Origin of the sequence: Clostridioides sp. ES-S-0001-03 (assembly GCF_020676075.1) — a bacterium.
Taxonomy (GTDB): domain Bacteria; phylum Bacillota; class Clostridia; order Peptostreptococcales; family Peptostreptococcaceae; genus Clostridioides.
Map to the genome: position 1 here is coordinate 576,714 of NZ_JACVWJ010000001.1, position 57,671 is coordinate 634,384.

The 57,671-nt window shown below is 28.9% G+C and carries 47 protein-coding genes, 1 pseudogene and 3 riboswitches (2 of these 51 cut by a window edge); of the genes and pseudogenes, 38 read left to right on the forward strand and 10 right to left on the reverse strand.

The window, feature by feature from the left end:
* From IC174_RS02495 to IC174_RS02515, 5 genes are all read left to right on the forward strand, one after another.
* On the forward strand, positions 1-96 hold the end of the coding sequence (locus tag IC174_RS02495; protein ID WP_227482077.1) for an ABC transporter permease. Its footprint begins 900 nt before the window's first position; 96 of the gene's 996 nt are visible here — the last part of the coding sequence; its start codon lies off the left edge, out of view; the stop codon is at positions 94-96.
* Positions 74-1,078, forward strand: coding sequence for an ABC transporter ATP-binding protein (locus IC174_RS02500; RefSeq protein WP_227482078.1), 1,005 nt, complete (start codon positions 74-76; stop codon positions 1,076-1,078). The genes IC174_RS02495 and IC174_RS02500 overlap by 23 nt, the downstream gene beginning before the upstream one ends.
* Positions 1,062-2,042: an ABC transporter ATP-binding protein gene (locus tag IC174_RS02505; protein WP_227482079.1), complete on the forward strand. Its 981-nt coding sequence runs from the start codon at positions 1,062-1,064 to the stop codon at positions 2,040-2,042. The genes IC174_RS02500 and IC174_RS02505 overlap by 17 nt, the downstream gene beginning before the upstream one ends.
* A 268-nt stretch (positions 2,043-2,310) precedes the next feature.
* Positions 2,311-5,085 carry a calcium-translocating P-type ATPase, PMCA-type gene (locus tag IC174_RS02510; RefSeq protein WP_227482080.1) on the forward strand — a complete coding sequence of 925 codons (2,775 nt, stop codon included), beginning with the start codon at positions 2,311-2,313 and terminating at the stop codon, positions 5,083-5,085.
* 497 nt (positions 5,086-5,582) lie between these two features.
* Positions 5,583-6,335 (forward strand): EFR1 family ferrodoxin, encoded by a 753-nt coding sequence (locus IC174_RS02515; protein ID WP_227482081.1) that lies wholly within the window; start codon positions 5,583-5,585, stop codon positions 6,333-6,335.
* A 183-nt stretch (positions 6,336-6,518) separates the two neighbouring features.
* Here IC174_RS02515 and IC174_RS02520 read toward each other — a convergent pair whose 3' ends face one another.
* Positions 6,519-7,280, reverse strand: a complete 762-nt coding sequence (locus IC174_RS02520; protein ID WP_227482082.1) for an EFR1 family ferrodoxin — start codon at positions 7,278-7,280, stop codon at positions 6,519-6,521.
* A 482-nt stretch (positions 7,281-7,762) separates the two neighbouring features.
* On the opposite strand from IC174_RS02520, the gene IC174_RS02525 reads away from it, so the two are divergent.
* From IC174_RS02525 to IC174_RS02540, 4 genes are all read left to right on the forward strand, one after another.
* Positions 7,763-9,382, forward strand: a complete 1,620-nt coding sequence (locus tag IC174_RS02525; RefSeq protein WP_227434397.1) for a hypothetical protein — start codon at positions 7,763-7,765, stop codon at positions 9,380-9,382.
* Between the two features lie 234 nt (positions 9,383-9,616).
* Positions 9,617-10,795: a cation diffusion facilitator family transporter gene (locus IC174_RS02530; RefSeq protein ID WP_227434398.1), complete on the forward strand. Its 1,179-nt coding sequence runs from the start codon at positions 9,617-9,619 to the stop codon at positions 10,793-10,795.
* 120 nt (positions 10,796-10,915) lie between these two features.
* A riboswitch (cyclic di-GMP riboswitch) is annotated at positions 10,916-11,001 on the forward strand.
* Positions 11,002-11,117: 116 nt separating this feature from the next.
* The gene (locus IC174_RS02535; protein WP_227482083.1) at positions 11,118-14,018 is read left to right on the forward strand and encodes an SrtB-anchored collagen-binding adhesin; all 2,901 of its coding nucleotides are present in this window, start codon (positions 11,118-11,120) and stop codon (positions 14,016-14,018) included.
* Positions 14,019-14,202: 184 nt separating this feature from the next.
* Positions 14,203-14,289, forward strand: a riboswitch (cyclic di-GMP riboswitch).
* 99 nt (positions 14,290-14,388) lie between these two features.
* Positions 14,389-15,051, forward strand: coding sequence for an anthrax toxin lethal factor-related metalloendopeptidase (locus tag IC174_RS02540; protein ID WP_227434400.1), 663 nt, complete (start codon positions 14,389-14,391; stop codon positions 15,049-15,051).
* Positions 15,052-15,146: 95 nt separating this feature from the next.
* Here IC174_RS02540 and IC174_RS02545 read toward each other — a convergent pair whose 3' ends face one another.
* Both IC174_RS02545 and IC174_RS02550 read right to left on the reverse strand, forming a co-directional pair.
* Positions 15,147-16,112: a DMT family transporter gene (locus IC174_RS02545; RefSeq protein WP_227482084.1), complete on the reverse strand. Its 966-nt coding sequence runs from the start codon at positions 16,110-16,112 to the stop codon at positions 15,147-15,149.
* Between the two features lie 166 nt (positions 16,113-16,278).
* Positions 16,279-17,469, reverse strand: a complete 1,191-nt coding sequence (locus tag IC174_RS02550) for a pyridoxal phosphate-dependent aminotransferase (RefSeq protein WP_227482085.1) — start codon at positions 17,467-17,469, stop codon at positions 16,279-16,281.
* Positions 17,470-17,779: 310 nt separating this feature from the next.
* Between IC174_RS02550 and bilQ the strand changes: the two genes are divergently transcribed.
* The 6 genes from bilQ to IC174_RS02580 all read left to right on the forward strand — a co-directional run bounded on the left by bilQ (position 17,780) and on the right by IC174_RS02580 (position 23,384).
* Entirely contained in the window at positions 17,780-18,226 is a 447-nt protein-coding gene (bilQ, locus tag IC174_RS02555; RefSeq protein ID WP_227434403.1) for a bilirubin utilization transcriptional regulator BilQ, read from the forward strand.
* 1 nt (position 18,227) lies between these two features.
* Positions 18,228-19,322, forward strand: a complete 1,095-nt coding sequence (bilR, locus tag IC174_RS02560; protein WP_227482086.1) for a bilirubin reductase — start codon at positions 18,228-18,230, stop codon at positions 19,320-19,322.
* A 77-nt stretch (positions 19,323-19,399) separates the two neighbouring features.
* Positions 19,400-19,930 carry a flavodoxin family protein BilS gene (gene bilS, locus IC174_RS02565; RefSeq protein ID WP_227482087.1) on the forward strand — a complete coding sequence of 177 codons (531 nt, stop codon included), beginning with the start codon at positions 19,400-19,402 and terminating at the stop codon, positions 19,928-19,930.
* Positions 19,931-20,139: 209 nt separating this feature from the next.
* Positions 20,140-20,412, forward strand: a complete 273-nt coding sequence (locus IC174_RS02570) for a CD3324 family protein (RefSeq protein WP_227434406.1) — start codon at positions 20,140-20,142, stop codon at positions 20,410-20,412.
* Positions 20,413-20,595: 183 nt separating this feature from the next.
* The gene (locus IC174_RS02575; RefSeq protein WP_227482088.1) at positions 20,596-22,155 is read left to right on the forward strand and encodes an ABC-F family ATP-binding cassette domain-containing protein; all 1,560 of its coding nucleotides are present in this window, start codon (positions 20,596-20,598) and stop codon (positions 22,153-22,155) included.
* A gap of 371 nt (positions 22,156-22,526) precedes the next feature.
* Entirely contained in the window at positions 22,527-23,384 is an 858-nt protein-coding gene (locus IC174_RS02580) for a MerR family transcriptional regulator (RefSeq protein ID WP_227482089.1), read from the forward strand.
* Between the two features lie 277 nt (positions 23,385-23,661).
* On the opposite strand, the gene IC174_RS02585 is transcribed toward IC174_RS02580, so the two are convergent.
* Positions 23,662-25,023, reverse strand: a complete 1,362-nt coding sequence (locus tag IC174_RS02585; protein WP_227482090.1) for a hypothetical protein — start codon at positions 25,021-25,023, stop codon at positions 23,662-23,664.
* Positions 25,024-25,286: 263 nt separating this feature from the next.
* Here IC174_RS02585 and IC174_RS02590 point away from each other — a divergent pair, with 263 nt between their 5' ends.
* The 3 genes from IC174_RS02590 to IC174_RS02600 are packed head-to-tail and all read left to right on the forward strand — an operon-like array spanning position 25,287 to position 27,632.
* On the forward strand, positions 25,287-26,459 hold the full coding sequence (locus IC174_RS02590) for a M20 family metallopeptidase (protein WP_227482091.1): 1,173 nt from the start codon (positions 25,287-25,289) through the stop codon (positions 26,457-26,459).
* Between the two features lie 14 nt (positions 26,460-26,473).
* The gene (locus tag IC174_RS02595; RefSeq protein ID WP_227434411.1) at positions 26,474-27,121 is read left to right on the forward strand and encodes a nucleoside recognition domain-containing protein; all 648 of its coding nucleotides are present in this window, start codon (positions 26,474-26,476) and stop codon (positions 27,119-27,121) included.
* Position 27,122: 1 nt separating this feature from the next.
* Positions 27,123-27,632, forward strand: a complete 510-nt coding sequence (locus tag IC174_RS02600) for a YjiG family protein (protein WP_227482092.1) — start codon at positions 27,123-27,125, stop codon at positions 27,630-27,632.
* Between the two features lie 227 nt (positions 27,633-27,859).
* Here IC174_RS02600 and IC174_RS02605 read toward each other — a convergent pair whose 3' ends face one another.
* A complete protein-coding gene (locus IC174_RS02605) occupies positions 27,860-28,972 on the reverse strand; it encodes an alanine racemase (protein ID WP_227434413.1) in 1,113 nt (370 codons plus the stop codon).
* A gap of 340 nt (positions 28,973-29,312) precedes the next feature.
* Here IC174_RS02605 and IC174_RS02610 point away from each other — a divergent pair, with 340 nt between their 5' ends.
* The 3 genes from IC174_RS02610 to IC174_RS02620 all read left to right on the forward strand — a co-directional run bounded on the left by IC174_RS02610 (position 29,313) and on the right by IC174_RS02620 (position 33,614).
* The gene (locus IC174_RS02610; RefSeq protein ID WP_227434414.1) at positions 29,313-29,849 is read left to right on the forward strand and encodes a dihydrofolate reductase family protein; all 537 of its coding nucleotides are present in this window, start codon (positions 29,313-29,315) and stop codon (positions 29,847-29,849) included.
* Positions 29,850-30,096: 247 nt separating this feature from the next.
* Positions 30,097-31,824 (forward strand): ABC transporter ATP-binding protein, encoded by a 1,728-nt coding sequence (locus IC174_RS02615; protein WP_227482093.1) that lies wholly within the window; start codon positions 30,097-30,099, stop codon positions 31,822-31,824.
* Positions 31,824-33,614 (forward strand): ABC transporter ATP-binding protein, encoded by a 1,791-nt coding sequence (locus tag IC174_RS02620; protein WP_227482094.1) that lies wholly within the window; start codon positions 31,824-31,826, stop codon positions 33,612-33,614. Before IC174_RS02615 ends, IC174_RS02620 begins: the two co-directional genes overlap by 1 nt.
* A 144-nt stretch (positions 33,615-33,758) precedes the next feature.
* On the opposite strand, the gene IC174_RS02625 is transcribed toward IC174_RS02620, so the two are convergent.
* From IC174_RS02625 to IC174_RS02635, 3 genes are all read right to left on the reverse strand, one after another.
* Positions 33,759-34,067, reverse strand: a complete 309-nt coding sequence (locus IC174_RS02625; protein WP_227434417.1) for a hypothetical protein — start codon at positions 34,065-34,067, stop codon at positions 33,759-33,761.
* A 263-nt stretch (positions 34,068-34,330) separates the two neighbouring features.
* Positions 34,331-34,879 (reverse strand): L-2-amino-thiazoline-4-carboxylic acid hydrolase, encoded by a 549-nt coding sequence (locus tag IC174_RS02630; protein ID WP_227434418.1) that lies wholly within the window; start codon positions 34,877-34,879, stop codon positions 34,331-34,333.
* A gap of 100 nt (positions 34,880-34,979) precedes the next feature.
* A complete protein-coding gene (locus IC174_RS02635) occupies positions 34,980-35,651 on the reverse strand; it encodes a GntR family transcriptional regulator (protein WP_227434419.1) in 672 nt (223 codons plus the stop codon).
* A gap of 399 nt (positions 35,652-36,050) precedes the next feature.
* Between IC174_RS02635 and garR the strand changes: the two are divergent.
* The 3 genes and pseudogenes from garR to IC174_RS02650 form a co-directional block, all read left to right on the forward strand.
* Positions 36,051-36,959 (forward strand): annotated as a pseudogene (gene garR / locus IC174_RS02640) (2-hydroxy-3-oxopropionate reductase); the annotation flags it as partial.
* A gap of 147 nt (positions 36,960-37,106) precedes the next feature.
* Positions 37,107-38,489: a gluconate:H+ symporter gene (locus tag IC174_RS02645; protein ID WP_227482096.1), complete on the forward strand. Its 1,383-nt coding sequence runs from the start codon at positions 37,107-37,109 to the stop codon at positions 38,487-38,489.
* A 58-nt stretch (positions 38,490-38,547) separates the two neighbouring features.
* Positions 38,548-39,984, forward strand: coding sequence for a four-carbon acid sugar kinase family protein (locus IC174_RS02650; protein ID WP_227482097.1), 1,437 nt, complete (start codon positions 38,548-38,550; stop codon positions 39,982-39,984).
* Between the two features lie 139 nt (positions 39,985-40,123).
* On the opposite strand, the gene IC174_RS02655 is transcribed toward IC174_RS02650, so the two are convergent.
* Both IC174_RS02655 and IC174_RS02660 read right to left on the reverse strand, forming a co-directional pair.
* Positions 40,124-40,978, reverse strand: coding sequence for a putative ABC transporter permease (locus IC174_RS02655; protein ID WP_227482098.1), 855 nt, complete (start codon positions 40,976-40,978; stop codon positions 40,124-40,126).
* A 284-nt stretch (positions 40,979-41,262) separates the two neighbouring features.
* Positions 41,263-41,586, reverse strand: a complete 324-nt coding sequence (locus IC174_RS02660; protein ID WP_227434424.1) for a DUF1540 domain-containing protein — start codon at positions 41,584-41,586, stop codon at positions 41,263-41,265.
* Positions 41,587-41,788: 202 nt separating this feature from the next.
* Between IC174_RS02660 and IC174_RS02665 the strand changes: the two genes are divergently transcribed.
* The 14 genes from IC174_RS02665 to IC174_RS02730 all read left to right on the forward strand — a co-directional run.
* Positions 41,789-42,418: a BofC C-terminal domain-containing protein gene (locus IC174_RS02665; RefSeq protein ID WP_227434425.1), complete on the forward strand. Its 630-nt coding sequence runs from the start codon at positions 41,789-41,791 to the stop codon at positions 42,416-42,418.
* A gap of 412 nt (positions 42,419-42,830) precedes the next feature.
* On the forward strand, positions 42,831-44,081 hold the full coding sequence (locus IC174_RS02670; RefSeq protein ID WP_227482099.1) for a transposase: 1,251 nt from the start codon (positions 42,831-42,833) through the stop codon (positions 44,079-44,081).
* 129 nt (positions 44,082-44,210) lie between these two features.
* Entirely contained in the window at positions 44,211-44,720 is a 510-nt protein-coding gene (gene ruvC, locus IC174_RS02675) for a crossover junction endodeoxyribonuclease RuvC (RefSeq protein ID WP_227434427.1), read from the forward strand.
* Positions 44,713-45,315 (forward strand): Holliday junction branch migration protein RuvA, encoded by a 603-nt coding sequence (gene ruvA / locus IC174_RS02680; RefSeq protein ID WP_227434428.1) that lies wholly within the window; start codon positions 44,713-44,715, stop codon positions 45,313-45,315. The genes ruvC and ruvA overlap by 8 nt, the downstream gene beginning before the upstream one ends.
* Before the next feature lie 72 nt (positions 45,316-45,387).
* Complete coding sequence (ruvB, locus tag IC174_RS02685) at positions 45,388-46,407, forward strand: Holliday junction branch migration DNA helicase RuvB (RefSeq protein WP_227434429.1); 1,020 nt, start codon at positions 45,388-45,390, stop codon at positions 46,405-46,407.
* A 316-nt stretch (positions 46,408-46,723) separates the two neighbouring features.
* Positions 46,724-47,749 carry a tRNA preQ1(34) S-adenosylmethionine ribosyltransferase-isomerase QueA gene (gene queA / locus IC174_RS02690; protein WP_227434430.1) on the forward strand — a complete coding sequence of 342 codons (1,026 nt, stop codon included), beginning with the start codon at positions 46,724-46,726 and terminating at the stop codon, positions 47,747-47,749.
* Positions 47,750-47,760: 11 nt separating this feature from the next.
* Positions 47,761-48,246 (forward strand): phosphate-starvation-inducible PsiE family protein, encoded by a 486-nt coding sequence (locus IC174_RS02695; RefSeq protein ID WP_227482100.1) that lies wholly within the window; start codon positions 47,761-47,763, stop codon positions 48,244-48,246.
* 77 nt (positions 48,247-48,323) lie between these two features.
* Positions 48,324-49,445 (forward strand): tRNA guanosine(34) transglycosylase Tgt, encoded by a 1,122-nt coding sequence (gene tgt / locus IC174_RS02700; RefSeq protein WP_227482101.1) that lies wholly within the window; start codon positions 48,324-48,326, stop codon positions 49,443-49,445.
* Between the two features lie 133 nt (positions 49,446-49,578).
* Positions 49,579-49,872 (forward strand): preprotein translocase subunit YajC, encoded by a 294-nt coding sequence (yajC, locus tag IC174_RS02705; RefSeq protein WP_227434433.1) that lies wholly within the window; start codon positions 49,579-49,581, stop codon positions 49,870-49,872.
* Between the two features lie 57 nt (positions 49,873-49,929).
* Positions 49,930-50,292, forward strand: a complete 363-nt coding sequence (locus IC174_RS02710) for a TIGR04086 family membrane protein (protein WP_227434434.1) — start codon at positions 49,930-49,932, stop codon at positions 50,290-50,292.
* Between the two features lie 65 nt (positions 50,293-50,357).
* The gene (gene scfA / locus IC174_RS02715) at positions 50,358-50,501 is read left to right on the forward strand and encodes a six-cysteine ranthipeptide SCIFF (RefSeq protein WP_009891067.1); all 144 of its coding nucleotides are present in this window, start codon (positions 50,358-50,360) and stop codon (positions 50,499-50,501) included.
* 312 nt (positions 50,502-50,813) lie between these two features.
* Positions 50,814-52,703: a cell wall-binding protein Cwp8 gene (locus tag IC174_RS02720; protein WP_227482102.1), complete on the forward strand. Its 1,890-nt coding sequence runs from the start codon at positions 50,814-50,816 to the stop codon at positions 52,701-52,703.
* Between the two features lie 502 nt (positions 52,704-53,205).
* Positions 53,206-54,609, forward strand: a complete 1,404-nt coding sequence (locus IC174_RS02725) for a cell wall-binding protein Cwp9 (RefSeq protein WP_227482103.1) — start codon at positions 53,206-53,208, stop codon at positions 54,607-54,609.
* A gap of 204 nt (positions 54,610-54,813) precedes the next feature.
* A riboswitch (cyclic di-GMP riboswitch) is annotated at positions 54,814-54,899 on the forward strand.
* Positions 54,900-55,021: 122 nt separating this feature from the next.
* Positions 55,022-57,671, forward strand: partial view of a M60 family metallopeptidase gene (locus tag IC174_RS02730; RefSeq protein ID WP_227482104.1) — the start only. The gene runs 3,281 nt beyond the window's last position; 2,650 of the gene's 5,931 nt are visible here — the first part of the coding sequence; the start codon lies at positions 55,022-55,024; its stop codon lies off the right edge, out of view.

Below are 57,671 nucleotides of genomic sequence, written 5' to 3' on the forward strand. Positions count from 1 at the left end.
ATGCTTTCTTTCAATCTCTTGGGAGACCAACTTCAAGATGCTCTAAATCCTAGATTAAGGAGGTCTGCTTATTATGGACGACATTCTAAGAATTAAGGAATTAAATGTATCTTTTGATATGTACGAAGGAACAGTAAATGCAGTTCGAGGTGTATCGCTTTCCATGAACAGTGGCGAGATTCTTGCGTTAGTGGGTGAAAGTGGTTGTGGTAAAAGTGTAATGGCACAGTCAATTTTGCAACTAAATCCTTCACCACCAGCTAAAATTATGGCTGAGGAATTGAAACTTCTCAATTTTGATATTTTGAATGCATCAGAAAAAGAGATGGAACGAATAAGAGGTACTTTAGCAAGTATGATTTTTCAAGACCCTTTGACCTGTTTGAATCCTACAATGAAAATAGGTAAGCAGATTACAGAGTCACTATATAGAAAAGAGAAAATGTCATCATCTGATTGTAAGAAAGAGGCAGTTAGATTACTTGAAATGGTACAGATACCAAATGCTGAACTACAAGCAGAACAGTACCCTCATCAATTTTCAGGAGGTATGCAACAACGTGTAATGATTGCTATGGCTTTGGCATGCAATCCTAAACTACTTATTGCAGACGAACCAACAACAGCTCTTGATGTTACTACACAACTGCAAATCTTGAAATTGATTGCTAAAATTAGAAAAGAGATGGGAACAGCTGTACTTTTGATTACTCATGATTTTGGTGTTGTAGCAAACTTGGCAGACCGTGTAGCAGTGATGTATGCTGGAAAAATTGTGGAAGAAAGTGGTGTGAAAGAACTTTTTAATAGAGCAACACACCCATATACACAGGCACTGTTAAGAACACTTCCTACATCAGGTGTTATAGGGGAACGCATATCTATATTGGGAAGTCCACCAAACTTATCTGATTTGCCAGTCGGTTGTTCTTTTTCAAAGAGGTGTCCATATTGTATGAAGATTTGTTTGAGAGAAGAGCCACCTTTATTTGAGGTTTCAAATAGTCACAGTGCTTCTTGTTGGCGTCTGCATGAAAGTTTTCCAAAGGAGGAATTGGATGATGGAAAAATTACTTGAATTAAATAATGTATCCAAGAGCTTCCCTCTAGGAAGAAAGCGCAAAAATATTGCTGTCAATCATGTGAACCTAACTATTTATAAAGGTGAAACTCTAGGGCTTGTTGGAGAATCTGGTTGTGGAAAATCAACTCTTGCAAGAGTTATTATGGGTGTATATCCATCAAGCGAAGGTGAAATATTATTTCAAGGCAAAAAGTTAGAACTACATAGACAAAGTAGAAGAAAGGCATTTGCACAACATACACAAATGATATTTCAGGACCCATATATGTCTTTAGACCCACATATGACAGTAGAATCTATTATTGCAGAAAATTTGAAGGTTCATGGGATGTTGGATAAAAATACAAGAACACAAAAAGTATATGAATTGTTAGAAATGACTGGGCTTTTGAGAGAACACGCAGGACGTTTCCCACATGAGTTTTCAGGAGGGCAAAGACAAAGAATTAGTATTGCACGTGCACTCGTGGTTCAGCCAGATTTTATTATATGTGATGAACCAGTGTCAGCACTGGATAATTCTATTCAGAGTCAGATTATAAATCTTTTATATAAGTTAAAGATGGAGCTTGGTCTTACTTATCTATTTATTTCACATGACTTAAGCATGGTACGTTATATTTCTGATAGGATTGCTGTGATGTATACTGGTAGAATCGTGGAAATTGGAAATGCTGAGGCGGTTTACAATACACCTTTACATCCATATACACAGATGCTTTTGCGTGCAGTTTTGACTCCAAATCCGAATAGCAGAAATATACTACATGAAGAAGTAGATGTACAAGACGAAGTCAAAATTTTTTCGAATTCTGAAAAAGGATGTCCTTTTGTGGAGCGTTGTCCAGTATCAGCAGAATATTGTAGAAAAGAAATGCCTGAATTATTTGAACATAAACAGAATCATCTAGTTGCTTGCTATATGGCAAGTGAAGGATTTAGCTATTATAAAAAGTAATTTTTTAGTGTAATGATAAATTAATTTTATTTAAAATACATATGCTTTACCTCTTGTACTCAAATTTCTTAAATATTAAAATTTAGAATATTAATTAAAAAAGAAGTAGTAAAAAATAGCTTATAAAAATTCAACAGAGGAGTTGAACTTAAAATTTGATTAGAAAAAAATCAATTTTGAGACAGCTCCTTATTTTTTTTGAAAAGTAATATACAAGCTATCATAAGCATATAATTCTCTATAGATAATTAACAAGGGGGATAAAGTTATGAGGTATTATAATAAACCTACCAAAGAAGTCTTAAAATACTTAAAGACAAATCCAGAAGTTGGACTTGCTGATAATGAGGTAGAAGAGAGGAAGCTTAGATATGGATTAAATGAATTTACGATAAAAGAAGGACGAACATTTTGGGACGAGTTGGGGGAAAGTCTGACAGAACCTATGATATTAATTCTTATAGGAGCAGCAGTAATAAGCTCATTTGTGGGAGAATTGCATGATGCATTAGGTATTTTAGGAGCTATCTTTATTGGTATTTCCATAGGTATAATAACTGAAGGAAAATCTAAAAAAGCTGCTCATGCTCTATCAAAATTAACAGAGAATATAGAGGTAAAGGTACTTAGAAATGGAAAGATAGTTAAAATATCAAAAAATGATTTAGTACCAGGAGATATTGTATATATAGAAACAGGAGATATGATACCAGCAGATGGAAGGCTTATACAATCTATAAATCTAAAGCTTAGAGAAGATATGTTAACAGGCGAATCTGATGATGTAGCTAAAAATGCTGATGCTATATTAGATATGGAGGTAGTTTATTCTAAAACAGAAATAATTGAACAAGATACAATACCCGCAAAACAAATCAATATGGTATTTGGGGGAACTCTTGTAGCATATGGTAGAGGGATAATGGTTGTTACTCATATTGGTGATAAGACAGAGATGGGTAAGATAGCACAGAACTTATCAAATGATGACCAGCAAACTCCACTTCAAATTAAATTAGGTAAGTTAGGTGCTAAAATAGCAGGTATATCAGGTGTAATAGCTACATTATTATGTATGTTTATGATTATACAAATGCAAAGAAGAGGTATGCTAATTTTGGATACAAGCAGTATTTTATCTTTTTTACAATCATTAGAGCCTGCTAAAAATGCATATATGGTTTGTATTGCTTTAATAGTTGCAACAGTACCAGAAGGTTTACCAACTATGATAAATATTACTTTAGCCATAACAATGCAAAAGATGGCAAAGATAAATGCATTAGTAACAAAGAAAGAAGCCTGTGAAACTATAGGTTCTGTCTCTGTAATATGTTCTGATAAGACAGGTACTTTGACACAAAATAAGATGATGGTAGAAGTAGCATATGTTGATGGTAAGTATATAAGTAGTGGAGAATATCAAAGTAATAGTTATTTTGAACAAAACTGTATAGTGAATTCAACAGCTGATATAGAAAAGGAAGACAATTCATTTAAATATATTGGAAGTGCAACAGAGTGTGCATTACTTTTATATCATAACGATAAAAATTATAATGAAATGAGAAAACAAACTTATTTAATATCACAAATCCCCTTTAGTTCAGAAGAAAAGAAAATGTCAACATTAATTCGTCAAGAGGATTCAGATATACTACTTTCAAAAGGAGCTCCAGAAGTATTATTAAAGAAATGTTCTTATGTACAACAAGGAAAAAGTATTGTCCCAATAACTCCTAAAATAGAAAAAGGTATTCTCGATGAAATTAAAAAACTACAAATTAAATCTATGAGAACATTGGGGTTTGCTTATAAAAAGATGACTAAATCTAGAACAGAAGTTGCAATAACTTCAGAAGGAGAATTGAATTTAATCGGAAATCCAAGAGGGTATGAGAAGGAAGAAAATTTAGTATTTAGTGGCTTTGTAGGAATAGTAGACCCATTGAGAGCAGGTGTTAAAGAGTCTATTGATAAGGCATTTAATGCAGGTGTAGATGTAAAAATGCTTACAGGGGATAATATCAATACAGCAACTGCTATTGGAGATGAATTAGGATTATTGAATGATGGTAAAAAGGCAGTTGAAGCAACCTATATAGATGTACTGACAGATGAAGAGTTAAGAGAAGAAATAAAAGGAATATCTATTGTCGCAAGAAGTAAACCAGATACAAAGATGAGAATAGTTTCTGCACTTCAAAAAAGTGGTGAGGTTGTAGCCGTAACAGGTGATGGTATAAATGATGCTCCAGCTCTTAGTCAAGCAGATGTTGGTATCGCTATGGGAATCTCAGGTACAGAAGTATCTAAAAATGCAGCAGATATAATATTGACTGATGATAGTTTTAGTACAATAGTAGAGGGAATAAAATGGGGAAGAGGTATTTATGAAAACTTCCAAAGATTTATACAGTTCCAGCTTACTGTAAATATAGTAGCATTTATAATTGCTATAATATCTCAACTTACTGGTAAAGATATGCCATTTACTACAATACAATTATTATGGGTAAATATAATAATGGATGGTCCTCCAGCTCTTGCGTTAGGATTAGAACCTGTTAGAGATTATGTATTGAAAAGAAAGCCAATAAATAGACATTCTGGAATAATAGCTAGGTCTATGTCTGTGAATATTGTTATAAATGCTATACTTATGATTACAATTGTATTTACACAATCAGCTTTTAATATATTGGGAGCAACTCCAGAAGAACAAGGTACAGTTATATTTTCATTATTTGCATTCAGTGCTCTTTTTAATGCATTAAATTGTAGAGAATTTGGATTAAACAGTACAATACCAAATCTATTTAAAAATAAATTAGCATTACAAGTAATAGTTGTGACAGGGGTGATTCAAATAATATTTACCCAAGTATTCCAAAGTTTCTTCAATTCAGTGTCACTAGGGTTTGATATGTGGATAAAGATAATATTATTCGCATCGACTATTCTATTGTCAAATGAATTTGTAAAATTACTTCTTAGAACAGTAAAAAATAGTAAGAAAGTAAATCTTAATAATAAAAATTAGATTATAAAATTTCGCAAAATCGTATTAATACTACGCTTTTGCGGTTTTATTTGTTTTTGTGTAAGTGATTTCAAAATACTATTTATCACTTTTTTGTATGGTACATTATTATACTTAAAAAGATGATTGACCATTAAAATATGGTATTTAGCAAAATATTCGTGAGATTTAAAGATTATTATTGCTACTAATTTACTGCCATTAAATGAGTCCTGATATGATGTAAAGAGTCTTGAAGATATAAACTGATAAACAACATAATTTTAAAAGTATTTGATATGAAATAATGATATATAATCTTTTAATGGTAAAGAGTTTCTTTACCAATGTCGCAATATTTATTTTGTCTGATATAATGGTTAAAGAACATTAACGAAACATATTGAGGAGAACTAAAAGAGTAAAAATACAAATAAAAAGTATATCTGAGTATTTAAGTAAGTTAAAAATATGTATGGGTTTAAAAATAGGAATTTTATAAAGGAGTTGCTAAAATTATGATTGTATATTTTTCTGGGACTGGTAATAGTGAATATGTAGCAAAAAGAATGGGTAAAGAGCTTCAGAATGAAGTATTGAATATATTTGAAAAAATTCGAACTAGGGATTATTCTCATTTAGCATCTGAAAGACCATGGGTTATCGTTGTACCAACTTATGCATGGCGTATTCCACGTATTGTGCATGAATGGTTGATGAAAACAGAACTTAGTGGAAATAAGAATATTTATTTTGTAATGACCTGTGGGGCTGATATTGGCAATTCAGGCACATACTTGAAGAAATTGTGTAAAGCAAAAGGGATGAATTACAGAGGATGTGCTTCTGTAGTCATGCCAGAAAACTATATTGCGCTTTTTAGTACACCAAGTAAAGAAGAAGCTCTAGTAACGATTGAACAAGCTGAGCAGAAAATATCATCTACAATACAATGTATTAGAACTGATGTAGCATTCCCAGAATCGAAAGCAACATTTAAGGCTAAATTCAGTAGTGGATTGGTCAATAATATATTTTATCCAGTATTTGTTCATTCTAAAAAATTTTATGTGACAGATGCTTGTGTTTCTTGCAAGAAATGTGAAAATGTATGTCCACTTGGAAATATACACCTTAATGATGGAAAGCCAAACTGGGGAAATCATTGCACTCATTGCATGGCTTGTATATGTCGATGTCCAAAAGAAGCTATTGAATATGGCGAACATAGCAAGGGGATGGCACGTTATATTTGCCCAAAGGAAATATAAAAATAAATGACTTAAATTAATCCTGATGTATTTTGATGAGGGTGCTTTAAAAGCAATCATTATATAACATAGATTTTATTTAATGGAGTATTAACTTAAAAGACAGTTGATAAATAGTCAGCTGTCTTTTTTTAATCAATTAAATTAATTAGTCATCATAATTAAATTATAATGAAACTTGTATTATAGATATTTTTCAATTTTACTTTGTTCAATTACACGTTTACCTAATAAGGTAATTGCCTGTTTTGGGCAATTATTAACACAGCGATAACACATAGTACATTGATTTCCTGGTATAGCAACACCATTTTTCACAACAATATTTTTCAAGCAACATAGGCTTACACATTTTCCACAGCCAATACATTTATCAGCACTTATTTTTAATTTGTCTGAATAGTATTTTGTTTTATTAATAAAATATAACCTTTGTCCAAATAAACCTGCTATATGATGAAAAATTCCGATTCCATCTTGTGGTGGAGTTCCATCTTGTATTTTTCTTACAGCATGCTTTATTTTTTGTTCTGCATTTGTTATGAGTTTCTTGTTGCTTTCTAAAGTCTTTTTTAATGCCTTTTCATCAGCAATGCTATCAGGCATTTTTAAATGTAAACCTCCAATAGTGACGGCACCATATTTTTTAAGCAAACGAGCTAAGATACCTGCTCCATCTCCACTGAATAACCCCATTGTTGCAATAATAAAAACTCGCTTGTCTTTCCATAAATTTTGATGATTGATTATAAAGTCCTTTAATATTTTAGGTATGTTGCTGTATTGTGTAGGATAGCTAAATACAATATCTTTATGCTGACTAATTTGATGTAACAATTGCTTATCTTCAATAGAAAATGCTTTTGATGTCATATCATATTCCTGCAAAAACTTTTCTATACAATATTTTGAATTGCCTGTTCCACTGAAATATATTCCTAGCATAATTTTTCTCCAAATCTTAATTTATTGACTTATTTGTTTTATTCTACCATGAGTATATTTAAAAGTCATTTTTTTATGTTTTGAATAGATATTTGAGCAAAAGTTATGTGAATTAATTTTGATATGTAGAAAATAGAGCATTTTTTATTGATTTAAAAATGTTGTTAATAAAGAATTTTTTATTTTACTTAGATATAAATTAATATAAAAAATCTGTTATAAATATGTTGGTTTGATTATAAATAAGATATTTCTATGCTACTTAATAAATAAAAGTTGTCAATTAAGATGCATATAAATAACTAGTATTATGAAAAATATAATAGAGAATTTGTTTGTGATATTATTTTATATTTATATGAGTAGGAAGTGACTATAGGTTATAATAGTAGAAAGCTTAATAAGTGAATGTTAAGGAATAAATGCAATTAATAAAAATTTAAAAATTTTATCTAAAGGGATATATAGAAAGGAAAATATTTATGAAGTTTAAAAGGTGGGTCAGTATAATTTTATCTATAATAGTTATAAGTGCTCTTCTTGTGGGTTGCACAAATAAATCTAATTCGGATACAGTATCAAATGAAAAAATATCATATGAAATAAATTCAACAAAAAATAGCAATAATAAGGTTGAAACTAATAAATTTAATTTAGGAACATCAGAAATGGTTATAAGAGGTAAATCTATACCATTTAATATGGAAGGAATAATATCAGTACCTGAAAATATAAAAGAAAAAGCACCTGTAGTATTAATTTTTCATGGACAACATGGAGATGGAGAAAATGATTTTGAAGATGGATTTAAATATCTTACTGAGGCTTTGGCAAAAAATGGTATAATAGGATTATCTATTGATACCTCAGTAAATTATACTTTTAAGTATGGAGAACCAGTGGAAAATGAAAGAATAACTTATTTAGCTCAAACATATATACAAACTTTTAAAGACATAAACGAAGGTAAGAAAAATGGATTTGGGTTATACCTCAAAGATAAAGTTGATTTAAATAGAATTGGTCTTATAGGACATTCTGTAGCAGGTTCAGGGGTAATTAAAATAGCAGAAGACCAAATACAAAAAGGATTCAAAGGGATAAAAGGAATTATATCACTTACACCAGCGTATAATAGTCCGATAGAAAAGTTTCCTGATATACCAACAGCAATAATAGTTTCAGAGTATGATGGAGATGTTGTTCATAGTGGAGATGATATTTTTTATGATATATCTTTAGATAAAAATAGAAAAAGCCCACTGGGTCTAACTTATCTAGTGGGAGGAAATCATAATGCATACAACTCAGTTTTAGGAGAAAAAGAGTTTTCTAAGCCACAGACTACTAATGGAACTTATCCTGAGAAATTAGGACAAGAAGAACATAGAGATTTTTTCTCTAATTATGCAGTTGACTATATGAAATCTATTTTTGAGTTTGATAGTAGTGAATCACCTATCTTCAATAAAAAAGGATTGCCTTATAAAATGTATGGATATCAGACTTTAAATAAAGTTAAATATAGTGAATCTGTAGAATTATTCAATAAAAAGACATTTAAAAATATAAGTTCAAGTAATGTTGATATAAAAGAATTGGTTGAATCAGAGAGATTGAATAAAGATACTGCAAAAATATTTATCAATACTGGAGTGAATGAAGATTTAGACTTGTTACAAGTTGATTGGAAATCTGAAAGTGGAAAAATAGAACTACCTTTAAATAATAATAACTTAGGAGCTTATTCTGCACTAAAGTTTAGATGGGCATTAAACTCTCCTAGTAAATTAAATAATAAAGATAATGTAGTTTCTTTCAAACTTAGCTTAGTTGATTCTAAGGGAAAAGAAAGCAGTATCATTGTAGAAAATGATAAAGTATCTGCTATGAAGTATTTTGAAGGAGAAGTTATAAAAGATGAATATGTAGAAGGGAAGTTTATGGAATTCTGGTCAAGATATACTCCAATAAGTGATACAGTAATACCACTTGAAAAATTTAGAAATATAAATTTATCTAATATAAAGAATGTTACAATTGAATTTGAAAGTCCAGAAACTGGTTCAATTATGTTAAATAAAATAGTTGGTATAAAATAATAAAAGTGGTTCTAGATAAAAGTATAAAGTATCTAGAACCAATTTTATTAGACATTATTAATTTTAGTCAGAGATATAAAACTACTTCATATTAACTATAAGAAAAGAAAATTAAGAATATTTTACTGATATAGAACAAGTTTAAAGAAATTTTATATCTAAATTGTGTTATCATGAGTAAAGATATCAAGTTTCGAGTTTATTAATAAAATAAAAGACAGGGAGGTAAGTTTCATGTTCTCAAAAATCCTAGTCAAAACATTTATCAAAGATAGTGAGAATGTTCAAGATAAAGTTGTTAGAAATAAGTATGGTTATGTAGCAGGAATAGTAGGCATAATATCTAATCTAGTTTTATTTATAGTAAAGGTTTCTATAGGTATACTTACATCAAGTATAGCTATAATGGCTGATGCGTTTAATAATCTTTCTGATATGGCATCTTCAGCAATAACTATGATAGGGTTTAAACTAGCAAGTAAACCAGCTGACAAAGAACATCCTTTTGGGCATGGTAGAATAGAATATCTATCAGCATTAATAGTAGCTTTTATGGTTATGTTGGTTGGACTTCAATTTGTGAAATCGTCTATAGAAAGAATAACAAATCCAGTTCCTATAAAGTTTGAATTAGTACCACTGATACTTTTAATTGCATCTATAATGGTTAAAATATGGTTGAGTCGCTTTAATAAATTTATGGGAAATAAAATTAATTCATCAGCATTAAAAGCAGTGTCATTGGATGCTTTGGGAGATGTATTTACATCAAGTTGTGTAGTTATATCTTTTATTTTGGCTAGATTTACTGATTTACCTATAGATGGATATGTAGGTATTGTAGTATCATTAGTAATACTTTATGCAGGATTTTCTCTTGTAAAAGATACTATAAATCCTCTTCTTGGGGAAGCTCCAGATGAAGAAATGGTCAAATCTATTTTAGAATTATTATTATCTTATGAACATATAATAGGTACACATGATTTAATAATCCATAATTATGGAGTTGGAAGATGCATTGCATCTATACATGCAGAAATTCCAGCGAATATAGATATAATGGAAATTCATGAAATTATAGATACTGCTGAGAGAGAAATATCTGAAAAGTTGGATATATATTTGGTAATTCATATGGACCCTATATGCCTTGATGATGAAGAGGTTATATCATCAAAAAGAGAACTTGAAGAAATACTTAAGAAAAACAGCCTTATAAAATCTATGCATGATTTTAGGATAGTTGGAAAAGGAAGTAAGAAGAATTTAGTCTTTGATATAGTAGTTAATCCTTCTGAATTTTCTAAAGGTATGTCAGAAGAAGATCTAAAAGCAGATATAACAAAACTAGTTAAGGAGATGAATCCTGATTATAATTGTGTAATTGTTGTAGACAAGGATTTTATTTAATGATGATAAAAAAATAAAGGAAAAAAATGTAAAAAATATAGACAATAAAACATAGACATAATATAATGGATGTAGAACTGTATTTAATTTGAATATAATAATTTTTAATTATTTTTATAAAAAAATTATAGAGACGTTGAAGTATATCCTATTACTGGGCACCTTATGGGTATACAGAGTCAATGGTGCAACCGGCTATGAATATAAATTTTATTTATTTCATAGCTTTTTTTGTATAGTTTTTTGATAAAAAAAGTTAAATTATATTGGGTATTTATGGAATTTTACAAGAGTGTAAATAGATTAGAGGGGAGCAATCTATATGAAGAAAGGAAATAAAAAGGCATTATTAATCAGTTTAATTATGATTTTAAGTATGATAGTTACTACAATATATCCATCTGTATCTTATGCATCAGAATTAGAAGGCAGTGGGTCTATACAAAGCAATTCAAATAATTTACCAACTGGAGATGGAAAACAAGAAGAAAATAAGAAACCAGAACAGACTCCAGAGGGAGATAAGCAAGAAGAAAATAAGAAACCAGAACAGACTCCAGAAGGGGATAAACAAGAAGAAAATAAGAAGCCAGAGCAAACGCCAGAAGGAGATAAGCAAGAAGAAAATAAGAAGCCAGAGCAAACGCCAGAAGGGGATAAACAAGAGGAAAATAAGAAGCCAGAACAGACTCCAGAAGGAGATAAGCAAGAAGAAAGTAAGAAGCCAGAGCAAACTCCAGAAGGAGAGAAACCAGAAGAAAACAAGAAACCAGAACAAACTTCGATAGAGGATGAAAATTTACTTAAGACTTTAGAAGAAGAACTTAATGAAGATAATGAAGACCACGGATTTATCGTAAAAATTAATAATGATGCAATAGAAACAGAGTCAATGAAAAAAATTACATTTAATTTAACTTATACTCCAACATCAAAAGGGATAAAAGCAGGTGACTCAATAACTTTTAAGGTTCCAGATGTATTTAATAAAGTTAATTTAGATTATACAAGTGAATGTTTTGATAAAACAGAGAGTAATGGAGAGTATACGCTTACATTTAGAGAATTACCTAATGGTCAAAGTGTAATGCAAGGAAAAATTGGATTAGAAGCATATGTGAATAAAGTTAATGAAGAAACAAGTGCCAAAATTCATATTGAAACTACTGGAAAGATAGAAAGTGGAAATGGAGATGTGGATATAGAAATAAAACCTGGCGATAAAGAAGACATTGAAGAAGCTAAAGGAACACTTAAGAAGCTTGTTGAAGGAAGAGAGTCAACTACTGTATTTATGCCAGTTAAAAATAAAGATGTAAATTATACTATACAAGTAAATGAAAAAGAAGAAGAATTAAAAGATATTACTTTATATGACGAACTCCCTGAAGGAATGACATTAATAAAAGATTCTGTAAGTATAGTAGCAAGCAATGGAAAAGAAGTAAGTGATTTTAATATTGAACAAGGTGAAAATTCTATTTCAGTTACTTTTGGAGATATAGATAAAGCGTATACTGTTAAGTATAAGGCTAGAATTAGTGATGAAAATGCAAAACATGGTAACAAATATAAGAATATAGCTAGATTAGAATCTGCAGGTAATAAAGTTCAAGAAGATGATGCTATTGTAAGTATATTTGATAGAGGAAATGATTATCTTTTGACTAAGGGGCATTCAGGAGCAACAAATATTACTCAAGTAGGTCAAGTAATCAACTATCAGATTTCAATAAATGATGATAAATCACCAGTAAGTAATGTGGTTATAACAGATAATATACCAGAAGGTATGAGATTAACTACTGCTGGAGAAGCTGGGCATGATTTTAGAGTTGTAGAAGTTCCAATGAATGGTGGCTGGACTCCTTGGAGTAAAGAAAAAATTGCAAATAATATTTCATATAAAACAGAAGAAAAAAGAAATGAAAGTGGGCAAGTAGAAAAAGTTATAACTGGATTTACAATTAATCTTAGTGAAGAAGAAGTAGAATCAAAGTTCTTTATAGCATATACATTAAAAGTTATTAGTATTGAAGATAGTTATACAAATAGAGCTGTTCTTGATGCGAATAATAGTCAAGTAGATAAAAGAGATGAGATAAGTTTTAAGAAGAACTCTGGATTAATAAGTGGCAAAAAAGAGGTTGATAAAAAGGTATTAGATGGAAATGATAACCAAATAGTTAAGTATAAAATAAACATGTCAACTTATGGTGTTTATGATGCAGGGCAAGTAAATATTTTAGATGAAGTAAATCCAACATTAAAAATATCTAATATAAAATACTCTGATAATCTTGAACTTAAAAAAGAAGCTGAAGATGGAAAAAATACTATAAGATTAGTAAATAAATATGAATTTAAGCAAATAAAAGAAGGTGAACCTGTACAAGGTTGGGTTACATTTGATGCAGATTTTACAGATGTAAAAGTAGGGGAGACCATACAAAATGTAGCTCAGATTAATGGTTCAAGTCCTCCTGGTGTAGAAACTACTAAACAAGGATATGCTTTTGAAGCTAAAAAGGTAGATAGTTCAGATAAAAGTGCTCTTGAAGGTGCAAAATTTAATTTGGAAAATACATTTGGAATAGTAGTAGTTAAGGATTTAGTTAGTAATGAAGATGGTATAATTGAATCTAGTGTCAAAAATCCAGGAACATATTATTTAGTGGAGACAATGGCTCCAAGTGGATATGAAAAATTAAAGGGTAAAATAAAGGTGGAAATTGATAGAAAAAATATTGGTAAAATTGTGGATATTGGGAATATAGAAAATGTAAAACAAGAAAATATTCCAGTAAATCCATCAGTACCACCAGGTACAGATGAACCAACAGTGAATCCACCAGTGCCACCAAGTACAGATAAGCCAAGTAAACCATCAAGACCATCTGATACAGAGGAAGCAACAATAAATCCACCAATACCACAATCAGAAAACGTGGTAAATCCTCCTATACCAGAGGTAGTAAATCCACCAATACCACCATCAGAAGATGTAATAGAAAAGCCTGTTAAACAAATTGTTCCAATACCAGAAGTAGTAAACCCACCAGTGCCACAGGAAAAGAATAATACAGTAAAAGATAATACTGTAGTAAATCCACCAGTGCCACCAAAGACAGGTGATAGTACTACAATTACTGTAGAAATACTTTTAGGATTAGGAGCTATTGTAGGACTTATTATATTGAGAAGAAAGAAAAACATCAATTAGACCCTAACATTATAAAAATATAAGTAATATTAAAAAATATCTTCTAAAACAATATTTTCAAGTGAGAATATTGTTAGAAGATATTTTTTTTTGGAGTATTATGTAAAAAAACAATCGTTTTTTAGAAGAAAAATCCAAAAAACTATAGACAAAGAGACAGATATAAGATATAATATAAATATAAAATTAAACGAGGCAAAACTAGGGAAACCTAGTCACGCAAAGCTATAGGGGCTAAAGTTTAAATAAACTACGCCAGCCAGTTGCCGAAAAGAGTAAAAATTTCTTTTTGTATATACAAAGATACTCTTGGGTATCTTTTTTATTTTGAAATTTATTACTCCCGGCCTAACTCAAAGGAGGGAATAATATGAAACCAAGTAAAAAATTATTAATCGCTATAATATCAATATTTTTAATAAGTTCAGTTCCAGTAAGTGCACATGCAGATAGTGCAACTTTAAAAAACAATAAAGAAACACTTAGTGAAATAGTGGTTCTTCCAAATGGAAATTACGATAAAAAAGAAGCTAATGCTATGATAAATAGACTTGCTAATATAGATGGAAAATATTTAAATGTATTAAAACAAGATAACTTAAAAATAAAATTATTAAGTGGAAAATTAACAGATGAAAAAGAATATGCTTATTTAAAAGGTGTAGTTCCTAAGGGATGGGAAAATACTGGTAAAACTTGGGATGATGTTCCTGGTTTAGGTGGAAGTACAGTAGCTCTTAGAATAGGATTTAGTAACAAAGGTAAAGGTCATGATGCAATAAACTTAGAATTACATGAAACAGCACACGCAGTAGACCATCTTGCATTAAATGATATTTCTAAATCAGCACAATTTAAACAAATATTTGCTAAAGAAGGACGTTCTTTAGGAAATGTAAATTATTTAGGTGTATATCCAGAAGAATTTTTTGCTGAGGCATTTGCATATTACTACTTAAATCAAGACACAAATAGTAAATTAAAAGCAGCTTGTCCACAAACTTATAGCTTTTTACAAAACTTAGCAAAATAGAAAATTTATATAAAAAAATTAAGAGATGCTAGTATGCTAGCATCTCTTTTATATTGCGTGAAAAACTAATTAATTTAATCTTATGTATATATTTATTACTGACTTTTATATAATGACTCAATATGTTTATTGTGAGATTGAGTTATTATTGTAGGTATAATAGAAACTATTGAACCAATCACTATCAATAGAATTCCTATAATCATATTAATAGGAATAAATTCTTTAAGAATTAGTAATGCCAATATTGGAGATATTACTGGCTTAAAGAAAAATACTAAAGATGTAAGGCTAGTAGATGTAGCTTCCATTGCCATAAAATAAAGTGCATAACCAACACCTGTAACAAATACAAATACGTAAATCATAGTAGGTATGTTGTGTAAGGTATAACCACTAAAAATAGGTATATTTGCAAATACATGTAGTCCTTTTTTATTTAATATATTTGATATAAAATTAATCCTAGTAAGTAGAACCAATACAAGCATTTCTAAACTACCAAATATAAAGCTGAAACAAGTCACAACTATTCCACCAAATTTTAACGTTTTTCTTTTACCAAAAACAGTGTACATTGAAAAAATAATGGCAGAAGATAGTGTTAAGAATATACCACTAAAAGTTAATTTTGTGTGCAGTGGATTTATAATAACTATAATTCCAAGGACTTCTAATATAAGTGAAATTATATTGTGCCTATAGATTTTTTCCTTTAGAATCAAATAAGCTAGAAGCATAACAAATACTGGATTACAACTAAATAAGACAGCAACTACAGATGCTTTTGTGTTTAGTACAGCTAACTGGTACAATGACATACTTACTACAACACACATAAAACCTAAAAAAGCAAAGTATTTTAAATCTGATTTTGTAATAGAAAGACTAAGGGATTTTAATCTTTTTATAGCAAAAGGTAATAAGACTAAGCCACCAACAAAAAATCTTGATAAGGTTATTTGTATGGGATTAAAGTCATTAGTAACTGTCTTTAGACTAATTTCCATTGAACTAAAAAATAGGGTAGTTAGTATTATATAAACATAACCTTTTTTCAAATCAAACACCTCCTTGTAATTTATACTAGTACTATAAGCTACAATATTCAAGTACATTGGTATAAAATGGTATATAAATATAAGCTATAAAATTATAAGCTACCTTAATATAGAATATAAAATTCTACACTAAGGTAGCTAATTATTTGTAATTAGATTTATTTAATTATTTTAAATTGTACAATTTAGCTAATTTTTCAAATGCTGGTAGAGAACTCTTAACTTTATCGTAAGATACACAGTATGATACTCTAAAGTGTCCTGGGCAACCAAAAGAAGAACCTGGAACCAATAGTAAATTAAATTGTTTAGCATCAGCACAGAATTTTTTATCATCTTCAATTGGAGCTTTTGGGAATAAATAGAATGTACCACTAGGTTTAACACAAGAAAATCCCATTTCTATTAAGCTATTATATAAAAGGTCAAAGTTCTTTTTGTAAATATTTACATCAACTTCTGCATCTAAGCTTCTTGCAATAACTCTTTGGAAAAGAGAAGGAGCATTTACAAATCCAAGTATTCTATTTGCAACATTTAATGAAGACATAACATCATCAAAATCATCCATTTCTCCATTAGCCACAATATATCCTATACGTTCACCAGGTAGAGACAATGATTTACTATAAGAGTATCCTATAAATGAATTTTTATAGTATTTTAATATACAAGGAACTTTAGCATCATCATAAATTATTTCTCTATATGGTTCATCAGAAATTAAATATATATTTGTATTAAATTCTTTTTGTTTTGTATCTAGTAATTCTCCAAGGTTTTTTAGCAATTCTTCAGAATAAATAACACCAGTAGGATTGTTTGGAGTGTTTATTATTAGAGCTCTTGTCTTTGCAGTAATAGCATTTTTTAGAGCATCTAAATCTGGTTCAAAAGTTTCTATATTTGTAGGGACTTCGATTAGTTTTCCATCATAGTTTTCTGTATAATTTTTATATTCACCAAAATATGGTGCAAAAGCAATAACTTCGTCATCAGGATTTAAAAGAGTTTTTAAAATGATATTTAGCCCACCAGCAGCTCCACAAGTCATAACTAAGTTATCTCTTGTAAGGTTTAATCCATTTTTTTTATTTATGTGGCTGGCAATAGCATCTCTTACATCTTCATATCCTGAGTTGTTCATATATCCATGAACTAGATTTGGAGATTCTTCATTTAAAATATCGCTTATAACTGCTTTAATAGTTTCTGGAGGCTCAACACTTGGATTTCCTATACTAAAATCAAAAACATTTTCTTCTCCGTATATATCGGAAAGTTTTTTTCCCTCTTCAAACATGGCTCTTATAACAGAGCTGTTTGCAACTAAAGTTTGCATTTTATTAGATATCATATGTAACACTCCCTTTTATAGATTTATATTGCTTATGTATATATTACCATATTTTTACTGAATTTAGACAATTTTCGAAAAATTATTTGCTTGAAAATATAAACTTTTATATAAAATATATTTATGTATGATGTATATAAAAAATTACAAATTCTAACCAAAGAAGAATTATATTTTATGATAATTTTATAAGGTAGTATAAAATTATACAGTTATAAGGCAAAATATTCTTGACTGTATCAAGTATTTAATATAATATAGTTGATATAGTCAAATATATTATATTAGAATTATAGAGGGGAAATTAAAAATGGATTTTAAAAATTTACAGAATGAGAGTTTATCGTATATTATTTGTTATTTACAAAGGAACTTTAAACTTTATTGTGAAAAATGTCTAAAGCCATATAAGCTTACGAATGGTCTATATTTTTATTTAATTTATATCAATAAGAATAGGAATTGTTCTTTGAATGATATTTCGACAGAATTCGAGGTGGATAAAGCTCATACTACAAGAACTATCTCTAGATTAGAACAAGATGGTTACATAGAAAAGATTCAAAACCCTAATGATAGTAGAGCTTTTCAATTGAGAGTAACAGATAAGGGTGAAGAAGTACTGGGAGATATAAAAAACATATTTTCAAAGTGGGATAGTAATATAAAAAAAGAGTTTTTGGATGAAGAATACAAAGAATTAGTAAAGAAATTACATACAGTAAAAGATATAAAGGCAACAGTGGAGGAAGAATAGGATGTATAGCAACTTATTAAAGTCAATTAAAATTGGAAACTTAGAATTAAAAAATAGAGTATCTTTTGCACCTACAAGTATGGGTCTTAATCTGGAAGAACGAATTAACAAGCTTTGTAAAATTGCTAAATCAGGAGTAGCTTTAATTACTATAGGAGATGTATCAGTTAGACCTAGTTTTCATAAAATGGCTTTAAGCTTATCCAATGAAGATGGAATTAGAGAGTATAAAAAAATTGTAGATGCAATACATGATTCAGGGGCGAAAGTTTCAGCACAAATATTTTGTTCAGATTATGACATAAATTTAATCAGAAATACTATGAAATCGGGAATTACTTCACATGACGAAATAAAAAAAATTATGGATGATGGAGTAAAGGATTATGTAACAAATATGACAAAAGAAGAAATAAAAAATATTATAGAGTTGTTTAGAGTAACAGCATTGAATGCAAAAAAAGCAGGATTTGATATGATTCAAATTCATGGAGATAGACTTATAGGAAGCTTTTCATCCAGTATATACAACAGTAGAACTGATGAATATGGTGGAAGTTATGATAATAGAAGTAGATTTGCAAGTGAAATAATTAGTAGTATTCGTAATAATATAAAGGATGTTCCAATAGACTATAAACTTGCAATTAGACAAGAAAATCCTCATTATGGCAATGCAGGAGTTTTATTTTCTGAAGTAGAGCATTTTGTAAAAAAATTTGAATCACTTGGAGTAAATAGTTTTCATGTAACATTAGCAAATCATTCCAAATTAGAAGACACCATACCAGTTAATAATCATCCTTATTTTAAAGATGAAGGATGCTTTTTGTATTTAGCTGATGAAGTTAAAAAACACACAAACCTTCCAGTTTGTGGTGTTGGCAAGCTATCTAGTCCAGACTTCATAGAAAGTGTTATATCAAATAACAGAGTAGATATGGTTGCTATGTCGAGACAACTATTGGCAGACAGTGATTGGTTGCAGAAAGTAAGAGAGGAAAGAGTAGATGATATCAAGAAGTGTTGCTACTGCAATAAAAAATGTGCAGATGCATTACAGACACATTCTCAATTTGGTTGTATATTAGATTAATAAAATCTTATAGTAATTGAAAATTTAATGGTATTAAGAAATTTTAGATAAATACTTAACATATAGGAGGATATATCATGAAAAGTTTAATTTTATATTCAAGTTTAACTGGAAATACTAAAAAAATTGCTCAATCTATATATGATGCAATGCAAGGCGAAAAAGAAATTAAAAATATCAGTGAAGTAACTGATAATAATGTTGACTATGAAAAATATGATATAATATTCTTGGGATATTGGGTAGATAAGGGTATTTGTGATAAAAATTCAAAACTAGTCTTTGAAAATATTCACAACAAAAAGCTAGCTTTATTTGGAACAATGGGAGCAAGTACAAAGGGTAACTATGGAATTAACATTATGGACAAAGTGAAAGATGTCTTTTCGAAAGACAATGAAATAGTTGGGTCATTTATATGCCAAGGAAAGATTGCAGAAGGTTTAAAGGTAAAATATGAAGAAATGCTAAAACTTCATCCTGAAAATGAACATATTCGTGAGCAATTAAAAGGTCATGAAGAGTCTCAAAGTCATCCAGATGAGCAAGATGTATCTGAAGCTGTTAGATTTACAAAAGATATAATGGCTAAAGTTAGTGATATGTAATAGTTTAAATTAGATAGAAAGGGAGTTTGCAATATGAAAGAGAGTAACGATATTATAATTTCAGTTGGCTCTAAGCAAAGACTGCAAAATACAATTGCAATAAAACTTTGTTTAGAGCCTAATAGATAAAGATAATATTTAGGCTAAATTGTTTTTGTGCAGTCTTTGCTTTTATTTACAATTAAAAATGTAGATGGGAGCAGAGTATTATGAAGTATGAAAAAGCACAAAATATATTGCCAGAAGAGATACTTGAATTAATTCAAGAATATACAGATGGTAGTTATTTATATATACCACGAAAGTCTGAAAATAAAAAAGCTTGGGGCGAAAATAGTGGTTCAAGAAATATCTTGAAAGAAAGAAATAGGGAAATACTTGATAAGTACAATAAAGGTATTTCTGTTAAAGAACTTACAAAAGACTACTATTTAACGGAGCATAGTATAAGACGAATAATCAGAGAAGAAAAAAGTGATTGAAAATAGAATATTAATGTTCTAAAGATAGATTTATATAACAAAAAATTAAGAAGAGACTTTTTAACAAAGTCTCTTTTTTCGTACAAAATTAGTACAGGTTTGTTTATGAACTTGAGGGATAATCTATTTAAATGGTATGATTTTATTGAGGAATTTCTAAATTTTAAGAAGAGGAATAGAACAATGAGTATTTTAAATGTAAATAATATAAGTTATGGATTTGGAGATAGAACATTATTTAAAGACATATCTTTTAGATTGTTAAGAGGAGAGCATGTAGGTCTTGTTGGAAAAAATGGCGAGGGAAAATCTACATTTATGAATATAATAACAGGTCAGCTAATTCCAGATAGTGGTGATATACAATGGAGTAGTAAAGTAAGAGTTGGATATATGGATCAACACACTAAACTAGAAAAAGGTAATACAATAAAAGATATTTTAAGAGAATCTTTTAAGGAACTTTTTTATATGGAAAGTGAAATGAATAGCATATACAGTAAAATGGGAGAAATGAATGAACATGAGATAAATAAGTCTCTTGAAAAAGTTGCAAATATACAAGAATTTTTAAATAACAATGAATTTTACAATATTGATTCAAAGATAGATTCAATTGCCCTAGGTCTTGGGTTTAGACATATTGGACTTGATAGAGATGTTTCAGAATTGAGTGGAGGTCAAAGAACAAAGGTATTATTAGGCAAATTATTATTAGATGAACCAGATATATTGCTTTTAGATGAACCTACAAACTATTTGGATGAAGAACATATAGAATGGTTAAGAAAATATCTTCAAAATTATGAAAATGCATTCATATTGATATCACATGATTTGGAGTTTTTAAATAGTGTTGTGAATGTGGTGTGTCATCTTGAAAATATGACATTGACAAGATATATTGGTAATTATGAAAATTTTCAAAAGATGTATAAAGAAAACAAGAGAAATTTAAGAATAGCTCAAGAAAAACAAATTAGAGAAATATCAAAGCTAGAAGAATATATTGCAAAAAATAAAGTTAGAGCATCAACCAGTAAGATGGCAAAATCAAGACAGAAAAAATTAGATAAAATAGAAAGAATAAGTATATCAAAGGAAAAAGTAAGACCTCACTTTGACTTTAAAATATCCAAAAAATCTGGGAAAATGATATTTGAAGCTAAGAACTTAGTTATAGGATATGAAACAGCATTAAGTAAACCTATAAATTTAATTATGGAAAGAGGAGAAAAGATAGCTTTAATAGGTGCAAATGGTATAGGAAAATCAACCTTATTAAAAAGCTTGATTGGAATAAATAAACCAATAAGTGGAAGTATTGAAGTAGGAGAAGAACAAAATGTTGGATATTTTGAACAGGAAGTTAAAGAAATAAGTGATAAAAAACTTATTGATGAGGTGTGGTATGAATTTCCAACATACACAAGATATGAAATAAGAAAAATGCTATCAAGATGTGGTTTGACTAATCAACATATAGAAAGCAAGCTTTCTATATTAAGTGGTGGAGAACAAGCTAAAGTAAGGTTATGTAAACTTATAAATAATCCTAGTAATATATTAATACTAGATGAGCCAACAAACCACTTAGATTCTGAAGCAAAGGAAGAACTAAAAAAAGCTTTAATATCATATGAAGGCAGTATAATTTTAGTCTGCCATGAGCCAGAGTTTTATAATGATATAGTTAATAAAATTTGGGATTGTGAGAAGTGGGCAATTAATTATTTAATATGATAGAAAATCTTATACGACTTGTTATATCTTTTATCAATTTTAATATAAGACAGGCTAATTTGACTTTTGGACTGAGAAAGATATGAAAAGACTAAATTAATAGAAAGGCATGGCATTTATTTGCGATGCCTTTTTTAATAGAATCAAAAAAATGATAAAAATACTTGACTGTAAACCATGTTTATACTGTATCTTATATAATAATCAAGCAGTTTTAGATACACACAAGGAGGAGATTATTACAAAGTGTGGTATTATTGAGAATGGAATATTGGCGAATCAAATAATGAAATAAAACATTAAAGAAGACTTAGAGTAATAAAAAAGAAAGATATTAGGTAATTCAATAAATCGAAAGGTGGTGTTTAAAAATGACAATTAAAGAAGTTGAAGAAAAAACTGGACTAACACGTTCTAATATTCGATTTTATGAGAAAGAAATGCTAATTCAGCCCATTCGTAATGAGAGTAATGGTTATAGAGAGTATTCAGATGAAAATATAGAGGACATCAAAAAAATTGCATATTTACGTACATTAGGGATTTCTATTGATGATATTCGTAATATTATACTTCAGCAAATATCTTTATATGAGATTGTTGAAAAACAGGAACAAGTTCTCAAAACTCAAATATATGATTTGGAAAATGCAAAAACTATGTGTGAAAAAATGCTTAAATTTAATGAACTAAGTTATCTAAATTTAAAAGTAGAAGAATATATAACTGAGATACCAGAATATTGGAATGAAAATAAACATACTTTAAAACTGGACTCTGTAAGTTTCTTATATATGTGGGGAGGAAATATTACATGGGGAATTATAACCATTGCTTGTTTACTGATTGCAATCATAGCATTTCCAAAACTGCCAACTCAAATTCCTGTGCAATGGAATAATGGTGTAGCCAATAGTGTAGATAAAAAATTTATTTATGCTTATCCAATTATTTGTGTTGTATTCAGATTTATTTTACGTCCATTTACATGTAGATGGTTACAAATACGAGCTTTCTATAGTGATACTATTGCAGATTATTTGACGAACTTTTTATGTTTTGTAGCTTTATCCGTAGAAGTATTTTTAATATTTTTTGTCTACAATATTGTCAAGAACGTTACAGTTATTCTTTTTGTAGATACCTGTGTATTTATGATTTTATTACTAGTAGGATGGAATAAAATATACCAAAAAACAAGCAACTCTCAAAAAATGAGTAAGGAGTGAACTTACTTTCCATAAAGAATTTAGGGTACGTGCTAAGGTACATTTTCCATGTTGATGAAGTAAGATAAAAGCAAAAGCTTACTTTAGCATCATTTGTTTAAATTTTGATAGCGAAATAAAAAAGAATGCCAGAGTTGATAAAAATATAGTGTTTATGAGGATTCTGGCATTTTGTATATTCATATTTAAAAACTTTGCTTATTGAGAATCAGTGGAAAATTATTATTTTTATTGGAAAAGCTAATAATTCAGACTTCAATCTCTACATGTTATCTCTCTACATATTATCTAAAAAAGCTAAGAAATCAACTTTGTATATTTTTCGTGGTCTACCTCTTTGATTATCCAGTTTTGTGTTTACAATAGTTGCAATACCAGCCTTATATAAGATACTTAGGATTCTATTTGCACTTCTAAGAGTTATATTCATATAGTCTGATAATATTTCTGCTGATACATTATTTGAATTTCTATCATTAATCATACTCATAATTTTAGATACATTTACATTAGATAAAGGAATGAAAGAAGCAACTTTATTAGCTATTGAACTTTCTTCCTGGTCATTAGAATTTTTATTTGAATATAAAGGTCCTATTATATTATTAGTGTCATTTACTATAAACGTACAATTTCCACCTAGAGAAGCTGATTTACTATTTGCCTGACGAGCGTTCTGTTCTGCATGAATATTTGTGTTGCCAATTCCCCAACCAATATTTAAGCTATACTTGATTTCTTTTAAGTCTTCTGAAATAAAAAATTCTGTATAATCCTTAGTCATATTATTTAGCATTTCTTTAGTAGTATGTATTTCTATTTTCATGTCATTTTTTTTGACTTGAACTCCATAGAACCCATTTCTTGATAAAGAATTTAAGATAGTATTGTATATTTGATTTTGTATCTCATCATTTTTAAATATTAGGTCATCATTTATATACTCTGAGCTATTTATTGTGACTATACAAGTTGCAGATTTATTTTTATCTAAATTTTTTAATGTTATTTCGTTTATTACAGATTTAAATGTGTTTAAGATTGATTCAGTAGATGGCACCATATAAATACAATCATATCCAAGTCTATTTAATTCACAATTAATTATATAATTTCTAGTAATAGAAAGGTTAATTTTATTATTTTTTAATAAATCTAAGTGTATCTCCAATAATTTATCATTTAATTTTTTAAAGTCATATACAGGTTGAGGAATATTGAAATCTCTAATTGTATATGGACAGTTTTTAGAATCTATCAATGAATAGATGTCATAATAGTTATTATCTTCTCTTAAAAAATCAATAAATGATTTTGTAAAATCAATCTCTCTTTTACTATTTAATAGTTTAAATAAGTATTTATAAAAATCTCTTTCATCAAGCTTTAAGAAACTTAATGGGACCTTTATATCCTCTATATTTATTATAAGCTCGCTATATGGAATTAGACCACTACAAACAAATCCATCAAAATTATCTACTTGTTCATTATATATATTTGGCAAATTACTAAAAGGATTTTCGCCTTTTAGTTCAATGTATGTAATTTCGCAAATATCTTTTAATTCTTCGAGAGCTTGTTTAAAGTTATCTGCCATAAAATAAGATGTTGTTAAAAAGCCAATCTTATATTTCATAAAACCTCCTTTAAAATTTCGAAAGTATTGTAACTAATTATCAATTTATAACCTCATTTTATAATAGTAGATAAAAAGCGTCAATTTATTTTACAAAGTAATAATTAAAAGAAAAATCAGAAAATAAAAAATATACTGAAAAAATGTTGACTGATGAAAATAATTGTGTTATTTTGTAATTAAGGACTAGTCTTTTAAAATTTCCTAAAGTATAAACTCAGCTTTTAGGAAAAAAATTTTATTCAAAAATAAAGGAGATTATTATGATTACATATTTAAAGGAGATTTCTAAATTTGTTGACGAGAATAGAGAAGAAATCATTTCACTGTGGAAAGAGATTGTTAATATTGAAAGCTATACAAACTGTAAAGAGAGTGTAAATAAATTGGCTGATAGATTAAAATGTGAGTTTGAAAAAGAAGGATTAGATTGTGATTTAATAGATGCTGGAAATAATGGAAGTACATTAATAGGTACACTTGGTTCTAATAGAAATAAGAAACCGATAATTTTTTCAGGGCATATGGATACTGTCTTTGAAATAGGTACATTTGGAGAAGATCCATTTAAAATAATGGAAGGAAAAGCATATGGGCCAGGTGTGTTAGATATGAAAGGTGGAATAGTAATTTCTTTATACGTTATCAAAGCTTTAAATAAGATAGGATACAAAGATAGACCAATAAAAATAGTCTTTTCAGGTGATGAAGAGATAGGACATAAGGATTCAAACGGAGGAGACATTATATTAAAAGAAGCAAAAGGTGGTCTATGTGCATTTAATATGGAAACTGGATTGGTAGATAATAGCTTATGTGTAGGTAGAAAAGGAAGAATCGGGTGTAATATAAATGTAAAAGGTGTAGAAACACATGCAGGAAATGATTTTGAAGGTGGAAGAAATGCAATAGAAGAAATGGCTAATAAGATATTACAAATACAAAAATTGACTAATCTTGAAGTTGGGACTACAGCAAGTGTAAGTATAATTAAAGGAGGAAGAGTATCAAATTCTATTCCTGAAGATTGTAGTATAGAAGTAGACCTTAGATTTGAAAAAGTAGAAGAAATGGAAAATGTTAAAAAAAGAATTCAAGAAATATGTGAAGATACTTACATAGAAGGAACCTCTACACATGTTGATTTTGTAAGTGAAATGATGCCATTTGAAACTACAGAGGATGTTATGAAGTTTCACCAATTTGTAAATACAGTATCAAAAGAAAATGGGTTTGGTGAAATAAATTCTAAGAGACTTGGAGGAAGTTCAGATGCTAGCTATTTAACTATTGCAAACGTTCCTGCGATATGTTCTTTTGGAGTAAAGGGAGAATGGAATCATACATCAAGAGAATATGCATTAGTAGATTCTATGTTTGAAAGGGTAAAATTGATTTCTACAATTGTTTTAAATTTAGATAAATTTGATATATAAAAGGGGGATTTTATATGGATACAACAGCTGGAGATAATAAGGTAACATGGAAAGGATATATGTCTTTATTTGTATTGATAATACTATTTTCTGGTATTTTTAAGGAGAGTCAAGGATTTCTAAAAGCTTTAGACTTTGCTAACTTAACTGGCTCATTTGGTACTATTTCAGATGGCGTAGACTTTATGGGAAAGGGTGGAACTGGTGCAAAGGATGGTTTTTTATTTGCACTTACTTTAATACCAACTGTGTGTTTTGCTGTAGGACTTATTGATGTAGTTGAATCTATGGGAGGGATGAAAGCTGCATCAAAAATATTTAATCCATTACTTAAACCTTTACTTGGGATACCTGGAATAGCGGGTATAGCATTTGTATCTTCATTTACTAGTTCAGATGTAGCCTCAATAATGACAAAAGAATTATGTGAAAGCGGAGAAATAACGGATGATGAAAGAACTATATTTGTAGCTTATCAATATGCTGGTTCAGCAGTTATATTAAATACAATAAATACTCAAGCTCCACTTTTGCCAATAGCATTATTGGCATTAGGTCCAATAATACTTATAGAGATATTCTGTAAGATACTTGGTGCCAATCTAGTTAGACTAATTATAAATATAAAAAATAAAAAGAATAAAAATAAGGAGGCTGCGTAATATGAGTCAACAAAATACTGGAAGTACAATTGTAAATAGTAAACCAAAAAAAACTGTTGTTGAAACATTTATGGGAGGCGCAAAAAAAGGTTTTTACATAGGTGTTGAACAAATATTGCCAGCCATGATAATGGGGTATGTAATAGTACAATTTCTACAATTGACTGGTCTAGTTGATATTTTAGGAAATGTTTTTGGTCCAGTAATGGGGATTTTTGGACTACCTGGAGAATCAGTCGTAGTTTTGATAGCGGCTTTCTTTGCTAAGGCAGCAGGAGCAGCTACAGCCGCAAATTTATTTGCACAAGGTATAATTACAGCATCACAAGCAACTATTTTGATTATGCCATGTATGTTAATGGGTACTCTAGTTGGTCATTACGCTAGAATAGTTCTTGTAGCTAATACTAGCACTAAGTATAGAATGTTACTATTAGCAGTTCCTATATTTGATGCAGTGGTAGGTATGTTGATAGTTAGAGTTTTACTTACTTTTATGGGATTAATGTAAAAATTAAATAAAACTAACATAATAATGTCATGATGATGTACTAATTAAAAAATGATATGTTAATTAAAAAAGAAGTTTACTAGTATAGTAGTAAACTTCTTTTAGATTTTCTATGTTTTTAGAGTTTTTTTTAAAACTTTCGATGTTTTGTTTTAATATCTTTAAATCAACAATAAATTAAATTCATTTTTAGTTAATATCAATATAAATTTATTATGATTTTATTTTTAAAGTACAATATGTTTTGAATTTTCTCGTATATCTACTTCAATGACTTTTTCTATTGTATCTCCTCTAAAGCCTAGTAAATTACTTGTTAAGTTTGCAGTAGAACAAGAGTGGTTAGGTATGATTCTTATCCTATCACCTATTTTTATATTAGTTTTTCCATTTACTTTAATTTTACCAACTTCTTCTGAAAGTGAATCAATAATAAGTTCTGGATGTCCACAAACTATACCATAGCCAACAATACTACTATTTCCATGAGCACCCTTATCTAGTCCAAGGCATTTACTTCCACAATCAACTAAATAATATCCATCACTATTTTTTGATATTACAGTACATACGACAGTAAGAGCACACATCTTTTCAGTAGCACATCCTAAAGCTATTTGTATAGCATCATAATATACATAGTTTCCAGGTCTTACAGCAGTGATAGTTTTAGAAGTGGCTTCAGTTTCAACTGTTGGAGTGCTTCCAGAAGCTACAATATCTATATTAAATCCATTATCAGTTAATAATTTAGATGCCTTTTCCATAGCAGAATTTTCTTGAACACAAACATCTGGTACACCTTCTGGAGAACTGCAACCGTATACTTGACCTGGATGTGAGCTTATTCCAACAATCTTTATACTTTCTAGTTTTGAAATTTCAATAGCAAGTTCTACTACTTTTTCTGGTTTAACACCAAAACGGTGTAATCCGCAATCTACAATAAGAAGTAGTTTACATTCAATTTTAGCTAGAGAAAAAGCCTTGCTGTAAGCTCTTGCACATTCTATATTATCTGTAGCACATATTAAATTTATTTTTGAAGCCATGGTTACTACCCTATTTATATTTGCATCTCCCATGTAAGGGTAAGCCAACATAATATCTTTAAAGCCAGCATTTATCAAAGCTTCAGCTTCATCAAGAGTTCCAACAAGAAATCCAGTAGCACCTGTATCTTTTTGAAGTTTTGCAATATATGTACTTTTATGAGTTTTAAGCATAGGCCAAAGCTGTTTGTTATTCTTTGTACAAATTTCTTGTATTGTATTTATATTTTCTTCTAACTGGTCTAAATCTAGTAAAAAGCTTGGTGTAGCAATTTCTGAAATTTTCATATTGTTTACCACCTTTCAATAAAAATAAAATCAATCACAGGTCTTAATTTTACGATATTAATAAATATTATGATAAGATTAATTTTATAATATAAATATCTTCTAATTATATTATAGAACCAGTATGAGGTTAGAGCAATATTTATTTAGATTAATTAGAATTTTCAATATATTTATTGGTTATCAAATTATGTAACTATTAAACTGTATATATAATAATGTTTTATTTTTGTGGTTTTACTTAAAACTGTTTGAGTTTTATTTAATAGGGTATTTTAAATAAGTAAAAATTTTATTTTAGCATAAAAAACTTATATTATAAATTTTGGAGGTAGCAAATATGAGAAAAGTGGTACTTTATATTGCAATGAGTTTAGATGGTTATATAGCAGAAGAAGATGGTAGTGTAGCTTTTTTAGATGAAGTAGCTTCAGATTCTCAACAAGAAGACTATAATACTTTTTATGATACAATTGATACAGTTATTATGGGAAATTCAACATATACACAAATAATAAATGAACTAAGCCCAAATGAATGGTTTTATAAAGGGAAAGAATGTTATGTGTATTCAAAGACTACTAGTGGAGTTAATGAAAATGTAAAGTATACCAATTTGGAACCTAAAAAACTAATTGAGCAAATTAGAGCAGAGAAAAATGGGAAAGATATCTGGATAATTGGAGGAAGTGAAATAGTAGAATTATTTACAAAAGATAATCTAATTGATGATTATTTTGTATATGTATTGCCAATAATATTAGGTAGAGGAATTCCATTATTTAAAGCTGGAATACAGAGAACAAACTTAAATCTTAAAAAGGTTAGTAATATAGAACAACTTGTAAAATTAGAATATAGTAAAAAACAAGTATAAAGTATGTGCTGGCTTGTTATCATTTTATAAAATAAAGTATTTAAAAACTTAAATTATATATGAATTGACATTACTTGTCAAATATGGTAACATATAAGCGACTTATCGGAGGGTGTATTAAAAAGAATATGCTGGAGAAGAGAGTGCACTAACTCTTTTCTCCTTTTTTTATAAAAGCAAGTATTCATAAGCTTGGCATTACTACATAATAATTACACTGTCTCAAAAATTAAGAAAGGAGTAGAATATGAAATTAATTTTAAATTATTTAAAAAATTATAAGTTATTAATAGCATTAAATATACTGGCTATATTTAGTTTTGCATTAGTTGAATTAGGTATACCAAGAATAATAGCTAAAATAATTGATAATGGTATTGCAAATCAAAACACAACTTACATAAAACAAATGGGAATAGTAATAGTTGTTATTTCTATTATAGGAGTTGTAGGTAGTGTATTATTGGGTTATTGTTCTGCAAAAATATCAACAGGAGTAACTAGAGATATAAGAAATGATATATTTAAAAAATCTCAAGAATTTTCACACACTGAATACAATAAATTTGGGATTTCTTCAATGATTACAAGAACTACAAATGATGCATTTCAAATTCAACAATTTGTAAATATACTTCTTAGAACAGCTTTATTAACTCCAGTCATGTTTATTATAAGTATAATCATGACAATTAGAACAAGTGTAGAGCTTTCTTTGGTATTAGCTATATCAGTTCCTTTTATAATTATTGGAGTAGCAGTAATAGCAAAAATTTCTCAATCAATATCGTCTAAACAACAAAAAGGACTGGATAAATTAAACCTTATATCAAGAGAAAATTTAACGGGAATAAGAGTAATCAGAGCATTTGGGAATGATGACTATGAGACAAAAAGATTTGAAGAAACAAATACATATTATGCCAATGTTTCTAAAAAATTGTTTAAGCTTATGTCAATTACTCAACCCGCATTCTTTTTATTATTAAATATAGCTGTTTTGGCTGTGTTTTGGATTTCAAGTGAAAAAATAAATATTGGAGAAATTCAAGTTGGACAATTGGTTGCATTTTTGGAATATCTTTTCCATGCTATGTTTTCAATTATGCTTTTTTCAATGGTATTTATCATGTATCCAAGAGCAGAAGTTTCAGCAAATAGAATAAAAGAAATTTTAGAAGAAGAACCACTTATAAAAAACCCTAAAAATGGAGTAAAAGATACTGAAAATAAAGGACTTATAGAATTTGACAATGTAACATTTACGTATCCAGATGGAGAAGCTTCTGTGCTTAAAGATATTTCGTTTACTGCAAAGACTGGTGAAACAGTTGCCTTTATAGGTAGTACTGGTAGTGGAAAAAGTACCTTAATTAACTTGATACCTAGATTTTATGATGTAACAGAAGGTAGTATTAAGATAAATGGAGTAGATATAAGGGAATATGACTTAAAGGCTTTAAGAAAAAAGATAGGGTTTATACCTCAGAAGGCATTGCTTTTTACTGGTAGTATAGCAAATAATATTAGATTTGGTAAAAATAAAGCAGGAACATCAGAATTAGAACATTCAGCCAAAGTTGCACAGGCATATGAGTTTATATCAAAAAAACCTAGAAAATTTGATGAATTAATTAGTGAAGGTGGAGCTAATGTATCTGGAGGTCAAAAGCAAAGACTTTCTATTGCCAGAGCTATTATAAGAAAACCTGAAATATATATATTTGATGATAGCTTCTCTGCATTAGATTTTAAGACTGATGCAATACTTCGTTCTAAGCTAAAAAAAGAAACAAAAGATGCAATTGTATTGATTGTTGCACAGAGAATTAGCTCAATTATTGATGCTGATAAAATTGTAGTACTAAATGAAGGACAAGTTGTTGGAATGGGAACTCATAAGGAATTATTGAAAAATTGTGAAATATACTATGAAATTGCAACATCTCAGTTGAAAAAGGAGGAATTGGAATAATGAAAAAGTCTAAAGGTTTTAAAAAAACAATTGGTAGACTTCTTCCATTTGTAAAGCAATATAAATTTTCATTTATTATAGCTATTATGTGTATAATTTTAGCAGCTACTATGAATGCAATTGCTCCTAAAACAGAGGGATTAATAATAACACAATTAACTAAAGATGTAATTCGTATAGCAAAAGGAATACCAGGAGCATCTGTGAATTTTAACTATGTAGTAAAAATTTTAGCACTCTTAGCATGTATATATGTTGCTAATGCAATTTTTACATATGCTTCAAGTTTTTTACTTACAAATGCTATTCAAAATACGATGAGAGACTTAAGAAATGAAGTAGAAAATAAGATAAGAAAACTGCCTATTAGTTACTTTGACAGCAATAGTTTTGGAGATGTACTAAGCCGTATATCAAATGATGTAGATACAATATCAAATGCCTTACAACAGAGTTTTATGCAAATTATTAACTCAATTTTAGTAATAATTTTGGCAATTTCTATGATGTTTACAATTAATGTATATATGGCATTTATAGCTCTTTTTATAATTCCAATTAGTTATTTTGTATCTAAGTTTATAGTAAAAAAATCACAAAAGCGATTTTCATTACAACAAAATGCTCTTGGAAAATTAAATGGAAAAGTACAAGAGATGTATACTGGATTTAATGAAATAAAATTATATGGTAAAGAAGAAGACTCTATAGAAGAATTTAAAAAAGTAAATCAAGAACTTTGTGAAAATGGATTTAAGGCACAATTTATATCAAGTATGATGAATCCAATGGTTTCATTAGTAACTTATTTTGGAATTGCAGCAGTAGCAGTAGTTGGTTCTATATATGCAGTGAGTGGAGGGATAACAGTTGGAAATTTACAAGCATTTGTACGTTACATATGGCAAATAAATCAGCCTCTTTCACAGATGACACAATTATCAACTGTAATACAATCTTCTTTTGCAGCAATAGAGCGTGTATTTGAAATTTTGGATGAAGAAGAGGAAACTCCTGATGTTGAAAATCCAGTTAAGATAGAAAATGTACAAGGAAATGTTACATTTGAACATGTGAATTTTGGATATGGAGAAAGTGAGACTTTAATAGAAGATTTAAATGTAGAAATAAAAAGTGGTCAAATGGTAGCTATTGTTGGTCCTACTGGAGCAGGTAAAACAACATTAATAAACTTATTGATGAGGTTTTATGATGTAAAGGGAGGAGCTATTAAAGTAGATGGAGTAGATATCAGAAATATGAGACGTGAAGATTTACGTTCAATGTTTGGAATGGTACTTCAAGATACATGGCTATTTAATGGTACTATTTTTGAAAATATAGAATATGGTAGATTTGGAGCTACTAAGGAAGAAATTATACAAGCAGCGAAAGTAGCAAATGTACATCACTTTATAACTACACTTCCAGATGGCTACAATATGTTTTTAAATGAAGAAGCATCTAATATATCGTTGGGAGAAAAACAACTTTTAACTATAGCTAGAGCTTTTATATCAGACCCTTCAATATTGATATTAGATGAGGCTACTAGCTCTGTTGATACTAGATTAGAATTGATGCTTCAAAAGGCAATGAGAAATCTTATGAATGGTAGAACTAGTTTTGTTATAGCACATAGACTTTCTACAATTCGTAATGCTGATTTGATTTTGGTTATGAATAATGGAAGTATTATAGAGCAAGGTAATCATGATGAACTAATGGAAAAAGGCGGATTTTATGAGAAGCTTTATAATAGCCAATTTGCAGATACAGAATCTGAATAGTAAAATATCTGCATGAATAATAGCTAAAATTTAAATTGATAATGTTAGAATTGAAAAGAGTATCAGCAAAGTTATTTTTTTATAAACTTACTGATACTCTTCATATTTAAGCTTAAAAATATTTATATTTGACAACTAATCTTGTTATATCTGATAGCTAGAATTGCAGTATTTTTCTTTTTTACCTTTTTGTTCTCTGACATATAATAACTCACTTAACTTATCGATGTAATAACAATCGTCACTTATGCGAATTAAACTAGTTAGATAATATCCGTCTTTACTTCGAGGAATTTTTTTGTTTATAGCTAAGTCAATAGCTGTCTTTGCTGCCTCAAAATGTTTTAAGTGTGTATGACCTTCTTCAAAATTCTTTCTAGTATTATAAACTACATAACCTTTTTTAACTTGAAAAACTATAAATTCTTTTTTTTCATATATTTTATTAAACATTTAATCAGCCTTTCTCAAGATAGTTTTATAGTATAACAATAGAAGCTTCTAAAAAATTTTATAAAGAGTATAAATATTATGTAAATTATAGACCTAAAGGCTATAATTTTATAAAGATAAATTTTTTATTACTTATATGTTAATTCATAGAAGTTAAAAGTAAATTATCTTTAAGTTAAACAAAAGTAAAATAAAAGACTAGTTATAATATTTATATGAAAAAGTACAAAATATAGTATAAAAATATAGAAAAATTAAATTATTTACTTGCAGTTTCTAGTTCCGTAAGTATATTTACCTTGAGATATATTATCATCATGAAAATATATTCTCTCACAAACTTTATCACCCCATAGAATATTTTTTGTTATTTTATGTGATGTATCTCCTGTAAATACCTCAGCAACAGTGGTATCAGTAACATCACAATAAAGGGATGCAAACTGCTTAAACCAAGGATTTTCTTCAAAGCGTGAAAGCCAGGAAGCTCCATAAGGACAGTGTAACTCTTCAAATTCAGGAACCCAACCTAAAAATGGAACATCAGTTATACTAGCAATATTGTCAGCAATCAATTCATCTCCATTTTCATTGGCTCTTTCTCTCATAGAAATAGCTCTTTCTTCTGATCTTTCAAACAAAACTTTTTTTAATATTTCAGCAGTTTTTTCATTTCCAAATTCCTCAACTAATACTTTGGTAAAATAAAAATATAAATCACCAAAATGTTTACAAGCCATACGAACTTCTTCAATAGCATAATCTTTGTCAATAGTTTCATTAGTTACAGTATCTTTGTTCAAAAAAATCACTCCTTAAAATAATAGTAGTTACATTATAATTATAGAGTATTTTTTATAAATAAGAAATTGATTTGAGATAAATAACATTTTAGTAAATGTAAATAGATTATTAAAATAATTTATTATTACAAAAATCTTCTAAATTGATGTATTTAGGAGTCTCCATATGAATAAGTGTTGTTTTGTAAATATCTTCAGTACATCCATTAGATATATTATTAAAAATATCTGTATGCTCTTTTAATGTTGTTTCTAGTCTTCCCTCATGTGATAATGAATCAAGAGCTAATTTTTTTATTCTGTACATATAGCTGTTGAACATCTTATCAAATTCAGTATTTTGAGCATATGAGACGATTGTTGTGTGAAATAAAGTATCATATTCTGCAAATGTGTTTAAATTCTTATCACTTGATACAATCTCTTTTTGTTTATCTAAAAGATACTTTAATTTATCTATAGTTTGAATTGCTCTAGGCTCTTTGTATTGGCTTGTAATCAAAAAAGTACAAAATCCTTCTATTGCAGAACGTATTTGAAATATCTCTACAATTTCATTGGCTGTGATTTGATGAATTTTAAAACCCTTACTTGGAATGATATCTATAAAACCATCTTGACTGAGTCTTTGAAGAGCATCTCTTATAGGAGTTCTTGAGATTCCTATTTCACTTGCAAGCTTTGTTTCAGAATATATTTCATTTTCTATTATTTCACCAGATAGTATTAATTCTTTTAAATAGTCATATGCTTGTTCTTGTAATCTTTTAAATGTAGCCATATTTTACCCCTCCTAAACAATGTAAAAATACAAAAACTTATATAATGTTAAGAATACAACATAGTAAAATTAAGGTCAATCCTTTGAAATTTAAATTATATATTGGATGATATGGCGATATAAATAAAGGTTTAGTTGAATGATACTTAATTATTGATAAAAATAGTTGATATAAAGAAAAATAATTAATATAAAGTATGATTAAATATAATATAAAAATAGTGTGGTTTATTTAATATAAATAGTATGCGTTAAATATAATGATTATAGATAAAATCTATTGTATAAATCTAAAAATCGTGTTTTATTGTTAAAATAAATACTTTTATATTTTATATTGACCGGTATACTGGTGTGTAGTATACTTTAAATCATAAAAAACGTTTTCAAAAATATGAAAATATGGAGGGGTATATAATGAAATTAGGATTTATCGGATTAGGAATAATGGGAAAACCAATGGCCAAAAACTTACTAAAAGATGGATGTAATCTTTTAGTATATGACATTAATAAATGTGCTGTAGATGAGCTTGTATCGTATGGTGCAAAATATGCAAGTCTTTCAGAAATAGGTGAAGAGTGTGAGATTGTATTTACAATACTTCCAAATGGAGCTATTGTTCAAGATATATTATTTGGAGTTAATGGTTTAACAAATACTTTAAAAGAGGGAAGTATAATTGTAGATATGAGTTCAGTTACACCTACAGAATCTATGTTATGTGCAGAAAAATTAAAGCAAATGAACTTAGAATTTATAGATTCGCCAGTAAGTGGGGGTGAACCAAAAGCAATTGATGGAACACTTGCTTTTATGGCTGGTGGTAAAGAAGAGGTATATAAAAAAGTAGAGCCATTCTTTAATATAATGGGAAGCTCAGCTATCTTAATTGGAGATAATGGTAGTGGAAGTGTTACAAAACTTACAAATCAAGTAATAGTTAATCTTACAATAGCAGCAGTATCTGAAGCATTTGTACTTGCAGCCAAAGCAGGAGCAGACCCAGAAAAAGTGTACAAAGCGATAAGGGGAGGTTTAGCTGGCAGTACAATATTGGATGCAAAAATACCAATGATTATGAATCGTGATTTTAAACCAGGTGGGAAAATATCTATCAATCTAAAAGATATAAAAAATGTAATGCAGACAGCACATAATTTGGATGTGCCACTACCTATGACAAGTCAGCTATTAGAAATTATGCAAACATTAAAAGTACATGGACACTTAGAAGATGACCATGGTGGAATAGCTCAATATTTTGAAAAATTAGCAGGTGTTGAAATAAAAAAACACAATAACTAAGGGCAAAGATATTGATGATATAGTAGATATGTATTATTAAAATTAGATTTAGATTATATTATACAGAGATGATAGAGTTACAATATCATAATAAAAGAAAAAATAAGGTCAAGAGATAATAAAGTAAATTATAAAGGGGAAAAGATTATGATTACAGGATATGGACTTTTGATAGCATTTATTATATCTATAGGAATTTTGCTTGTGTCAATTATCAAGTTTAAAGTAAACCCATTTTTGGCATTACTTATAACATCAATAATTACAGGATTTATGGTTAAAATGCCTATAAATGAAATTTCAACTACAATATCAACTGGATTTGGAAATACATTAGGTAGTATTGGTATTGTAATTGGACTTGGAATAATATTTGGAAATATACTTTCAGAATCAAGAGCAACAGAATCTATTGCAAAGGGATTGTTGGCTAGAACTGGAGAAAAAAATAGTGCATTAGCTATAACTACAGCAGGATTTTTAATTTCAATTCCAGTATTTATGGATGCTGCATTTGTTATAATGATGCCTATAGTTAAATATGTTTCGAGAGTAACTAAGAAGTCTCTTATGGTTTTTGTATGTGCATTAGGCGTTGGTACAATAGTAGGTCATGCACTTGTAATACCAACACCAGGGCCTTTAGCTGTTGCAGCAAATGTAAATGCAAATGTAGGTAGTTTTATACTTTATTCTATAATTGTTGCATTTCCAGCAGCTCTTGCAGGAGGATGGATTTATGGAAAACGTTTTGAAAAATATCCAGCTTATGCAATTGATGAAAACAATAGAGAAAAAAATTTAGAACAAGAAAAAGAGAGTATTGAACTTAAAGATGATAACTCTAATAAAGTACCTGGTTTTGGAGTTTCTATGTTTTCTTTATTATTCCCAATACTTCTTATACTTGTATCAAATGTATTTAGTATGTTTTTAGAAAAAGGTTCTAAAGTGAGTGGAATACTTGCTTTTATAGGCGATAAGAATATAGCAATATTACTTGGAATATTGGTAGCAATAGTATTTTTAAAGAAGTACATAAGTAAACCTATGGGAGATGTTGTTATTGAAGCTGCCGATTCAGCAGGATTGATACTATTAATAACAGGTTCAGGGGGAGCATTTGGTAGTGTTATAAATGCTAGTGGAATAGGAAACTTCTTAGTTGACACTATGTCTGGACTTAGTATATCAGTTGTAGTACTTGGATTCTTATTAAGTGCATTACTTAGAATTTCTCAGGGTTCTGCTACTGTAGCACTAGTGACTACATCATCAATTTTAGGACCAACAATTTTAGCAACTGGGATGTCACCAGTTTTAGTAGGGCTTGCTATATGTGCTGGTGGCGTTGGTTTTTCTCTTCCAAATGATTCTGGATTCTGGGTACTTTCAAGATTTAGTGGATTGTCAGTTAAAGATACTTTAAATTCATGGACAATAGGAGGTACAATAGCTGGCATTACAGCATTTGCAATGGTTTTGTTACTTAGTGTTATAAATGGTATTATACCACTTCCAGGATTATAAAAAATATAAATATTAAACATATGCATACTGTAATAAATTGCATAAAGGGGGATTTTTAGTGAGAGAAGTCAATTCAATTAACATAGATATACTTGATACTTTTAAGAACGTAGATGAAGAAAAATTAAATAAATTACTTGTAAATGAACTTAAAAATTTAAATAGAAAAATTATTGTATTAGATGATGACCCAACTGGAGTACAAACAGTTCATGATGTTTCTGTATATACTGATTGGGATAAGAATAGCATAGAACAAGGTTTTGATGAAGAAAATAGTATGTTTTTTATACTTACGAACTCAAGGGGATTTACAGTTTCTCAAACAACAGAAGTGCATAAGAAAATTTCAAAAAATATTGTGGATATTTCTCAAAAAGTTAATAAGGATTTTATTATTATAAGCCGAAGTGATTCAACAATGAGGGGGCATTATCCTCTTGAAACTAATCTGTTGAAAAATGAGGTAGAAAAATTATCAGGGAAAATATTTGATGGTGAAATAATAATGCCATTTTTCAAAGAAGGTGGAAGATTTACGATAGACAATGTGCATTATGTAAAAGAAGGAGAAATGCTTGTACCAGCGGGAATGACTGAATTTGCAAAAGATAAATCTTTTGGATATAAATCTTCTGATATAGGAGAATGGTGTGAAGAAAAAACAAATGGAGAATATAAATCTAGTGATATGATATACATTTCATTAGAGGAACTTAGAAGTTTAAATATTGATAGGATAGCAGAAAAGCTTAAAATGGCAAAGAATTTCAACAAAATCATTGTAAATGCAATAGATTATGTAGATGTAAAGGTATTTACAATTGCGTTTATACGTGCAGTAAACAGTGGCAAAGAATTTATATTTAGAAGCGCTGCTGCTATAACAAAGATACTTGGAGGTGTAAGTGATAAGGAATTACTTACTAAAGAGGAATTAGTATCAAAAGATAATACTAATGGAGGTATTATACTTGTTGGTTCACATGTAAATAAAACTACTCAACAACTAGAAGAACTTAAAAATTGTAAACATCCTATAGAATTTATAGAGTTTAATCAACATTTAGTTTTGAGAGAAGATGGATTAAAAAATGAAGTAAAAAGAGTTATACAAGTTGTAGAAGAGAAAATAACTAATGGAAAGACTGTTGCTGTGTATACTAGACGTGAGCGTTTTGATTTAGATACGAATGATAAAGATAAACAACTTATGGTTTCTGTAGAAATTTCAGATGCTGTAACTAGTATAGTTGGTATGCTTAATGTAAGACCAAATTTTATTATAGCAAAAGGTGGAATTACATCTAGTGATGTTGGAACTAAGGCGCTAAAAGTAAAAAAGGCTACTGTAATGGGTCAAATAAAACCTGGTATACCAGTATGGATGACAGGAGAAGAAAGTAAATTTCCTAATATGCCATATATAATTTTCCCTGGCAATGTTGGAGAAGTTAGTACACTTAGAGAAGCTGTTGAAGTATTAATGGGCTAGAAGATTTGATTTAAAAATAAGGATAAGTCAATAGTAAGTTTTAGAATATATTAAATAAGGTTTAGAATATTATCAATAATATTCTAAACCTTATTTGTATTTATAAATATTTATATTATAATATGGCATATAATTTAGATTATTTATTTTTTTTGATTGATTTAATATCTTCTTTGATTTTATTTAAAATATCTTTATGCTTATTAGAGCTTATATTAGGGAACGCCTTAATAATACGTCTATGAAGTAATTTGTGGCTAGATAGTAGAGTATTAAGCTTGTTTTTAAGTTCTTCAATTCTATTTTTAGCATAACGATAATTTTCTCTTTCTTTTAATATTTCAAATCTATCCTCTAAAGTCTCAAGTCTATTTTCAACCAAAGTCTCAAGTTTATTCTCAATAGTTTCTTGTGTAATAATTTTGTAGTATTCCTTTTTATCTTTTAATTCCTTAATTATAAGATTGATTTGTTTTAATTTACCATTTAATTGTAAAATTGTGTGTACTGTAATTATTAAATCTAAAACAAAATAAATTTCTATGGATATACCAAGAATAAATAGTATATTTTTAGGAATATAATCTATGAAATCAACTACAATAGGATGTATTATCAGCATTACAATTAATGACAACACACCAAACATAAGTGAATTTTCTAGGCACACTCTTCCATGAATGTTGAACTTGTGATTGGAATAATCCCACCACTTCATATTAAATATTTTTTCTAATACAAAACTTGTAAAATACTCCATTATGCTGGTGATAATTATACTAAACACAAATAATAAGGGAATATTATGAACAAAAGGAGTTAATGTAGCTACTATTGCTAGTGCTCCAAATCCATATATAGGACAAAATGGCCCATTTAAAAAACCTCTATTTACAAATTGTTTTTGTAAAACAGAACAATATGTAGTCTCACAACACCACCCTATAAAACTATAAATTACAAAATAAAGAAATTGGATATAAAATGTACTCATAAGCACCTCATTTCTAGTTAATATAACATTATATAATACTATATATCTGGTATTTTCTTTCACAATTAACTATATTACTTTAAATTTAATTTACATATTGATTATACCAATTTATAGAAATTTATCAAATTTAATTGCAATTATAATATTATATGCAAAACTATAATAATGAGATTTTATTTAAAATAAATAAGGGTGTCAAGTATAATCAAATCAATATCTGTAGATACTCTACAGTATATTGTTTTGATTACCTTTGACACCCTATATTATTTATATTTTGTTTATTTACATTTAAAACTAGAACAACATGTTTCAGTGTAAAGATTTACTCTATCAGTTTCAGGAGCTACTACTATATTATCAAGATTACATAAGCTACCATCTTTATTATACTTACAAGTCTTGACACTACAAACTAATTCTTCACAATTTCTATTGTTAACATTATTAGATAGATTACTATAAATAGATTCATCTAAAAACGAACTACAGCAAGTATGTCTATCATTATGAGCTTGTTCACCATTTATAAAAATTTTATCTGCATAACATATATGGCTGTTATTATGTGAGCAGTTAGTTACATTACAATTGATTCTTTCCAAAGTTATTACCTCCTAAACTATTATTTATTATAAATTATGTCCATATAATTGCAAGAATATAACATTTAAGAGAAAACTTCCTTTTAGAAGATATCTATTTTTAGATTAATTTGAAATACAGATATATTTTCTTCTAAAATTTACCTAAATTGTATAAAAACTTACAGCTTGGAGAAAATAATAGAAAAAGGAGGCGTAATCAATGTTTGAAAAGAAGAAAAAAGAATTATTTCCTTGGAAAATATCTGCATTAGTACTAGTAGGAGTATTTGTATTAAGTAGTGGAGTTTATATAGGAACAAAGTTAAAAAATAATGGAGTTCAAACTGGTAAAGTTGTAAGTGCTAGTGCGAATATGAATGAAGAATCAAAAGAAGCTTTTGGATTAAATAAAAACTGTGAAGTTTGGCTTCAAAGCGAAGGTGAGAATGAAACTAACTATAAGAGAGTACTTACAATGGCTGGAGTAGTTCCAGAGTCATTATTAGATAAGACAAAATCAGAAATAGTATCATATTTTAAGCAAGAATATCCAACTAAAACAATAAAGAGTATGGATAAAAATGAAATCATATTAGTAGAATCTAAAAACAGTGATAATAAAGATGTACAAGCAATGAACACTACTATAAAAGGTAAATATACAATTGAAAATGATAATGGAAATATAGCATTGTATAAATATGATGATAGTGGAAATAAAACATTAGTAGAAAAAACTAAAATAAGAGTAGATTCACTTCCTAAGACTGTTCAAGATGAACTTAAAAAAGGTGTAGTTATGGATACAGAGGAAGAGGCCTATTCAAGATTAGAAGATTTTGCAAGTTAATATTTCAAATTGATATTAAGATTCAAAACATATTTAATGCCTATTAAAATACAATAATTTATTTGTACTAAATATAAAAGTTATATTGGAGTGAGAAGTTCGCTTTGATATAACTTTTTTATTTGATTTTATTAAATCTCTAAGAATACTCGTGACTTTAGTCATGAGATGAATTAGGGAAATAGTAAGCATATAGAGAAGTTTGTACGTAGAGATAGTAAACAATCTATCCAATATACCACTTGAATTGCTGGAAACCCCTAAAGCTTATGTGAACGACAACCTCTAATACGATTAATGTAGAATTTAGCTACAGGTTAAATTTTCTCTACTGTCATTGTTTTTTACCAAAACATTGGCTTTACAGTAAAGATATGTTATAATCATCTTAGAAAGCGAAGTGATATATATCATGTATTTAACTGTAAAACAGCAGGTAAAACATCTTTCAAAGGAAGATTATAAGAATATTAAAGAGCTTTCTCGTATAGCTAAAAATTTAGCTAATGAAGCAATCTATAATATTAGGCAATATTACTTCCAAGAAGGCGAATATCTAAATTATGAAAAGAATTATGTTCTTCTGAAAGATAGTCCTAATTACAAAAATTTAAATTCCAATATGGCTCAACAAATTTTGAAGGAAGTAGATGGTTCATTTAAGTCTTTTTTTGGACTACTTAAATTAGTGAAAAAAGGTAAATATTCTTTCAAAGATATAAAATTACCACATTATCTTCCAAAAGATGGATTTACTACACTTGTCATTGGTTTTGTTCGATTAAATAATAATCAATTAATAATTCCATATTCACGTCAATTTGGAAAAGAACATAAAAAAGTTATAATAACGATTCCGCCAATTCTTAAAGATAAGAAAATTAAGGAAATTCGTATTATACCAAAAGCAAAAGCTAGGTTCTTTGAAATTCAATACACTTACGAAGTGAAAGAAGAACAAAGAAAATTAAATAAAAACAAAGTACTAGCAATTGATTTTGGAATTAATAATTTAGCAACTTGTATTACTTCTACTGGTGAAAGTTTTATTGTTGATGGAAAGCGTTTAAAATCAATAAATCAATGGTATAATAAACAAAATGCACGACTTCAAAGTATTAAAGATTTACAGGGGTATGTAAAACGAAATACCAATCGACAAAAATCGAATACTCGCAATCGAAACAATAAAGTAAATGATTATATGGCTAAAACAGCTCGTATTATTATTAATTATTGTTTAAAAAATGATATTGGTATTTTAGTTTGTGGGTATAATGAAACTTTTCAATACAGAAGTAATATCGGGAAAGTTAATAATCAAACATTTGTACATATTCCTTTTGGTAAATTACGTGATAAATTAGAATATCTATGTAAACTATATGGAATTACTTTTTTAAAACAAGAAGAAAGTTATACTTCCAAAGCTAGCTTTTTTGATAAAGATATTATGCCAGCTTATAATGACGATAATCCAAAGGAGTATGATTTCTCTGGAAAAAGAATTAAAAGAGGATTGTATCAAACTAAAAAAGGAATGATTTTAAATGCTGATGTTAATGGTGCATTAAATATTTTGAGAAAAAGTAATGTTGTGTCCTTAGATGGACTATACAGTAGGGGCGAACTGGACACGCCTGTACGTATCAAAGTAGCTTAGGTTATTTTGAACGTAATCGAACTCTGCGATTTTAGTCGTGGGAGGTTCAGGGTATAATAATTTAGAACATAAGTTTTTATGAGAAATACATTTTGGTATTTCTTTTATTTTTAGGAGGAATTTTTTAAAATGATGATATTGGGGATTGACCCAGGTATAGCCATAGTTGGATATGGTATAATTGAATATAAAAATAGTAAATTTAAAGTAATAGATTATGGAGCAGTGACAACACCTGCGCATATGAATATCTCTAAGAGGTTAGAACTTGTATATAAAGGAATTGATACAATAGTAAAGAATTACAATATAGATGAAGTTGGAATGGAGGAACTATTCTTTAACAAGAATGTAAAGACTGCTATAACAGTAGCACAGGCTAGAGGAGTTACTATGCTTGCTTGTGCACATAATGGTAAACCAATATATGAATACACTCCGCTTCAAGTAAAACAAGGTGTAGTTGGATATGGTAGAGCAGACAAAGCACAAGTTCAACAGATGGTAACCTCATTTTTAAGTTTAAAAAAAGTTCCAAAGCCAGATGATGTTGCAGATGCTCTAGCTGTGGCTATTTGCCATGCTCATTCAAATAAACTTGAAAAAACTTTAAAGAATATAGGTGGGAAGTATGTATAGTTATATAAAAGGTACAGTAGAAGAAATTTATATAGACAGTATAGTTGTTGAAAACAATGATATAGGATATAAGATAAATGTGTCATCCAATACAATAATGAATTTGCAAATAGGGAATACTGCAAAAATATATACTAAACTAATAGTAAGAGAAGATGATATGAGTCTTTGCGGTTTTGCAAGCAGGGAAGAATTAAAGATGTTTGAATTGCTTACATCTGTATCAAAAATAGGACCTAAGGTGGGGCTTTCAATACTATCATTTGCATCACCAGCGCAACTAGGAGCTTATATTTTAAGCGAAGATGTTGGGAAACTATCTAAAGCTCCAGGCGTTGGTAAAAAGACAGCAGAGAGAATCGTTTTAGAACTTAAAGATAAAGTAGATAAAAATAATATAGAATTTGAACCAACATTATTATCACAAAAACCTACTTTCATATCTCAAGATGAATCTATAGATGCACTTGTAGCTTTGGGGTATACCTTAGCAGAATCAAAAGAGGCAGTTCAAAAATGTAAAAAAGATGGTATGAATACAGAAGACATTATAAAAAAAGCACTTACATATATAATGAGTAAATCTATGAAGTAGCATTTAATTTGTGAATGTAAAATAATATTTAAAATAAAGTAGATTTGCAAAATTACGGAAGGAGGGGTATAAATGCAAGATTTTGAAGATGAAAATAGGATAATAACTTCTACTATGAAGGTGGAAGATATAGATATAGAAAATAGTTTAAGACCAAAAACACTAGAAGATTATTTGGGTCAAGAAAAATCCAAAGAGCAACTTAGTATATTTATAGAGGCAGCAAAATCAAGAAATGAGCAGTTAGACCATGTACTTTTATATGGGCCACCAGGGCTTGGAAAAACTACACTAGCAAGTATAATAGCTAATGAGATGGGAGTAAATTTGAGGATTACATCAGGACCTGCAATAGAGAGAGCCGGAGACTTAGCAGCTATACTTACAAATTTGAATGAAAATGATGTTTTATTTATAGATGAGATACATAGAATCAATAGGAGTGTTGAAGAAGTATTGTATCCAGCAATGGAAGATTTTTGTTTAGATATAATAATAGGAAAAGGACCATCTGCGAGAAGTATAAGGCTTGACCTTCCTAAGTTTACACTTATTGGAGCTACTACAAGAGCTGGTATGCTTACAAATCCACTTAGAGATAGATTTGGTGTTATTTGTAAATTAGATTATTATACAGTTGATGAACTTTCAAAAATAGTGCTTAGGTCATCAAATATTTTAGATGCAGAAATACAATCTCAAGGAGCTTTAGAGCTTGCAAAACGCTCAAGAGGAACTCCAAGAATAGCAAATAGATTGCTAAAAAGAGTTAGAGATTTTGCACAGGTTAGGGCTGATGGAAGGATAACTGATGAAGTTGCAAAGGATGCTCTTGAACTTTTAGGAGTTGATAATTTAGGTCTTGATTTTGTGGATGAAAAGCTTCTTATAACTATAATAGAAAAATTTAGGGGTGGTCCTGTAGGTCTTGATACGTTAGCAGCTTCAATTGGTGAAGATAGGAATACAATAGAAGATGTGTATGAGCCGTATTTACTTCAACTAGGGTTTATAAATAGAGGGCCTAGAGGTAGAGTAGCCATGCCATTAGCCTATGAACATCTAAAAATACCTTATCCTAGCGATAGATAAGAATAGAAGAAAGAGGTATCAATTAAAAAAATAATCATTAAATTAAAATATTTCTAAAATGGGCAAAAATTCAAACATATTCACAAAATGGTAATTATATCTGTAGATACTGTGGATAAATACAAGGAAAAATGTGTGTACTGTATCTATATATTGTGGATAAGACGTGTATAACGTGGAAAAATATCTATATATTGTGGATATGCTGTATGTTAAAAATAGGGATTTATTGATAGATTATGGTAATATTGTAGAAAATAAGTTGTTTTTTTGATATTATTGTAGCTAGAGAAATTTTAAGAGAGGAAGTTTGACATTGAAAACAAGTGATTTTAAATTTGATTTACCACAGGAACTTATAGCTCAAGTTCCTATAGAAGATAGAGCTAGTTCAAGATTGATGGTATTAGATAAAGAAACAGGAGAAATTGAGCATAAAGTATTTAGAGATATAATAGAATATTTAAATCCGGGAGATTGTTTAGTTTTAAATAATACTAGAGTTATACCTGCTAGATTAATAGGGGAAAAACTTGAGACTGGTGGAAAAATTGAATTTTTATTATTAAAAAGAACAGAGGAAGATACTTGGCAAGCTTTAGTAAAGCCAGGTAAAAGAGCAAAAGTGGGAACTAAGTTTTCCTTTGGAAATGGGAAATTAATTGGAGAAGTTGTAGATTTATCAGATGAAGGTTCAAGAATTATAAAGTTTCATTATGATGGAATTTTCGAAGAGATTTTAGATGAGCTTGGAAATATGCCACTTCCTCCATATATAACTGCTAGATTAGAGGAAAAAGAAAGATACCAAACTGTTTACTCAAAACATAATGGCTCAGCAGCGGCACCTACAGCAGGTCTACACTTTACAGAAGAATTATTAAATGAAATAAAAGAAAAAGGTGTAGATATAGCATTTATAACTTTACACGTTGGTTTAGGTACTTTTAGGCCAGTAAAAGTAGATGATGTTTTAAATCATAAGATGCATTCAGAATATTATATGGTTAGTCAAGAGGCAGCTGACAAAATAAATAGAGCAAAAAAAGATGGGAACAATGTAGTATGTGTTGGAACTACTAGTTGTAGGACTATAGAATCAGCTTGTGATGAAAATGGCAAGATGAAAGAAACTAGTGGATGGACAGATATATTTATATATCCAAGTTATAAATTTAAGGTTTTGGATAGACTTATAACTAATTTTCATTTACCAGAGTCTACCTTAATCATGTTAGTAAGTGCTATCTGTGGAAAAGAAAATGTTTTAAATGCATATAATGAGGCAGTAAAAGAAAGATATAGATTCTTCAGTTTTGGAGATGCTATGATTATAAAGTAGGGAGGGAATAGATGCATAGCTTACAAAAACAAAAAAAGAATAACCCTATATTAAAGATTGCTTTTATATTTGAACGTGTATTAGCAGTAGTAGTTTTAATAGCAGTATTTTTAGGTACAATAGATGTATTAAGACTTATGTGGGGAGCATATATAGTTGATTTTCAAAACCCAGTACAATACAGTCAGCTTAATGATTTCTTAGCACAAATATTACTTTTGGTGATAGGTGTTGAGCTTGTAGTAATGCTATCACTTCACATACCAGGAGCATTTATTGAGGCACTACTATATGCTATAGCTAGAAAAATGTTATTGCTTCCTAAAAATGAAGGAATGATAGATGTTTTAATTGGAGTTATAGCCATTGCAGGACTATTTGCTATAAAAAAGTTTTTAGTAACAAAAGACAAGAGTGCTCTTAATATAACGAGTATTCATGATGAAGAAGCAATCAAAGAACAACAAAGTAAAGAGGATAAAGATAAATCTATTTAGAAAATATATTAGATATTTAGATTAGTGAAAATATATGTTATGAATAACTAGAAATAAAAATTATTAAGGAGATATTTATGTACGCAGTAAGATACGAACTGATAAAAACTTGTAAACAAAGTGGTGCAAGGCTTGGAAGATTACACACGCCACATGGGATTATAGAAACACCAATATTTATGCCTGTTGGGACTCAAGCAACAGTAAAGTCTATGACACCAGAAGAATTAAAAGAGATTGGCTCACAAATAATACTTAGTAACACTTATCATCTATATATGAGACCAGGACATGAACTTATAAAAAAAGCTGGTGGACTTCATGAGTTTATGAACTGGGATAAGCCAATACTTACAGATAGTGGAGGATTTCAAGTATTTAGCTTAGGGCCTTTGAGAAAGATAAAAGAAGAAGGTGTAGAATTTAGGTCACACCTAGACGGTTCAAAACATTTTTTAACTCCAGAAAATGCTATGGAAATACAAAATGCGTTAGGTTCAGACATAATGATGGCATTTGATGAGTGTGCGCCATACCCAGCAGATAGAGAGTATGTAAAGAATTCATTAGAAAGAACAACAAGATGGTTAAAAAGATGTAAAGATGCCCATAATAATACAGACAAGCAAGCTTTATTTGGTATAATACAAGGTGGAATGTATAAAGATTTAAGAGAGCAATCAGCGAAAGAAATAACAAGCATTGATTTACCTGGATATGCGATTGGTGGACTTAGTGTTGGAGAACCAAAGCCACTTATGTACGATGTACTAGAACACACAACTCCATTTATGCCAAAGGACAAACCAAGATACTTAATGGGAGTTGGTAGTCCAGATGATTTAGTGGAAGGTGTTATAAGAGGAGTAGATATGTTTGACTGTGTTTTACCTACTCGTATAGCTAGAAATGGAACTGCAATGACTAGTCAAGGTAAAGTAGTAGTTAGAAATGCAACTTATGCTGAAGACTTTACTCCACTTGACCCTGAATGTGATTGTTATGCTTGTAAAAATTATTCAAGAGCCTATATAAGACATCTTGTAAAAGCAAATGAAATACTGGGTGCAAGATTGATAACTACTCATAATCTTCACTTTTTACTAAATTTAATGAAACAAATAAGACAAGCAATAATGGAAGATAGATTACTTGATTTTAGAAATGAATTTTTTGCAAAATATGGATATGAAATATAGGTTTTGCACTATTAATTATAATCATTTTAATATATAATATTCAATAGTACTCAAAGCTAAAGAAAGTAAATTGTTGTATAAACATTTATTACGATTTGCAAAAGAGTATAATTTACAAAGGAGTGAAAAATTAATGCCACAGCAACAAATAATGATGAGTATAGGTCTATGGGTAGTAGTAATTGCAATCTTTTATTTCCTAATGATTAGACCTCAAAAGAAAAAAGACAAACAATTGAAAGAAATGAGAAGTAGCCTAGGTGTAGGAGACAAAGTCATTACAATAGGTGGAATAGTAGCTAATGTAGCTAAAGTTGAAGATGATGTTGTAATATTAGAATTAGGACCAAACAGAACTAAAGTTCCATTTGAAAAATGGGCTATAGGGACAGTTCAATCTAGAAAAGAAGAAATAGAAGAACAGTAAAATAGTAATTTAAAAGCCTTTTCTCGAATATATATTAATTTGAGAGGAGGTTTTTTTATGGGAAAATCTAATTATATTTTTAAAGGTTTGGGATATGCATATATAATAACTTTGGCTGTTTTATTAGTGTATAACTTATTTTTGACATTTACAGATATCGGTGGAGATAATATAACTATGGTTGCATCATTTATAACTACTATTTCTGCAGCTATAGGCGGTTTTTACACTTCAAAACACATGCAAGAAAAGGGACTTATGTATGGACTTTTAGTTGGACTTTTGTACATAGTGTGTATTTTTTTGACTGTGTTTTTAGCACAAGAGAGCTTCATATTTGAAGTAGGAATGATTTATAAGTTATTGCTTATATCAGCAGCAGGAGGTATTGGAGGAGTATTAGGTGTCAATTTTAAATAGAGTTTATATTAAAGTGGTTTTGTGATATAATCAATAGGAAACAATTAGAAATGGAGGCGTTGAAAATGGAAAATAAACATGTAAAAACTTTATCTCAAGCTACTTTAAAGCAAAGTGCTGCAAAAGGTGGATGTGGAGAGTGTCAAACTTCTTGTCAATCAGCTTGTAAAACTTCTTGTACAGTTGCAAATCAAGAGTGTGAAAGATAGAAAATTATTGATTTAGTTGTTTGTAAGAGGGTATCTCAAAATGGTTCTTTTATCATTAATGAGGTATCCTTTTTTATTTTTTGTCTCCATATAAAATGTTTAATATGTTTATAAAAAATAAGGTTTGACTTGTTAGTGTTTAATTTTTTATATATTCAAAATCTAACTTTTTATTCTTATATTTCTAATATATGCATTAGTAAATTATGTAAACTTATAAAATGTATTGATAAATAATATTATATATAATATTATCTATATGTGGGAAATACGAATATAAAAAATTAAATACAATATTCGGAGGACATAAATATGTTAAGTAACAAAAAGAGAAGTATGGCAATAGTAATGGCAGGAGCTACAGTTATGAGTGCAGCAGCACCAATATTCGCAGACAACACTGTGTCAGAAAATGTTGATAAAAATTACACAGTAAGTGCAAAAGATTCTACTAAACTAATCGAAGAGGTTAGAAAAGCATTAGAGATTAAGTTTGAAGAGACAAAAGCAGGAGCAAATGTAAATGATAGAGTTTATGATATAAAAGTAGATAATGTAAACTTAACTAATGCAACTCAATTACAAAACAAGATAAACTCATTAGTAGAAGGACAAAGTTTAAAAGTTACTATACAAGATAAAGGCCATCAAACTATAGGTGGAAAAGTAGTTGACTATAAAATTGAAAACTACAAAACAGCTCAAGAAATAGTAGATGCAGTTAATGCTTTCAATGCAACTTTAGCAGAAGATTCTGATAGCAAGTTAACAGCAACTATAAAGTCTACTAGCACAGTTGAAGTAAAAAGAGCGAAAGATTCAAAAAATACAATAACAGTAAATGTAGGAGACCAACATTTAGACTTTGCAAAACCAGTAATATCAGAAGAAGGTACTTTTGAAGGATATGAAAAGCGTTACAGCGATATAGAATCAAAAGAATTACATACAATAACAGTTAAAAATGCAGATTTACAAGACATATCAGCAGAAGATTTATTTGATGGAGTTAGATTAACTACATTAGGTAGAGAAATAGTTAATAAAGTTAAAAATGGATATACTTTAACATTTGAGAATGAAGCAATACTTACTCAAGAGCAAGAAGATAGTGATGATAAAGATAAGCCAGAAAAGTCAAGCTTTGATATGGTTTTAAGTAAGACAAATGAAAAGCCAGAAACAATAAGTGTATCAAGTAAAAACCATAAATTAGTTAGAGATTTACACAAAGTACTAACTGATGTAAAAGACGGAAAAGAATTAAAAGTAGAAGTTTTATCTGGAGATTCAAGATTTACAACAGCAGTAGAAGTTAGTAAGGAAAGATTCAAAGATGGAGAAGCAGATTCAATAATTTTAGTTGGAGAAGATGCTATAGTTGATGGATTAGCATCAGCACCACTTGCATCTCAAAAAAATGCACCAATACTATTATCTAAAAAAGATTCATTACCATCAGAAATAGAAGCTGAGATATTAAGAGTACTTGGAAGTAACTTATCTTCTAAGAAAATATATATAGTAGGTGGAGAATCTAAAATATCAAAAGAAACTGAAGAAAAACTTTCTAAATTGGGTGTAAGTAAAGTTGAGAGAGTTTCTGGAGATGATAGATTTGAAACTTCTTTAGAAATAGCAAAACAATTAAAAGATACATTTAAAACTGCATTTGTAGTAGGTGGAAATGGAGAAGCAGATGCTATGAGTATATCTGCCAGAGCTGCTCAATTTGGAGCTCCAATAATAGTTACAGGTAACGAGTTAGATGCAAGTGCTGAAAAATTATTAAAAGGAAAAGAATTAGAAATCGTTGGTGGAGAGAATTCTGTATCAAAAGAAGTTGAAGATAAATTAGTGGAAATAGATTTAAACAACAAAGTTGAAAGACTAGCTGGAGAAAACAGAAAAGATACTAACGCTAAAGTAATCAACAAGTACTATGCAGGAGCAACTAAAGCATATGTTGCAAAAGACGGTTATGTAGGTGGAAATGGACAATTAGTTGATGCACTTACAGCAGCACCACTTGCAGCTAGTTCAAAAGCACCAATAGTATTAACTACAGAAGAACTTTCTAAGTCACAGGAAGAAGTAGTTGAGTTAAGACTTAAAAATGCTACTAAGTTAGTACAAATAGGTGAAGGAATAGCTAAAAATGCTATTGAGAAAATAGCAGAAAAAATAAACTTATTTAAATAAGAACTAATAGTATATAAAAATTGATATTATAAGTTTGTTTAGATAATATAGAATGTCTATAATGTACATTTATACAAGATGCTTAGATAAGATATGATGTCTACAATATAAAATATATACAAATAATGAAATAAAAAGAATAACAGTAAAGAATAACAACAAGGTATCTCATTTAGATTTAATTTGAGATACCTTGTTTTTTTATTTTTTGATTATAATACTGTAAAATTCATATTATAAAAAAATTATTATAAAGGATATTGTTTATAATGATTAAACATCTTATTAACATATATTATTTTGAATTTATTACTTAATTAAATAAAATAAGTTATAATGTTTTGAATTTACGGAGAATAAAGACTTTAATTATAGTATTTGAGTTATATGGATAACTATGGTATTATATATAAAATATGGTAACAAAACTGTAACTTTTTATTGAGAATGGATAAAATTATTGATAAAAAATACGAAAAATATATTGGGGGTAAATAATAATATGAAGAATAGTAAAAAGATATTAGCTATAGGACTTACACTATCTTTAGTAATGGTAAATACTCCTATAGTAAATGCGTTGACATCCGTTGAACAAATAAAAGGTAATGACAGGTATGAAACAGCGGCAAAAATAGCAGATAAACAAAGCTATAATACAGCAATACTAATTAATTCAGATAATAGCTTGGCAGATGGTCTTAGTGCAAGTGGTTTAGCTGGAGCTTTAAATGCGCCTATTTTAATGACAAAACAAAATCAAATTCCAAGTACTACTATGGAAAGACTGAACAAAGCAAATACTGTGTATATAATAGGTTCAGAATCGACAATAAGTAAAAATATTGAAAATCAATTGCTTTCTAAAAAGAAGGTTGTACAAAGAATATTTGGTGAGAATAGATTTGATACGAGCGTAAAAATAGCTGAGAAAATCAAAGAAATCAAGCCTATTGATAAGGTAATTATAGCTAATGGAATTACAGGAGAAGCAGATGCGATAAGTGCATCACCAGTAGCTGCAAGAGATGGAGTACCTATAATACTTACAGATGGAAATAGTGTAGGGTTTGATACTACAGGATTAAAGAGTTATGTACTTGGTACTAGTGAAATAATAAGTGATGAATTGGTCAAAAGTACAAATTCTGTTAGGTTAGGTGGAACAGATAGATTTGACACCAATAAGAGAGTTATACAAGAGTTTTATAAAAACAGTAAAGAGTTTTACTTAAGCAAGGGTCTACAATTAACAGATGCATTAGTTGCTTCTACAATAGCAAAAAATGCTCCTGTAGTATTAGTAGAAAATGGTAGCAATAAGAGTATTTTAAGTGGAGCAGATAAACTTACAGTACTTGGAGGAATAAATCAGAATGTAATCAAACAGTGTATAAATCAAGCTTCTCCAAATCAACAAGGACTATATTATAATCCAAATGATAGAGTATTTAAGGACAGAATAAAGGGAAAAGTATATGCTCATATAAGACAATATAGAAAAGAAAACGGAGTAAAAGAGTTATCTGTAGCAAGTAGATTAGAGGGATTAGCAAATGATTGGTCTAACTTAATGGCAAATAAGAAGACTTTATCTCACACAATAAATGGAAAAAATTCATACTCTACTTTTCTAAAGTACTTAGATTGGAGTGAGATTAAGCCTGGATATGTTGCAGTTCAAGGTGAAAATATAATTAAATATAAAATTCCAGATAAACCTGTTTATACAAATAGAGATGCAGATGATATAGGAAATTTTATTTTCAATGAGTGGAAGACAAATCCTGAAGAAGGTACCAATATGCTACATAAAGGATATGAAATAATGGGATTTGGAATAGCCATAACAGGAGATAAGACTATATACGCAACACATGAGTTTTATGGAAGATATAAAGAATAAATATTTGTTATAATTTAGGTATCTTACAAAATGTAACTACACACAAAATGATAGCTGTGAGAAAATAATATATAAATAATAAAATTATAATGGAAAATAACATTTATATTAATACAATAGTATAAATGTTATTTTTTTTAAATTTAGTGAAAAAAATTGTATCAAAAAGTTTAAATATAGTATAAAATGGGTAAGAAAGTAGTGAAAATTAAATGGCAAAATTAGGGAAACCTAATGACGCAAAACTATAGGGGTTAAAGCTTTTAAAGCCATATCAGCCAGTTGCTAAAAAGAGTAAAGTCTTTTTATTTTATAATTAAGATTCTCTTTGAGTGTCTTTTTTTATTGTCTGAAACTATAGTATTTAAATTCATGAGAAATTAGAAATTTATTGAGGGAGGATTGTTGTTTCATGAAAAAAGCAATATCTTGTGTACTAGCAGTATCAATGTGTAGTGCACCACTAAACGTTTTTGCAGAACCTATCTTAGAGGGGAAGTTAAGGGCAGTTGAAAAATCAGTTACAGAGAAGTTAAAGGGGAATCTTGAAGTAGATTTAAATTTTTCGCTTCCAATAAAAAATAATGAATCAGAAAGTATGACTAATATACAATTGGAATTAAAAGATGATAGTAATAATAGTGGAATAATAAATCTGGGAGAAAAAGATTCAGGAACATTAAATATTGGGGCAGATAATATAGAATATACTATAAAAAAACTATCTGCAAGTAGAAGTGAAATAAAAAATAAAGATGAAAATATATCATATTATAATATTGTATTTAATAATTTACCTGTTGGAAAATACAATGTAGAAGTCTCTGGAGGAGGATTCAAGAGTAAGGAAATTAAGGACATTGATATATCAAGTTATTCACAAAGAGTTTTGTTAAGTAATAGAGCAAGTGTTGATGATAAAAATAAACCTCTAAACTATGAACTATTCTTGATGGGCGATGTGAATAATGATGGTAAAGTTGATAAGAAGGATTATGAGGATGTATTGAAAAATATAAACTCAAATAAAAGTGAATATGATTTAAATAGAGATGGAAAGGTAGATATTGCTGACCTAGACTATGTTCAGAAAAATTTAGGGCAAAGTGAAGATGAAAAAAGCCTAGAGAGTATAGTATCTACCAATCCTATAGTAGATACAAGTAAAGTAACATTAGAAAAAAACAGTGATACAAATATTCAAGGTACTGTAGAGGATTTATTCAGTGGAGAGAATAGTGGAGTTAAAATATCTCCAGCAAATGCAGACGATAAGATATCAGAAGAAAAACCAGCAGTAATGGATATAGCTTTATTAGAAGCACTTGATATGGAAGTCATAAATATAAAAGCACCTGAAGGGAATGCTCCAGCAAAAGGAATAGTTGAAGTTACAGATAAAGATGGTAATGTTCAACAGGTTCCTTATGAAAATAAAGAATATGTAGAAACTTTAAAAGAAGAGCAGAAGCAAGAGGAAGTAAATAATGAGCAAGAAGAAACAAATAATAAAGATGAAAATATAGAGCAGTCTGATAATAATTTAGACAATAATCAAGAAGAAAAAAATGATAAAGAAGATTCAAATACAACTGATAAAGAAAACAACGATAAAGAAAATTCATCAACAGATAAGTCTGATTCAGACAAAGATACATCAAAACAAGAAGACAATATCAGCAAAGATGATAATTCTACAACATCTACATATGGTAGGTCAGCAGTAGAAACATATGCAGAAGTTCAAAATAGTGATATAGTAATAAATCTTGGTAAACAAGTAGCAGTAAAAAAGATAACAATAAAAATAACAGCTACAACAGCAAATGATAGAAATCTTGCAGAAATATCTAAAGTTGAATTTTTAAATAATGTTTATAAAGAAATACCAAAACCAGATATGAATATACCTAAAATCAATAAAATATCGACTAGTACTGCTGTTGGAAACGAAAAAGTATCTTTTTATTGGAATAATGAAGTAAATGTATCTGCATATGAACTTATATTAGATACGATTGACAGTAAAGGAAAAGTACTATCGACTAAAAAATTACAAACGAGTAAAAACACTATAGATGTAAGAGATATACAAGCATATGGATTATATAGAGTGAGCATACAGTCTTTAAATGGAGATTGGGCTAGTGGATATAAAGAGGCAACAGCAGAAAACTTAGATGGAGTCCCAGAAAATGTAGACTCAAACTATAAGCCTATACAATTTAGTCCAGACAGTATAATAGAATTTCAAGTTGTTCCAGATACAAAACCAGAACCACCAGAAGGTATAAATGTCAAAGGTAGATTTAAGGCTCTTGATGTAAGCTGGAAAAATCATAAGCAAGCTAAAGACTTTGATTTATATTATAGAGAAAAAAGTTCTAATGGCTCTTGGATAAAATATAATGACAAACTTATTCGTGGAACAAGTTTAAAAATAGAGGGGCTTAAGGATAATACAACATATGAAGTTAGAATGACAGCTACGAACCATTTAGGTACGAGTGGAATGTCTAAAACATATATAGGAACAACTGAGAGTGTTGATGCTCCAACAACACCTAACTATAGACTAATTAATACTCCTAAGTTAGATGCAGGTTTTGGGATACCAACAAATCATATAGTAGATGTTACTTATCCAGCTGGATATGATAAAAGTGAATATAGTGACAAAAATCCATTTAATAAATTTAATATAGTAGATGGAGATTTTACAACACATTGGACATTCCCAAAATATAATGCTGCTGAGGGAACAAATAGAGGTCCAATCATAACTTTTGATAAAGCTTATACGATGGATACTTTTATGGCTACCCCTCGTTTTGATGTTTCTGATAAGACAATCAATGACTTTGAAATAAAATACTGGGATGAAAATGGTCAAGTACATAATTTAGGAGATGTACCCTTTGAAACAAAAACAGACCCTGTAAATAATAATATATATGTAATGGTAAGATTAAAGGAACCAATAAATGCTACTAAGATACAAGTAAGTGTTTGTTCTTCTTATTCATATAAGTCTAATATATCAGAACTTAAATTCTATGAAT

Excerpts from the sequence above, each read along its gene's own strand:
- IC174_RS02500 (WP_227482078.1), top strand. The coding sequence starts at position 74 with ATGGACGACATTCTAAGAATTAAGGAATTAAATGTATCTTTTGATATG.
- IC174_RS02505 (WP_227482079.1), top strand. The coding sequence starts at position 1,062 with ATGGAAAAATTACTTGAATTAAATAATGTATCCAAGAGCTTCCCTCTA.
- IC174_RS02510 (WP_227482080.1), top strand. The coding sequence starts at position 2,311 with ATGAGGTATTATAATAAACCTACCAAAGAAGTCTTAAAATACTTAAAG.
- IC174_RS02515 (WP_227482081.1), top strand. The coding sequence starts at position 5,583 with ATGATTGTATATTTTTCTGGGACTGGTAATAGTGAATATGTAGCAAAA.
- IC174_RS02520 (WP_227482082.1), bottom strand. The coding sequence starts at position 7,280 with ATGCTAGGAATATATTTCAGTGGAACAGGCAATTCAAAATATTGTATA.
- IC174_RS02525 (WP_227434397.1), top strand. The coding sequence starts at position 7,763 with ATGAAGTTTAAAAGGTGGGTCAGTATAATTTTATCTATAATAGTTATA.
- IC174_RS02530 (WP_227434398.1), top strand. The coding sequence starts at position 9,617 with ATGTTCTCAAAAATCCTAGTCAAAACATTTATCAAAGATAGTGAGAAT.
- IC174_RS02535 (WP_227482083.1), top strand. The coding sequence starts at position 11,118 with ATGAAGAAAGGAAATAAAAAGGCATTATTAATCAGTTTAATTATGATT.
- IC174_RS02540 (WP_227434400.1), top strand. The coding sequence starts at position 14,389 with ATGAAACCAAGTAAAAAATTATTAATCGCTATAATATCAATATTTTTA.
- IC174_RS02550 (WP_227482085.1), bottom strand. The coding sequence starts at position 17,469 with ATGATATCTAATAAAATGCAAACTTTAGTTGCAAACAGCTCTGTTATA.
- bilQ (WP_227434403.1), top strand. The coding sequence starts at position 17,780 with ATGGATTTTAAAAATTTACAGAATGAGAGTTTATCGTATATTATTTGT.
- bilR (WP_227482086.1), top strand. The coding sequence starts at position 18,228 with ATGTATAGCAACTTATTAAAGTCAATTAAAATTGGAAACTTAGAATTA.
- bilS (WP_227482087.1), top strand. The coding sequence starts at position 19,400 with ATGAAAAGTTTAATTTTATATTCAAGTTTAACTGGAAATACTAAAAAA.
- IC174_RS02570 (WP_227434406.1), top strand. The coding sequence starts at position 20,140 with ATGAAGTATGAAAAAGCACAAAATATATTGCCAGAAGAGATACTTGAA.
- IC174_RS02575 (WP_227482088.1), top strand. The coding sequence starts at position 20,596 with ATGAGTATTTTAAATGTAAATAATATAAGTTATGGATTTGGAGATAGA.
- IC174_RS02580 (WP_227482089.1), top strand. The coding sequence starts at position 22,527 with ATGACAATTAAAGAAGTTGAAGAAAAAACTGGACTAACACGTTCTAAT.
- IC174_RS02585 (WP_227482090.1), bottom strand. The coding sequence starts at position 25,023 with ATGAAATATAAGATTGGCTTTTTAACAACATCTTATTTTATGGCAGAT.
- IC174_RS02590 (WP_227482091.1), top strand. The coding sequence starts at position 25,287 with ATGATTACATATTTAAAGGAGATTTCTAAATTTGTTGACGAGAATAGA.
- IC174_RS02595 (WP_227434411.1), top strand. The coding sequence starts at position 26,474 with ATGGATACAACAGCTGGAGATAATAAGGTAACATGGAAAGGATATATG.
- IC174_RS02600 (WP_227482092.1), top strand. The coding sequence starts at position 27,123 with ATGAGTCAACAAAATACTGGAAGTACAATTGTAAATAGTAAACCAAAA.
- IC174_RS02605 (WP_227434413.1), bottom strand. The coding sequence starts at position 28,972 with ATGAAAATTTCAGAAATTGCTACACCAAGCTTTTTACTAGATTTAGAC.
- IC174_RS02610 (WP_227434414.1), top strand. The coding sequence starts at position 29,313 with ATGAGAAAAGTGGTACTTTATATTGCAATGAGTTTAGATGGTTATATA.
- IC174_RS02615 (WP_227482093.1), top strand. The coding sequence starts at position 30,097 with ATGAAATTAATTTTAAATTATTTAAAAAATTATAAGTTATTAATAGCA.
- IC174_RS02620 (WP_227482094.1), top strand. The coding sequence starts at position 31,824 with ATGAAAAAGTCTAAAGGTTTTAAAAAAACAATTGGTAGACTTCTTCCA.
- IC174_RS02625 (WP_227434417.1), bottom strand. The coding sequence starts at position 34,067 with ATGTTTAATAAAATATATGAAAAAAAAGAATTTATAGTTTTTCAAGTT.
- IC174_RS02635 (WP_227434419.1), bottom strand. The coding sequence starts at position 35,651 with ATGGCTACATTTAAAAGATTACAAGAACAAGCATATGACTATTTAAAA.
- IC174_RS02645 (WP_227482096.1), top strand. The coding sequence starts at position 37,107 with ATGATTACAGGATATGGACTTTTGATAGCATTTATTATATCTATAGGA.
- IC174_RS02655 (WP_227482098.1), bottom strand. The coding sequence starts at position 40,978 with ATGAGTACATTTTATATCCAATTTCTTTATTTTGTAATTTATAGTTTT.
- IC174_RS02665 (WP_227434425.1), top strand. The coding sequence starts at position 41,789 with ATGTTTGAAAAGAAGAAAAAAGAATTATTTCCTTGGAAAATATCTGCA.
- IC174_RS02670 (WP_227482099.1), top strand. The coding sequence starts at position 42,831 with ATGTATTTAACTGTAAAACAGCAGGTAAAACATCTTTCAAAGGAAGAT.
- ruvC (WP_227434427.1), top strand. The coding sequence starts at position 44,211 with ATGATGATATTGGGGATTGACCCAGGTATAGCCATAGTTGGATATGGT.
- ruvA (WP_227434428.1), top strand. The coding sequence starts at position 44,713 with ATGTATAGTTATATAAAAGGTACAGTAGAAGAAATTTATATAGACAGT.
- ruvB (WP_227434429.1), top strand. The coding sequence starts at position 45,388 with ATGCAAGATTTTGAAGATGAAAATAGGATAATAACTTCTACTATGAAG.
- IC174_RS02695 (WP_227482100.1), top strand. The coding sequence starts at position 47,761 with ATGCATAGCTTACAAAAACAAAAAAAGAATAACCCTATATTAAAGATT.
- tgt (WP_227482101.1), top strand. The coding sequence starts at position 48,324 with ATGTACGCAGTAAGATACGAACTGATAAAAACTTGTAAACAAAGTGGT.
- yajC (WP_227434433.1), top strand. The coding sequence starts at position 49,579 with ATGCCACAGCAACAAATAATGATGAGTATAGGTCTATGGGTAGTAGTA.
- IC174_RS02710 (WP_227434434.1), top strand. The coding sequence starts at position 49,930 with ATGGGAAAATCTAATTATATTTTTAAAGGTTTGGGATATGCATATATA.
- scfA (WP_009891067.1), top strand. The coding sequence starts at position 50,358 with ATGGAAAATAAACATGTAAAAACTTTATCTCAAGCTACTTTAAAGCAA.
- IC174_RS02720 (WP_227482102.1), top strand. The coding sequence starts at position 50,814 with ATGTTAAGTAACAAAAAGAGAAGTATGGCAATAGTAATGGCAGGAGCT.
- IC174_RS02725 (WP_227482103.1), top strand. The coding sequence starts at position 53,206 with ATGAAGAATAGTAAAAAGATATTAGCTATAGGACTTACACTATCTTTA.